At 58.2% G+C, this 56,400-nt stretch carries 53 protein-coding genes, 1 tRNA gene and 1 pseudogene (2 of these 55 running past the window's edge); 34 read left to right on the forward strand and 21 right to left on the reverse strand.

Annotation, left to right across the window (positions count from 1 at the left end; translation table 11 throughout):
- Positions 1–1,819: the 5' portion of a dihydroxy-acid dehydratase gene (gene ilvD, locus ACFOZ5_RS10175; protein WP_379886940.1), read on the reverse strand. It extends 17 nt beyond the left edge of the window; the window shows 1,819 of its 1,836 coding nt (coding positions 1–1,819); it begins with the start codon at positions 1,817–1,819; the stop codon falls past the left edge of the window.
- 202 nt (positions 1,820–2,021) lie between these two features.
- On the opposite strand from ilvD, the gene ACFOZ5_RS10180 reads away from it, so the two are divergent.
- Together ACFOZ5_RS10180 and ACFOZ5_RS10185 are read left to right on the forward strand one after the other, a co-directional pair.
- The gene (locus ACFOZ5_RS10180) at positions 2,022–3,272 is read left to right on the forward strand and encodes an HDOD domain-containing protein (protein ID WP_379886941.1); all 1,251 of its coding nucleotides are present in this window, start codon (positions 2,022–2,024) and stop codon (positions 3,270–3,272) included.
- A gap of 46 nt (positions 3,273–3,318) precedes the next feature.
- Positions 3,319–3,885, forward strand: coding sequence for an LON peptidase substrate-binding domain-containing protein (locus ACFOZ5_RS10185; RefSeq protein ID WP_379887306.1), 567 nt, complete (start codon positions 3,319–3,321; stop codon positions 3,883–3,885).
- On the opposite strand, the gene ACFOZ5_RS10190 is transcribed toward ACFOZ5_RS10185, so the two are convergent.
- Genes ACFOZ5_RS10190 through ACFOZ5_RS10200 form a run of 3 tightly spaced genes read right to left on the reverse strand, consistent with a single transcriptional unit; the run spans position 3,875 to position 7,337 of the window.
- Positions 3,875–5,332, reverse strand: a complete 1,458-nt coding sequence (locus ACFOZ5_RS10190) for a bifunctional DedA family/phosphatase PAP2 family protein (RefSeq protein WP_379886942.1) — start codon at positions 5,330–5,332, stop codon at positions 3,875–3,877. The two genes, ACFOZ5_RS10185 and ACFOZ5_RS10190, sit on opposite strands and share 11 nt — an antisense overlap.
- Complete coding sequence (locus ACFOZ5_RS10195; RefSeq protein ID WP_379886943.1) at positions 5,332–6,330, reverse strand: GGDEF domain-containing protein; 999 nt, start codon at positions 6,328–6,330, stop codon at positions 5,332–5,334. The genes ACFOZ5_RS10190 and ACFOZ5_RS10195 overlap by 1 nt, the downstream gene beginning before the upstream one ends.
- On the reverse strand, positions 6,327–7,337 hold the full coding sequence (locus ACFOZ5_RS10200) for a GGDEF domain-containing protein (protein ID WP_379886944.1): 1,011 nt from the start codon (positions 7,335–7,337) through the stop codon (positions 6,327–6,329). The genes ACFOZ5_RS10195 and ACFOZ5_RS10200 overlap by 4 nt, the downstream gene beginning before the upstream one ends.
- 462 nt (positions 7,338–7,799) lie before the next feature.
- On the opposite strand from ACFOZ5_RS10200, the gene ACFOZ5_RS10205 reads away from it, so the two are divergent.
- From ACFOZ5_RS10205 to ACFOZ5_RS10265, 13 genes are all read left to right on the forward strand, one after another.
- Positions 7,800–9,056, forward strand: coding sequence for a glutamate-5-semialdehyde dehydrogenase (locus tag ACFOZ5_RS10205; protein WP_379886945.1), 1,257 nt, complete (start codon positions 7,800–7,802; stop codon positions 9,054–9,056).
- A gap of 2 nt (positions 9,057–9,058) precedes the next feature.
- Positions 9,059–9,703, forward strand: a complete 645-nt coding sequence (nadD, locus tag ACFOZ5_RS10210) for a nicotinate-nucleotide adenylyltransferase (RefSeq protein WP_379886946.1) — start codon at positions 9,059–9,061, stop codon at positions 9,701–9,703.
- Positions 9,704–9,787: 84 nt separating this feature from the next.
- Positions 9,788–10,138, forward strand: a complete 351-nt coding sequence (gene rsfS / locus ACFOZ5_RS10215; protein ID WP_379886947.1) for a ribosome silencing factor — start codon at positions 9,788–9,790, stop codon at positions 10,136–10,138.
- A gap of 2 nt (positions 10,139–10,140) precedes the next feature.
- Positions 10,141–10,611, forward strand: a complete 471-nt coding sequence (gene rlmH, locus ACFOZ5_RS10220; RefSeq protein ID WP_379886948.1) for a 23S rRNA (pseudouridine(1915)-N(3))-methyltransferase RlmH — start codon at positions 10,141–10,143, stop codon at positions 10,609–10,611.
- A 9-nt stretch (positions 10,612–10,620) separates the two neighbouring features.
- Entirely contained in the window at positions 10,621–12,507 is a 1,887-nt protein-coding gene (gene mrdA, locus ACFOZ5_RS10225; RefSeq protein WP_379886949.1) for a penicillin-binding protein 2, read from the forward strand.
- Positions 12,504–13,640 (forward strand): rod shape-determining protein RodA, encoded by a 1,137-nt coding sequence (rodA, locus tag ACFOZ5_RS10230; RefSeq protein ID WP_379886950.1) that lies wholly within the window; start codon positions 12,504–12,506, stop codon positions 13,638–13,640. Before mrdA ends, rodA begins: the two co-directional genes overlap by 4 nt.
- A 90-nt stretch (positions 13,641–13,730) precedes the next feature.
- Positions 13,731–14,762 carry a lytic murein transglycosylase B gene (gene mltB / locus ACFOZ5_RS10235; protein ID WP_379886951.1) on the forward strand — a complete coding sequence of 344 codons (1,032 nt, stop codon included), beginning with the start codon at positions 13,731–13,733 and terminating at the stop codon, positions 14,760–14,762.
- Positions 14,743–15,651: a septal ring lytic transglycosylase RlpA family protein gene (locus tag ACFOZ5_RS10240; protein WP_379886952.1), complete on the forward strand. Its 909-nt coding sequence runs from the start codon at positions 14,743–14,745 to the stop codon at positions 15,649–15,651. The genes mltB and ACFOZ5_RS10240 overlap by 20 nt, the downstream gene beginning before the upstream one ends.
- Positions 15,652–15,719: 68 nt before the next feature.
- A complete protein-coding gene (locus tag ACFOZ5_RS10245; protein ID WP_379886953.1) occupies positions 15,720–16,883 on the forward strand; it encodes a D-alanyl-D-alanine carboxypeptidase family protein in 1,164 nt (387 codons plus the stop codon).
- Positions 16,884–16,920: 37 nt separating this feature from the next.
- Positions 16,921–17,190: an HP0495 family protein gene (locus tag ACFOZ5_RS10250; protein ID WP_379886954.1), complete on the forward strand. Its 270-nt coding sequence runs from the start codon at positions 16,921–16,923 to the stop codon at positions 17,188–17,190.
- Positions 17,191–17,192: 2 nt separating this feature from the next.
- Positions 17,193–17,873, forward strand: a complete 681-nt coding sequence (lipB, locus tag ACFOZ5_RS10255) for a lipoyl(octanoyl) transferase LipB (protein ID WP_379886955.1) — start codon at positions 17,193–17,195, stop codon at positions 17,871–17,873.
- Positions 17,874–17,975: 102 nt separating this feature from the next.
- A complete protein-coding gene (locus ACFOZ5_RS10260) occupies positions 17,976–19,391 on the forward strand; it encodes an ABC1 kinase family protein (protein WP_379886956.1) in 1,416 nt (471 codons plus the stop codon).
- A 107-nt stretch (positions 19,392–19,498) separates the two neighbouring features.
- The gene (locus ACFOZ5_RS10265; protein WP_379886957.1) at positions 19,499–19,735 is read left to right on the forward strand and encodes a GrxA family glutaredoxin; all 237 of its coding nucleotides are present in this window, start codon (positions 19,499–19,501) and stop codon (positions 19,733–19,735) included.
- Between the two features lie 69 nt (positions 19,736–19,804).
- On the opposite strand, the gene ACFOZ5_RS10270 is transcribed toward ACFOZ5_RS10265, so the two are convergent.
- A complete protein-coding gene (locus tag ACFOZ5_RS10270) occupies positions 19,805–21,067 on the reverse strand; it encodes a 6-phosphofructokinase (protein ID WP_379886958.1) in 1,263 nt (420 codons plus the stop codon).
- Between the two features lie 234 nt (positions 21,068–21,301).
- Between ACFOZ5_RS10270 and mpl the strand changes: the two genes are divergently transcribed.
- The 5 genes and pseudogenes from mpl (at position 21,302) to ACFOZ5_RS10295 (ending at position 26,253) form a co-directional block, all read left to right on the forward strand.
- Positions 21,302–22,702: a UDP-N-acetylmuramate:L-alanyl-gamma-D-glutamyl-meso-diaminopimelate ligase gene (mpl, locus tag ACFOZ5_RS10275; protein ID WP_379886959.1), complete on the forward strand. Its 1,401-nt coding sequence runs from the start codon at positions 21,302–21,304 to the stop codon at positions 22,700–22,702.
- A complete protein-coding gene (locus ACFOZ5_RS10280; RefSeq protein ID WP_379886960.1) occupies positions 22,692–23,327 on the forward strand; it encodes a flavin prenyltransferase UbiX in 636 nt (211 codons plus the stop codon). Before mpl ends, ACFOZ5_RS10280 begins: the two co-directional genes overlap by 11 nt.
- Positions 23,320–24,216, forward strand: coding sequence for a mechanosensitive ion channel domain-containing protein (locus ACFOZ5_RS10285; protein WP_379886961.1), 897 nt, complete (start codon positions 23,320–23,322; stop codon positions 24,214–24,216). Before ACFOZ5_RS10280 ends, ACFOZ5_RS10285 begins: the two co-directional genes overlap by 8 nt.
- 249 nt (positions 24,217–24,465) lie before the next feature.
- A pseudogene (locus ACFOZ5_RS10290) lies at positions 24,466–24,618 on the forward strand (DUF6538 domain-containing protein); the annotation flags it as partial.
- A gap of 12 nt (positions 24,619–24,630) precedes the next feature.
- Positions 24,631–26,253, forward strand: a complete 1,623-nt coding sequence (locus ACFOZ5_RS10295; RefSeq protein WP_379887318.1) for a hypothetical protein — start codon at positions 24,631–24,633, stop codon at positions 26,251–26,253.
- A 23-nt stretch (positions 26,254–26,276) separates the two neighbouring features.
- Here the strand turns inward: ACFOZ5_RS10295 and ACFOZ5_RS10300 are convergent, their stop codons facing one another.
- Genes ACFOZ5_RS10300 through ACFOZ5_RS10310 form a run of 3 tightly spaced genes read right to left on the reverse strand, consistent with a single transcriptional unit; the run spans position 26,277 to position 26,915 of the window.
- Positions 26,277–26,459, reverse strand: a complete 183-nt coding sequence (locus ACFOZ5_RS10300) for a hypothetical protein (RefSeq protein WP_379886962.1) — start codon at positions 26,457–26,459, stop codon at positions 26,277–26,279.
- Positions 26,460–26,468: 9 nt separating this feature from the next.
- Positions 26,469–26,705, reverse strand: coding sequence for a hypothetical protein (locus tag ACFOZ5_RS10305; protein WP_379886963.1), 237 nt, complete (start codon positions 26,703–26,705; stop codon positions 26,469–26,471).
- Between the two features lie 57 nt (positions 26,706–26,762).
- Positions 26,763–26,915, reverse strand: coding sequence for a hypothetical protein (locus tag ACFOZ5_RS10310; RefSeq protein ID WP_379886964.1), 153 nt, complete (start codon positions 26,913–26,915; stop codon positions 26,763–26,765).
- A gap of 45 nt (positions 26,916–26,960) precedes the next feature.
- Here ACFOZ5_RS10310 and ACFOZ5_RS10315 point away from each other — a divergent pair, with 45 nt between their 5' ends.
- The gene (locus ACFOZ5_RS10315) at positions 26,961–27,497 is read left to right on the forward strand and encodes a hypothetical protein (protein WP_379886965.1); all 537 of its coding nucleotides are present in this window, start codon (positions 26,961–26,963) and stop codon (positions 27,495–27,497) included.
- A 111-nt stretch (positions 27,498–27,608) separates the two neighbouring features.
- Here ACFOZ5_RS10315 and ACFOZ5_RS10320 read toward each other — a convergent pair whose 3' ends face one another.
- Together ACFOZ5_RS10320 and ACFOZ5_RS10325 are read right to left on the reverse strand one after the other, a co-directional pair.
- Entirely contained in the window at positions 27,609–28,115 is a 507-nt protein-coding gene (locus tag ACFOZ5_RS10320) for a hypothetical protein (RefSeq protein WP_379886966.1), read from the reverse strand.
- Between the two features lie 312 nt (positions 28,116–28,427).
- Positions 28,428–28,637 (reverse strand): ribbon-helix-helix domain-containing protein, encoded by a 210-nt coding sequence (locus ACFOZ5_RS10325; protein WP_216007715.1) that lies wholly within the window; start codon positions 28,635–28,637, stop codon positions 28,428–28,430.
- Positions 28,638–28,855: 218 nt separating this feature from the next.
- On the opposite strand from ACFOZ5_RS10325, the gene ACFOZ5_RS10330 reads away from it, so the two are divergent.
- Positions 28,856–29,431 carry a recombinase family protein gene (locus ACFOZ5_RS10330; protein ID WP_379886967.1) on the forward strand — a complete coding sequence of 192 codons (576 nt, stop codon included), beginning with the start codon at positions 28,856–28,858 and terminating at the stop codon, positions 29,429–29,431.
- Between the two features lie 71 nt (positions 29,432–29,502).
- Here the strand turns inward: ACFOZ5_RS10330 and ACFOZ5_RS10335 are convergent, their stop codons facing one another.
- The 3 genes from ACFOZ5_RS10335 to ACFOZ5_RS10345 form a co-directional block, all read right to left on the reverse strand.
- A complete protein-coding gene (locus ACFOZ5_RS10335) occupies positions 29,503–31,218 on the reverse strand; it encodes a DUF2326 domain-containing protein (RefSeq protein WP_379886968.1) in 1,716 nt (571 codons plus the stop codon).
- Positions 31,219–31,439: 221 nt separating this feature from the next.
- The gene (locus tag ACFOZ5_RS10340) at positions 31,440–32,399 is read right to left on the reverse strand and encodes an SMEK domain-containing protein (protein WP_379886970.1); all 960 of its coding nucleotides are present in this window, start codon (positions 32,397–32,399) and stop codon (positions 31,440–31,442) included.
- Between the two features lie 360 nt (positions 32,400–32,759).
- Positions 32,760–32,846 (reverse strand) — tRNA-Leu (locus ACFOZ5_RS10345).
- Positions 32,847–33,246: 400 nt separating this feature from the next.
- Here ACFOZ5_RS10345 and rnr point away from each other — a divergent pair.
- The 9 genes from rnr (at position 33,247) to ACFOZ5_RS10390 (ending at position 42,358) form a co-directional block, all read left to right on the forward strand.
- Positions 33,247–35,733 carry a ribonuclease R gene (gene rnr / locus ACFOZ5_RS10350; RefSeq protein WP_379886972.1) on the forward strand — a complete coding sequence of 829 codons (2,487 nt, stop codon included), beginning with the start codon at positions 33,247–33,249 and terminating at the stop codon, positions 35,731–35,733.
- Between the two features lie 18 nt (positions 35,734–35,751).
- Positions 35,752–36,495 carry a 23S rRNA (guanosine(2251)-2'-O)-methyltransferase RlmB gene (gene rlmB, locus ACFOZ5_RS10355; RefSeq protein WP_379886973.1) on the forward strand — a complete coding sequence of 248 codons (744 nt, stop codon included), beginning with the start codon at positions 35,752–35,754 and terminating at the stop codon, positions 36,493–36,495.
- Between the two features lie 195 nt (positions 36,496–36,690).
- Positions 36,691–37,125 (forward strand): 30S ribosomal protein S6, encoded by a 435-nt coding sequence (rpsF, locus tag ACFOZ5_RS10360; protein WP_379886974.1) that lies wholly within the window; start codon positions 36,691–36,693, stop codon positions 37,123–37,125.
- 32 nt (positions 37,126–37,157) lie between these two features.
- The gene (rpsR, locus tag ACFOZ5_RS10365; protein WP_189574908.1) at positions 37,158–37,388 is read left to right on the forward strand and encodes a 30S ribosomal protein S18; all 231 of its coding nucleotides are present in this window, start codon (positions 37,158–37,160) and stop codon (positions 37,386–37,388) included.
- A 21-nt stretch (positions 37,389–37,409) separates the two neighbouring features.
- Positions 37,410–38,276, forward strand: a complete 867-nt coding sequence (locus ACFOZ5_RS10370; protein ID WP_379886975.1) for a hypothetical protein — start codon at positions 37,410–37,412, stop codon at positions 38,274–38,276.
- Between the two features lie 20 nt (positions 38,277–38,296).
- Positions 38,297–38,743: a 50S ribosomal protein L9 gene (rplI, locus tag ACFOZ5_RS10375; protein ID WP_379886977.1), complete on the forward strand. Its 447-nt coding sequence runs from the start codon at positions 38,297–38,299 to the stop codon at positions 38,741–38,743.
- Between the two features lie 212 nt (positions 38,744–38,955).
- Complete coding sequence (dnaB, locus tag ACFOZ5_RS10380; RefSeq protein ID WP_379886979.1) at positions 38,956–40,353, forward strand: replicative DNA helicase; 1,398 nt, start codon at positions 38,956–38,958, stop codon at positions 40,351–40,353.
- Positions 40,353–41,444: an alanine racemase gene (alr, locus tag ACFOZ5_RS10385; protein WP_379886981.1), complete on the forward strand. Its 1,092-nt coding sequence runs from the start codon at positions 40,353–40,355 to the stop codon at positions 41,442–41,444. Before dnaB ends, alr begins: the two co-directional genes overlap by 1 nt.
- A gap of 20 nt (positions 41,445–41,464) precedes the next feature.
- Positions 41,465–42,358 (forward strand): sugar nucleotide-binding protein, encoded by an 894-nt coding sequence (locus ACFOZ5_RS10390; protein WP_379886983.1) that lies wholly within the window; start codon positions 41,465–41,467, stop codon positions 42,356–42,358.
- Here the strand turns inward: ACFOZ5_RS10390 and fnr are convergent.
- From fnr to ylqF, 3 genes are all read right to left on the reverse strand, one after another.
- Positions 42,305–43,048 carry a fumarate/nitrate reduction transcriptional regulator Fnr gene (gene fnr / locus ACFOZ5_RS10395; protein WP_379886985.1) on the reverse strand — a complete coding sequence of 248 codons (744 nt, stop codon included), beginning with the start codon at positions 43,046–43,048 and terminating at the stop codon, positions 42,305–42,307. The two genes, ACFOZ5_RS10390 and fnr, sit on opposite strands and share 54 nt — an antisense overlap.
- A 205-nt stretch (positions 43,049–43,253) precedes the next feature.
- Positions 43,254–44,468: a beta-ketoacyl-ACP synthase I gene (fabB, locus tag ACFOZ5_RS10400; RefSeq protein WP_379886987.1), complete on the reverse strand. Its 1,215-nt coding sequence runs from the start codon at positions 44,466–44,468 to the stop codon at positions 43,254–43,256.
- Between the two features lie 139 nt (positions 44,469–44,607).
- Entirely contained in the window at positions 44,608–45,528 is a 921-nt protein-coding gene (gene ylqF, locus ACFOZ5_RS10405; RefSeq protein ID WP_379886989.1) for a ribosome biogenesis GTPase YlqF, read from the reverse strand.
- 234 nt (positions 45,529–45,762) lie between these two features.
- On the opposite strand from ylqF, the gene ACFOZ5_RS10410 reads away from it, so the two are divergent.
- Entirely contained in the window at positions 45,763–46,218 is a 456-nt protein-coding gene (locus tag ACFOZ5_RS10410; RefSeq protein ID WP_379886991.1) for a Spy/CpxP family protein refolding chaperone, read from the forward strand.
- Positions 46,219–46,319: 101 nt separating this feature from the next.
- Here ACFOZ5_RS10410 and ACFOZ5_RS10415 read toward each other — a convergent pair whose 3' ends face one another.
- The 5 genes from ACFOZ5_RS10415 to ACFOZ5_RS10435 all read right to left on the reverse strand — a co-directional run bounded on the left by ACFOZ5_RS10415 (position 46,320) and on the right by ACFOZ5_RS10435 (position 53,977).
- Complete coding sequence (locus ACFOZ5_RS10415) at positions 46,320–48,806, reverse strand: efflux RND transporter permease subunit (RefSeq protein WP_379886993.1); 2,487 nt, start codon at positions 48,804–48,806, stop codon at positions 46,320–46,322.
- A gap of 127 nt (positions 48,807–48,933) precedes the next feature.
- Positions 48,934–50,154 (reverse strand): methyl-accepting chemotaxis protein, encoded by a 1,221-nt coding sequence (locus ACFOZ5_RS10420; RefSeq protein ID WP_379886995.1) that lies wholly within the window; start codon positions 50,152–50,154, stop codon positions 48,934–48,936.
- A 240-nt stretch (positions 50,155–50,394) separates the two neighbouring features.
- Positions 50,395–51,429, reverse strand: a complete 1,035-nt coding sequence (gene lipA, locus ACFOZ5_RS10425) for a lipoyl synthase (RefSeq protein WP_379886997.1) — start codon at positions 51,427–51,429, stop codon at positions 50,395–50,397.
- A gap of 157 nt (positions 51,430–51,586) precedes the next feature.
- Positions 51,587–53,110 (reverse strand): glycerol-3-phosphate dehydrogenase, encoded by a 1,524-nt coding sequence (gene glpD, locus ACFOZ5_RS10430; RefSeq protein ID WP_379886999.1) that lies wholly within the window; start codon positions 53,108–53,110, stop codon positions 51,587–51,589.
- A 96-nt stretch (positions 53,111–53,206) separates the two neighbouring features.
- Positions 53,207–53,977 carry a DeoR/GlpR family transcriptional regulator gene (locus ACFOZ5_RS10435; protein ID WP_379887001.1) on the reverse strand — a complete coding sequence of 257 codons (771 nt, stop codon included), beginning with the start codon at positions 53,975–53,977 and terminating at the stop codon, positions 53,207–53,209.
- Positions 53,978–54,277: 300 nt separating this feature from the next.
- Here ACFOZ5_RS10435 and ACFOZ5_RS10440 point away from each other — a divergent pair, with 300 nt between their 5' ends.
- Both ACFOZ5_RS10440 and ACFOZ5_RS10445 read left to right on the forward strand, forming a co-directional pair.
- On the forward strand, positions 54,278–55,372 hold the full coding sequence (locus tag ACFOZ5_RS10440) for an ABC transporter ATP-binding protein (protein WP_379887003.1): 1,095 nt from the start codon (positions 54,278–54,280) through the stop codon (positions 55,370–55,372).
- Positions 55,365–56,400, forward strand: partial view of an ABC transporter ATP-binding protein gene (locus ACFOZ5_RS10445; RefSeq protein WP_379887005.1) — the 5' portion only. Its footprint extends 62 nt past the window's final position; 1,036 of the gene's 1,098 nt are visible here — the first part of the coding sequence; it begins with the start codon at positions 55,365–55,367; the stop codon falls past the right edge of the window. The genes ACFOZ5_RS10440 and ACFOZ5_RS10445 overlap by 8 nt, the downstream gene beginning before the upstream one ends.

Raw genomic sequence — 56,400 nt, forward strand, 5'->3', positions numbered from 1 at the left:
GGTCCCGCACGGCGCCCTTGTCGGCGCTGGTCGCCAGCAGGGCATAGGCCTTGAGAGCCGCCGAAACCTTGCGGATGCGGGGTGCTGCGGGCTTCCAGCCTTGCGCATCGCGCTGTTCCCGGCGTCGATCCAGTTCGTGCTGATCGATCTCCACGTTGATGGTGCGGTTGGGAATGTCGATACGGATCCGGTCGCCGTCCTCGATCAGGCCGATGGCGCCGCCGGCGGCAGCTTCCGGAGACGCATGGCCGATTGACAGGCCCGAGGTGCCCCCCGAGAAGCGCCCATCGGTCAGCAGGGCGCATTCCTTGCCAAGCCCTTTGGACTTGAGGTAGCTGGTGGGGTAGAGCATTTCCTGCATGCCCGGACCGCCTTTGGGCCCTTCGTAGCGGATGATGACCACTTCTCCCGGCCTGACCTGATCGCCGAGAATGCCCTCGACGGCTGAATCCTGGCTCTCGAACACCCTGGCGGTACCTTCGAATACGTAGATGCTCTCGTCCACACCGGCGGTTTTTACCACGCAGCCGTCACGGGCAATGTTGCCGAAGAGCACTGCCAGGCCCCCTTCTGTCGAGTAGGCGTGCGCCACGGAGCGGATACAGCCGTTTTCCCGGTCGCCATCCAGGGATGGCCAGCGGGTGCTCTGGCTGAAGGCTTCCTGGGTGGGGATGCCTGCCGGGCCGGCCTTGTAGAATTCGATAACGTCCGGGGTCGGGTTGCGCATGATGTCCCAGGTATCCAGGGCCTCGGCCATGGTCTTGCTGTGGACCGTGGGCAGGTCGGTGTTGATCAGCCCACCCCGCTCCAGTTCCCCCAGTATGCCCATGATGCCGCCGGCCCGGTGTACGTCCTCCATGTGGTATAACGGAGAATTGGGGGCCACCTTGCACAACTGGGGCACCTTGCGGGAGAGTTCGTCGATGTCGTCAAGGGTAAAGGGCACACCGCCCTCCTGCGCGGCTGCCAGCAGGTGCAGAATGGTGTTGGTGGAGCCACCCATGGCAATATCCATGGTCATGGCGTTCTCGAAGGCCGCCATGGATGCAATGCTCAGAGGCAGCACGCTGGCGTCATCCTGCTCGTAATAGCGTCGCGCATTGTCCACAATCTGGCGGCCCGCCCATTTGAACAGCCGTTCGCGGTCGGCGTGAGTGGCCAGGGTCGAACCATTGCCCGGCAGGGCCAGGCCGATGGCTTCGGTCAGGCAGTTCATGGAGTTGGCGGTAAACATGCCGGAGCAGGAGCCGCACGTCGGGCAGGCGCTGCGCTCGTATTCTTCCACCTGCTCGCCACTGGCATTGGGGTCGGCCGCGATGACCATGGCATCCACCAGATCCAGCTTATGGTCGGATAACCTGGTCTTGCCGGCTTCCATAGGACCGCCGGAGACGAATATGGTGGGAATGTTCAGGCGCATGGCGGCCATCAGCATGCCCGGGGTAATCTTGTCACAGTTGGAAATGCAGACCAGGGCATCGGCGCAGTGGGCGTTGACCATGTACTCCACGGAGTCGGCGATGATCTCGCGGGAGGGCAGCGAATAGAGCATGCCGTCGTGCCCCATGGCGATGCCATCGTCCACGGCAATGGTGTTGAACTCCTTGGCGACACCGCCGGTGGCTTCGATTTCGCGGCACACTAACTGGCCCAGGTCCTTCAGATGAACGTGGCCGGGAACAAACTGGGTGAAGGAGTTGGCCACGGCAATGATCGGTTTGCCGAAGTCATCATCTTTCATCCCGGTGGCACGCCATAGTGCCCGTGCACCCGCCATATTGCGTCCGGCGGTTGAGGTTCGTGAACGATAGTCTGGCATGGCTTCAGTCTCTTATCATGGTCCTTCGGAAAAGCTAATGAGGATACCAGATTCCAGAAAAGGCGGATGGTTGTTTTCCCACTCTGTCTTTACAATACTTCTCAGGCCGGGTGTGTGATCGGTCACCTGGCCCGTGTTTTTCCCGGGAGGACATGCTGGCGGTCGCCGGCAGTCCCGCGCAGTCCGTCACAGGGAGTTGTCCATGACCGTTCGTGAAAATCCGGATCTCAGTCGTCTGAGAGAATTCCAGTCTCTGAATCGTCTCTCAGACGACCAGCTTGTGGTGCTGTTGAATCGCGCCGAACGTAAGGTATACCGTCCCGGCCAGAGGATCCTGGAGCGGGGCGCCCGTGACGGCATGGACTTTTTCCTGCTGGATGGTGCGGTGGAGCTGACCGCGGTGGATGGTGGTAAAACCACCATAACCGCGGGAACCGACCAGGCCACGAGCGCCATAGCCCGCCTGCAGCCTCGGATGTTTGATGCGACTGCCATCAAGCCATGCCAGTTCCTGGTCATCGAACAGTCGGTACTGAACAATCTCCTTCGGTCGGCCCCCCTGGATCATTCCGACACAAAGCCTGGCGGGGACATGGACGCGGATGAGGAGCACCGGTTGCTGATGGAGTTCTACGCCGAGCTGAGATCCAATCAGGTGAGTCTGCCCAGCATGCCGGATGTGGCCTGGAAGGTCCGTCGTCTGGCCGATCGGGAGGACTCCTCGGTGGACGATATCGGCAAGGCCATCACTGCGGATCCGGCCATGGCAGCCAAGCTTGTGAGAGCATGCAACAGCGCCCTCTATCGCGGCTACGGTGAGGTGCACAATGTTCGCGATGCGGTAGTGCGGTTGGGTGGCAGGACGACCCGGCAGCTGGTAACCGTGTTCGCCATGCGGGAAGTGTTTCGCAGCCGGCAGCCGGAACTGCAGAAAGCCATGGACGAACTCTGGCATGAGGCCAGGAACGTTGGTGCTCTGGCCTATGTGCTGGCGGAATCGGTGACGCGCCTCAACCCGGAGGAAGCGATGCTGGCCGGGCTGCTCCATAATATCGGCGCGGTACCGGTGCTGGTGCATGCCGAGCACCACCCCGCGCTTGTAGCCAGCCCCGATGCGCTTCGCAGGGCCATCGAAGGGCTGCAGTCCGATATCAGCGCGGCTATCCTCGAGAACTGGCGCTTCCCGGACGTTTTCGTGGAAGCAGCCCGCCATGGCGATGACTGGCACTATGAGTGCGCCCACGACAAACCCCAGCTGGTGGATCTTGTGATCGTCTCGCGTCTGCACACCCGTATTTCCGCTGGCCGGAATGAGGGGTTGCCCGAATTCGAACAGGTACCCGCCTATCGCCGGCTCGGGGCGCTTGAACTGACCGCGTCACGCAGCCTGAAGCTGGTGAGCGCCGCGCGGGAACGGCTGGACCAGCTTCAGAGCCTGCTATCGCCACGCTGAATAACGGGTACTGGAGAAACCATTGGAGACGCACTCATTGAATCATGTGCCGTTGTTTCCGCTGAGCGCCACGGTGCTTCCCGGTGGCCGCATCCCGCTGCAACTGTTCGAGCCACGCTATCTTGACATGCTCGCCCGCTGCATGCGTGAACAGCGTGGTTTTGTGGTGCTGCTGCTCAGGGAGGGCCACGAGGCCGGCACGGATGCAGTCTTCTACGATATCGGCACCTACGTACAGATCGTCGATTTCCAGCAAATGGAGAACGGCCTGTTGGGGATTACCGCTGAGGGGTTGTGGAAAGTGGTGGTCCACCGTAATTGGCAGGCCCCGGACGGTCTCAACATTGGCGATGCGGAGCGCCTTGCGGACGAGTCTGAAGATGCGCTGCTGCCAGCCCATTCCGAGCTGGCATCGGTACTGCGTGCGTTGCTGCGGCATCCGATGGTTAACAGACTTGAGTTGACGGTGGACTTCTCCAGTGCCCGGGAAGTGGGCTGGCGGCTGACAGAGCTACTCCCCCTCGATAGCCAGGAAAAACAGCGGCTGCTGGAGTATCAGGATCCACTGGCCAGGCTCGACAGGCTCAGCTCCCTGCTCGACGCTATGGAGTGAGTGGGGCTGGGGCGTAGACTTGCATGGCCTGCGGCCACTGCCACCAGAGATACCCGCAAAGAAAGAGCAGCCACAGGGAGATGACCCCGGCGGTGACTGGCTCCATGGTCAGTGGCGAATGGTCATGACGGCTGAAGCTCGCCCTCACCAGCCCGCACACAGCCAGCCCCAGCAGGATTCCTCCAATCATATCCGAGAACCAGTGAACGCCCAGTACCACACGGCTGGCAGCGACCAGCAACATGGGAACGCTGACCGTCATGTATACTCGCCAGCGTCGCGATGGTCGCCACTCGCGCGCCACGAACGCCCCGGCCAGGCCCAGGAAGACGGTTATGCCCGCCGCATGGCCACTGGGGTAGGCGTAGCCTGACGGCAGCTGCTGAACCAGGGCGGGGCGCTCTACCGACAGCCCCAGTTTAAGGAGGGTGACACTGGCGATGGTAAGCAGCAGGGCACCGAGCACATGAACGGCAGCGCTGTAAAAACCCCGGAACCCGAGGGCAGCGGCCAGCAACAGCGCCCCGGTTACCAGCACGGCAGGATCGCCCGCCAGGGTCAGGGCGACGGTAAGTGGGTCGGTCAGCGGGTTACGAAGGTTACCGGAGATGCCAGCGAAAAACTCGTCCAGCGGTGTCAGCACCAGGGTTGCCTGGCTGAGCAGGGTCCAGAGGATAAAGCTGCCAATGGCGCCCAGGGCCAGGCTGATGGACGCCAGGGGGAACTCATCATCGCCGCTGGGGCGTTCGCTGGAGAGCCGCCGCCACATCCTGTGAGTGGTTGTATATTCGAGCATTTTCCGTTCCAGCCAACGATAGAGAAAGCTGCGGCTGCGGAGTCCCAGTTGTATGCGGAAGAACAGAAAGTAGGCAACCAGCAGCACGCCGAAGGCACCTACAGCGAGTGCATAGAGGGCCGGCGGGATCGGTTCGGGGCCGACCAGGGCCATGCCGACGCTATAGCCAGGCAACAGATAGAGCGGCGCCCATGCCAGGGCCGAGGCAATGTTGACCACGCTGAACCGCCGCGCGGGCATGTTGAAGGCGCCTGCCACCATCGGAATGACCGGCCTGACCGGGCCCACAAACCGTCCGATCACGACGCTTTTGCCGCCATGGCGAACGAACAGACGCTCTGCCCTGCGGATCATCTCCGGATAGTTTCGAAAGGGCCAGACCTGATGCAGCCGGCCACGCAGCCGGCGCCCCAGCCAGAAGCTGAAACCGTCACCAATGATGGCCCCGGCGGCTCCCCAGGCCAGAATCTCAAAGACGGGTATACCGGCTTTACCTGCAAGCACTGCCACCGCGAACAGGATGGCCACCCCGGGCACCAGAAGCCCGGCCATGGCCAGAGATTCCAGCAATGCGATCAGGAAAATAACCCCGGTCACCCAGCCGGGGTTGGCCGACAGCCATTGTGTCAGCGAGTGGATCGCGTCCTGCATCAGGCAACCTGTTGGGAATCTGCGGAAAACCAGACCCGGTCATGGCCACGTCGCCCCGCTTCCTCAAGGGCGTCGGTGGCGCGCTGTCTCAGTCGCTCGGCCAGGGAGTCCTGGCTGATGTGAGTCGTCGCTCCGATGCTTACCGTCATGCGACCAACCTGGGCCCATGGCGCCTCTGCGATGCTGCGGCGTATGCGCTCGGCGGTGACTCGGGCCCCTTCCTCATGCGTAAAAGGAAGAATCAGGCAAAAACGCCCCTGGTCTAGAAAGTAAAGCGTATCGCCCGCCCGGATCAGGGTAAACAGGTGTTCTGCCAGGCGCCGGTACAAGACCTGGGTCTGGTCGGACCCGAGCAGTTCGCGAACCTGGTTGTGGTGATCGATGTCCAGCATGAGGATAGACACCGGATGGCCCGTAGCCTTGGCGCGGCTGATTTCCTTCTGCAGGGTTTCGTCCAGGAAGCGTGCGTTATGGGCGCCGGTGATCGGGTCAATGATGGCCAGGTCTTCGGCGGACTGTGCCATATGGTCGTAGTGCCAGCTTGCCAGGCCGGCGCTGGCAACAAGCAGGACAAACGCCATGATCGCGGGCAGGCTATCCGCGACGGGCAGGGTCAGCAACAGCATTGACATGAGCGCCAGCGCTACCGGCAGAGTGACCTTCAGGGCCGGGCGTAATGGCAATACCAGAAATGCCAGAGTCAGCACCGGAAGACTCCAGAAAGCGGCAGTGGTTGTGCCGTTGGCCCACATGGCCAGCACGGTCAGCAACTCGAGTGACAGGACCAGTGGCACATGCCCCCGGGCGCGGAGTTGGTAGTTGCTGACACCCAGGGTGTAGAGGCAGCCTCCGAAACTGATGGCGCTGAGGCCCGCCGACAGATAGAACAGGGAGTAGAACCCGAAACGCAGGTTTTGCAGGGCCAGTATCGCAAAAAACAGGGTACAGAGCCCGTAGGCAAGGGAGCTGGTCAGGGTTCTCAGTCGGGTTTCTGTCACGTGGCCGGGCTCCCTTTGTTGTCACCGGGTGGGGTGTGGGTCCAGGTGCTCCAGGACTGCACGCGGTTGCCCCCTTTTTTCTGGGCACTCTGCAGGGCGCTCGCCACCGATTGCTGGAGGGTATCTGCGTCATCTCCGATATTGAGGCCAGCCACGCCGGCGCTGACGGTCACCTCCAGGTTGTACGATTCCAGCAGCGCCATCAGGCCCAGACGGATCTGTTCCGCCCGCTTGCCGGCGCCAGCGGTGGCTATGCCGGGCAGAATGATCAGAAACTGAAGGTCTGCCACCCGATACCAGGTATCGAAGTCTCTCAGGCGGGAATGCAGGTACCGACCAATGCGCGGCAGTAACGCCTGGATGTCCGTGTCGGCATCGGGTTCGCTGAGGTGGACATCCAGACCCAGCAGTATCACCGACATATCAAGGCCTTCCCGCTCGCTACGCTGGATCTCCTTGTAAAGGTCGGCTGACAGATATTCGCGGCTGGCGGCCTGGGTAAGCTCGTCGGAGCGTCGCAGCGGAACCAGCTGACGGGCCTTGTGTTCCCGTAGCAGGAAAAACAGGCCTGCCAGGGCAGTGGTCAGGGCGAGCGGGCTGATGATCTGATGGCGCTGTGGGTCCCCGGTCATGGTGGCCAGCGCCGGCATAACGAGCGCCAGCGAGACGATGGCCAGTGCCGGGCCCAGCTTTGGTGGCAGTAGCCCGAGAATGATCAGGGGCAGGGCGAACAACCAGTACCTCATGGGCTCTGTGCCCAGCCAGAGAGCCACGACCAGCACCAGTGAAAGCAGCAGCACCAGCAGGTGATTGGCAAGTTGCCACAGGCGGGGGTGATGGTGTCTGGGCAGCGCCGGGCTGGTCCATACAATGCCTGCGGCGATGACCGAGGCCAGGGCGGGAAGCGGCCTGCCCAGGAACAGGCTGAGTAGCGCCAGTGCAAGAAGTGCCAGGCTGCCCAGCCAGGCCAGGCGGCTCAGTACAAATCGCTCGGCCTTCTGGGCCATGGTATCGTCCTTCCTGCTGTGGTACTGGTGGCCGGTGCTTAGTGTCCCGTCTGGCTAATTCGTTAATCTACTGAGCCACTGAGGGCCTTGAGAGCAAGGCGCGTTGGCGAAGGTTTGGTGGTTCCAAATCGAGTCAACGCAACGCGGCTATCAAGGCCCTCAGTGGCTCCCGAAGGGCGTGACGCTGAGACCCCTGGCCGGTGTTGCCAGCCCTTGATGTGGAACCACCACACCTGCGGACTGGCGCCTTGGCCAGAGGTCTCAGCGTCACGCAGTAGGTTAACGAATTAGCCAGACGGGACACTGGCTTAATGATAACATCAAAGTGTCAAACTCGCTGTGGTCGGGCATAATAACCCCCTGTTTTCAATTGATACAGTGAAGTAAGCGCCCCGGAGTCTACCGGGGTTCGCACTGCCCCGCGGGGCGTATCTTCACCCGCAAACCGGAGCTACAGATTCCATGGATATTGCAGCCTACATGGCCGAGGTGGGCCAGCAGGCCCGCGAGGCCGCAACGGCTATCGCCCGTTCGTCAACGGCGACCCGCAACCGCGCATTGCTGGCCACCGCCGATGCCCTCGACGCCGCCCGTGACGCCCTTGCCGAAGCAAACAGCAAGGATCTGGAAAATGGCCGCGCCAATGGCCTGGATACCGCCATGGTGGACCGCCTGGAGCTGACGCCAGCGCGCATCGACGGCATGATCGAGGGGCTGCGCCAGGTGGCCGGGCTGCCGGATCCCATTGGGGCAATCACCGACATGGCCTACCGGCCATCCGGGATCCAGGTGGGTAAAATGCGTGTCCCCCTGGGGGTTATCGGCATTATCTACGAGTCCCGTCCCAATGTGACGGTGGAGGCGGCCAGCCTGTGCCTGAAATCCGGTAATGCCACCATCCTTCGTGGGGGGTCGGAAGCGATCCACTCCAACCAGGCCATTGCAGAGTGCCTGGTGACTGGTCTGCGTGACGCTGGCCTGCCAGACACCGCCGTGCAGGTGATTCGCACCACCGACCGGGCGGCCGTGGGCGAGCTGATTACCATGCCGCAATTCGTTGATGTCATCGTGCCCCGTGGCGGCAAGGGCCTGATCGAGCGAATCAGCCGTGATGCCCGGGTACCGGTGATCAAGCACCTGGATGGTGTCTGTCATGTTTACGTGGATTCCCACGCCGATCCGGAGAAAGCCCTGAAAGTGGCAGTCAATGCCAAGACCCAGCGTTACGGAACCTGTAACACCATGGAAACCCTGTTGGTGGACCGGGAAATTGCCGACGACATCCTGCCCCTGCTGGCGGGAGCCTTCCGCGAACACTCCGTGGAGCTGCGCGGGTGTGATGGTAGCCGCGCCATTGTGCCGGACATGCTGGCCGCCACTGAGGACGACTGGTTCGAGGAGTATCTGGGGCCGGTGCTGGCAGTCCGTGTGGTTGATGGTCTGGACGGGGCCATTGAGCACATCAACCGATACAGTTCGCAGCACACCGACAGCATCATTACCGAGAACTACACCCGGGCCCGACGCTTTATCACCGAGGTGGATTCCAGTTCGGTCATGGTGAATGCGTCGACTCGTTTCGCTGACGGCTTCGAGTATGGTCTCGGTGCCGAGATCGGTATCTCCACCGACAAGATCCACGCACGTGGGCCAGTGGGGCTTGAAGGTCTGACTTCTCAGAAGTATGTCGTCTTTGGCGACGGACATATCCGGGCCTGACCATGCATCTTGTTTACGGCGGTACCTTCGATCCTGTCCACAATGGCCACCTGCGGGTGGCCATTGAGCTGATGGAACGTCTGGAAGTGGACTGCATCCACCTTATGCCCTGTCATATCCCGCCACATCGGGGTGCTCCGGGCGGCTCCAGCGGCGACCGGCTGGATCTTCTGAACCTGTCGGTGGCGGATGAACCCGGGTTGCGGGTGGACGGTCGCGAACTGATGCGAGGTGGGTCGTCCTATACGGCCGACACGTTGCGACAGCTCCGGCAGGAACTGGGTCCGGACAAACCTGTGGCTATTGTGCTCGGTACGGATGCCTTCAGCAGCTTCGATCGCTGGGAGGAGTGGGAGCAGATCCCGGAACTTGCTCACATCATCCTGGTCAGACGACCACAATCGGAACTGGCTCCGGGGTCCGTGCCCGAAAGGTTGCTGGCAGAGCATCGGGTGGAGAGTGTGCGTGATCTTAAAGCCACGCCTGCTGGCGGTATCTACGAGATTGCACCGCCGATGCTGGATATTTCCGCCACGGGGGTCCGTGAGCGGCTGGAACAGGGGCGTTCAATCCGGTTTCTGGTGCCCGATGCGGTGGTTACGGAAATTAAGAAGCGTGGCCTCTATGCCGGTGAGTCAGGCCGATGATTGGTGGTATACTGAAGTCCCAGACGGGACACGATACCCAATTCCTGTAGCCGGCGCTGGCCGGGTACACGACACAGGATGATTATGCAGCCAGACCAGCTGAAAGAACTCGTAATTGAAGCGCTTGAGGGCGTAAAAGCCAAAGACATCAGTGTCATCGATGTTACCGACCGAACCAGTGTCACCGATTACATGATCCTTGCATGCGGCACGTCCGGACGGCACCTTCGCTCCCTGGCGGAAGCCGTGGTTGCGGACATGAAAGAGCGGGGTATCCGTGATGCCACCGTTGAGGGTGGTGATTCCGGTGACTGGATCCTGGTGGACCTCGGGGATGTGGTGGTTCACGTCATGATGCCCGCAACCCGGGAATTTTATGACCTGGAGCGACTCTGGCGGGATGCGCCGGGCCTGGGTGCCGCTGGCAGCGAATAGGTATGCGTCTGAGGCTGATTTGTGTGGGGCAGAAAATGCCTGGCTGGGTGACCGAAGGGTTTCAGGAGTACACCCGACGCATGCCACGGGAGTTACCGGTTGAGCTGGTGGAAGTCCCCATGGCCCATCGCGGCAAGAACCCCGATGTGCCCCGTTTGATGCAGCAGGAGGCCGAATCCGTGCTGGGCGCCGCCGGCGACCGGGACAGGGTGGTGGCCCTTGAAGTGGGTGGTAAATCCTGGTCGACGGAAAAGCTGGCACAACAGCTTGAGAGCTGGCAACTCGATGGCCGGGATGTCAGTTTTCTGGTGGGCGGGCCCGATGGCTTGCACGCCTCATGCCGTGAACGGGCCGATCAGCAATGGTCCCTGTCACCGCTGACCCTTCCTCATCCGCTGGTACGTATCCTGCTGGCGGAGCAACTGTACAGGGCCTGGTCGATCACCCGGAACCATCCCTACCACCGCGCTTAGGATTGATTCATGGCCTGGGGTGAATTCAAGGACACTGCTGCCGAGCGGCGACTTTTCCAGAGTCGCGTCCTGGTAATGCTGGTGGTGGTAGTAGTCCTGTTCGGTGTGCTCATGGGCCGCTTCTACCAGCTGCAGGTGATCGAACATGAGACCTACACCACCATTTCGGATAGCAACCGGGTCCAGGTCCGCTCGGTGCCACCCACCCGTGGCCTTATCTATGACCGCAACGGTACCCTGATCGCCGAGAATCGTCCGGTTTTCAGTGTCACCGTTGTACCGGAACGGGTGAACGATATGTCGGTCACCCTGGTTCGGCTGCAGGAGCTTCTGGATATCTCCGACGAAGACATGGAACGTTTTCGCCGGCGCCTGCAGGAACCCCGTCGTCCGTTCCAGGAACTGCCACTCCACTATGATCTGACCGAGGAAGAGATTGCCAGTATGGCGGTTCATCGTCATGAACTGCCGGGTGTGGAGGTCAGCGCGGAACTGGTACGCCACTATCCGTTCGGCGAGCTGAACGCTCACGCCCTCGGGTATGTGGGCCGCATCAACCGCGAGGAGCTGCAGCGTATCGATCCGGTCAACTATGCTGGCACCAACTACATTGGCAAGTCCGGCGTCGAGCGGGTGTATGAGGAAGAGCTCCATGGTCAGGTGGGCTACGAGCATGTGGAAACCAATGCCCGTGGCCGAACGCTGCGGGTATTGGAGCGGGAAAACCCAGTGCCGGGCGAGGACCTGAAACTGCACCTGGATATGCGTCTTCAGCAGCGGGCATTCGAGCTGCTGGAAGGCCGCCGCGGTGCGATCATTGCCATCGAGCCCGCTACCGGGGGTATCCTGGCTCTGGCCAGTGTGCCGGGGTTTGACGCCAACCTGTTCGTTACCGGTATCGGGGTGGATCAATATCGCGAGCTCAGCACCTCCCGGGACAAGCCGCTGTTCAACCGGGCGCTTCGTGGTCAGTATCCACCAGGTTCCACCATTAAGCCGATGATGCTGCTCGCAGGGCTGGACAGTGACACTTTTACCAGGGAAAAGACCATCTGGGATCCCGGGTACTTCGAGATAAAAACGGGTGGTCGTCGCTGGCGGGACTGGAAGCGGGGCGGCCATGGCTGGGTTGATGGTCAAAAAGCGGTAGCGGAGTCCTGTGATATCTATTTTTATGAACTCGGTCTGGAGATGGGGGTGGATACCATGCATTCCTATCTCTCCCGCTTCGGCTTTGGCATGGATGCCACCCTGGACGTGGGGGGCGCGCTTCCAGGCCTGCTTCCGTCCCGTGACTGGAAACGGGGTGTACGCAGTGAGCCCTGGTACCCGGGCGATTCGGTCAACATGAGCATTGGCCAGGGTTTTTTCCTTGCAACGCCTCTGCAACTGGGCACGGCGACAGCGCTGGTGGCGAACCGGGGGAAATGGGTGCAACCCCGTATGCTGATGGATGTGCAGGGCGATACGCCTCTCGATTCGATCCTGCAGCCGGAATATCTGGAAGATCTGACCATCGACAACCCTGAAACCTGGGAGTACGTGGTGGATGCCATGGAAGAGGTGATGCACGGTCGCAAGGGGACAGCCCGCGGGGCAGCCGCAGGGGCAGACTACCGTATGGCTGGAAAAACCGGTACTGCCCAGGTGTTCAGTCTGGCCGAGGACGAGGAATACGATGCAGAGGAAGTCCGGGAGCGGCTCAGGGATCATGCGCTTTTTGTCGGGTTTGCCCCTGCCGATGATCCGCAGATCGTGGTCTCGGTGATTGTGGAGAACGGCGGCAGCGGCAGTGGTACAGCAGCGCCCGTGGCCCGGGCCATGTTCGATGCCTGGCTCAAGGAATTCAACGCCGGTCAGCCAGTCGTCAGTCAGGCTGAGGGGCAGCAACCATGATGGGGCGTTCGACCAGCATGGAGTCCAACAGTCTGCAGCGGCCAACCAGCTTGTGGCATCGTCTGCATGTGGATCCGTTATTGCTGATATTACTGCTGCTGGTATCCGGGGGCGGCCTGATTGTGCTCTACAGCGGTGCCGATGCCAGTATCGGAATGGTCGAGAGGCAACTCATGCGGCTGGGCGTGGCCTTTGTGGCCATGTTTGTCTTTGCCCAGTTGGATCCCTCAGTCTATCGGCGCTGGACACCGTGGCTCTATATCCTGGGACTTGCGGGCCTGGTCGCGGTATTGCTTGCAGGGGTGGGAGCCAAGGGCGCACAGAGGTGGCTGGCATTGCCCGGTTTACCGAGGTTCCAGCCCTCCGAAATCATGAAGCTTCTGGTACCCATGATGGCTGCCTGGTACCTGTCCAGGCACTACCTGCCGCCACGGTTTGTTCATGTGATGATTGGCGTTGGCCTGGTGCTGTTGCCCATGGTTCTGATTATTCAACAGCCGGACCTTGGTACCGCGCTGCTGGTGGGTGCGGCAGGCATGTTTGTGGTGTTCTTTGCCGGGTTGAGCTGGAAGCTGATCACCGGCTTTTTCGCGTTGCTGGCGGTGGCAGCGCCAGCCATGTGGTTCTTTGTAATGCGGGATTACCAGAAGCAGCGGGTACTGACCCTGCTGGACCCGCAGAGTGATCCACTGGGCGCTGGCTGGAATATTATCCAGTCCACCACCGCTATCGGTTCCGGCGGATGGAGTGGCAAGGGCTGGCTTCAGGGGACCCAGTCTCACCTTGAGTTCCTGCCTGAGAGTCATACCGACTTCATCGTTGCGGTGCTGGCGGAGGAGTTTGGCTTCGTTGGCCTGCTGGTGCTGTTGGCGGCCTATCTGCTGATTATTCTCCGTTGCCTCTATATTGCGGTTAATGCACAGGATTCATTCAGCAGGGTGCTGGCCGGGGCGCTGACCATGACCTTCTTTGTCTATATTGTAGTGAACATCGGTATGGTGAGCGGTTTGCTGCCCATTGTCGGGGTGCCATTGCCTCTGATCAGCTACGGTGGCACATCCATTGTTACCCTGATGTCCGCGTTCGGTGTGCTCATGGCCATCCACACTCACCGCCGGATGATTACCGCCTGATGGCTGGGGGCGCCACCCTAAAGTCCGGTAATGGTGTGTGCTGTGACCCCGTGATAATCTCCCGGCAAACCAAAGGATCCTGAAGCGCGAATGAAGCACCTGAAGTTCCCGATTTTACTGCTTGTTGTGGCCGCCATGGCGCCTTCACTGCGGGCGGCCGATGGTTACACTGACCGACCTGAATTCGAGGCTTTTGTCGATGACATGGCCCGAAAACATGCATTTGACGCCGACAGGGTGAGACAATGGTTAGGGGAGGCGCGCCATCAGCCTCGCATCATTGAGCTGATCAGTACACCCGCCGAGCGCACCCTGGAGTGGCACGAATATCGCGCCATATTTATCAAGCCAGGACGGGTGCAGCAGGGTGTGGCGTTTCTTCAGGAGCACCAGGATGCTTTCCGGCGGGCTGAGACGGAATCCGGTGTTCCCCGGGAGATCATCGCCGCCATTATCGGCGTGGAAACCTGGTATGGCCGCTACCTGGGGTCACACCGGGTGCTGGACGCCCTGGCTACGTTGGCCTTTGACTATCCGCCCCGGAGCCGGTTCTTCCGTAGTGAGCTGGAACAGTTCTTTCTGATGGTGCGTGAGCAGGGTTTTGACCCCACGCAGTTGAAAGGCTCCTACGCTGGTGCCATGGGTTATGGCCAGTTTATTGCCTCCAGTTACCGCCATTATGCGGTGGACTTTGATGGCGATGATGTGGCCGACATACTCGGCAACCCGGTAGATGCCATCGGCAGCGTCGCCAACTATTTCGAGGAGCATCACTGGCGCTCCGGAGGCCCGGTGGCAATGCGACTGGCTGATAATGTCCAGGTGCCTGACCGTCTGATGACCCGGGAACTCAAGCCCCGGTTCACGGTCTCTGATTTCCGGAGCGCCGGAGTAAAGGTGCCCGGCTCCGTTGCCGGCAACGAACCGGCAAGGGTCATTCGCCTTGAGGGGCAGGACGGTCCCCAGTGGTGGCTTACATTCCATAATTTCTACGTGATCACCCGATATAACCACAGCCATCTGTACGCTATGGCGGTACAGGAGCTGGCTGGAGAGCTGGAGCAGGGCCTGGCGGGTGCTGCGGATTCAGGAGTCGGACCCGATGATAAAGCTGCAGATTGATTGGCGACTGTCGGCGATACTGCTCGGCCTGATGCTGGTGGCAGGCTGTGCCACTGAGAGTGGCCGTTCCGGTGGCGGTGACAATGCCGGTCGTTACGCCATGGCACAGGACCGGGGGCCGGCTGCCGATGTGGATGTGAGCGGGGTGGTAAACGCAGTGCCGCGTTACGAAGAGCCTCGCAAGGCTGGCAACAAGTCGCCCTATGTGGTCTGGGGCAAGAAATACTGGGTGATGGAGAGAGCCAGCGCTGACGGTTATGTAGAAACCGGTATTGCCAGTTGGTACGGCAAGAAGTTTCATGGGCATCGTACGTCCAATGGCGAGATCTACGACATGTACCAGATGTCAGCCGCCCACAAGAGCCTGCCGCTACCCAGCTACGCCCGGGTTACCAATCTCGACAATGGCCGTTCAGTGGTGGTGCGCGTGAACGACCGTGGACCCTTCCATGGCGATCGTCTGATAGACTTGTCTTGGGCGGCGGCCAAGAAACTGGACTATCTGGGCAGTGGCACGGCAAGGGTGGAAGTGGCCGCCATTACCGTGCGCCCTGATGGCAGCATGACGCTGGCCGGGCAGGCGTGGCCATCCGGTAGCGGTGGCGCAAACGAAGATTCGGCCACTGCCGGGACGCCGGCGACCTCCGGCGAGGCCCTGTTTGTGCAGCTGGGTTCCTTCAGCCGTGTGGCGCCGGCACGCCAACTGGAGCAGTCGGTCAGGCAGCGTACCGGAGATCCGGTACGGGTACGCCAGATCACCACTGCCTCCGGAGAATTTCATCGGGTTCAGGTCGGTCCCTTCGGAGACGCCCTGGATGCTGAACGTGCCATGGAGCGGTTGGCTTCTGAAGGCTTTCCGCAGGCCATGGTACTGACTGACAACCACTGATTATTCGTCTACGGGGCACTAATGGCCCCGCTGGTGCATTCATTGATCAAACTGATGTGAACAACCTCATGACCCCTCTAGCAATCCGCCGTTTCCTTGTCTCCCTTGTTCTGCTGGCCGCGCTGCCACTGATGGCCCAGGCCCAGCAGGTGCTGATTCCCTCACCACCGCAAATCAACGGGTCTTCCTATATCCTGATGGACCCGGCCAGCGGTCAGATCATTATGGAGGAAAACAGCAATGAGCGTCTGCCACCGGCCAGTCTGACCAAGATGATGACCGCTTACATTGTCGAACGGGAACTGGATGAGGGCCGGCTAAGCCTGGATGAGATGGTGCCCATCAGCGTCAAGGCCTGGAAGACTGGCGGTTCACGGATGTTTGTGCAGGAAGGTTCCCGGGTCAGTGTCGAGGATCTGCTCAAGGGCGTTATCATCCAGTCCGGCAATGATGCGTCGGTGGCTCTGGCCGAGCATGTGGCCGGTTCGGAAGGGGCCTTCGCGGATGTCATGAACCAGCAGGCCCAGTTGCTGGGCATGAAGAACACCCGCTTCGAAACGGCCACGGGCCTGCCTCAGGATAACCAGTATTCCACTGCCTATGATCTGTCGTTGCTGGCTGCCGCAATCATCAATGACTACCCGGAGAATTACCCGCTATATGCGGAAAAGCACTTCACCTACAACAACATTCGGCAGCCCAATCGTAACTCGCTGCTGTGGCGTGATCCGTCGGTGGACGGCCTGAAAACCGGCCATACAGAGGAAGCCGGATATTGCCTGGTAGCGTCCGCCCAGCGAGAGGACACCCGGTTGATCGCCGTGGTCATGGGCACCGACAGCACCGAGGCCCGGGCCCGGGAAATCCAGAAGATGCTGAACTATGGTTTCCGCTACTACGAGACTGCCCGTCTGTACGGCAGTGGCGAGAGCCTTCTGGAAAGCCGCGTGTGGGGTGGCGAGAATGACCAGCTGAACCTGGGGCTGGCATCCGACATGGTGCTGACGATTCCCCGGGGTGCTCGCGACTCCCTCGAGTCCGTCGTGGAGGTGGATACGGTCATCAAGGCCCCGGTGTCAGCGGGCGATGAGCTGGGTACCGTTACCATCAGTTTCGACGGCGAAGTACTGGCGGAGCGCCCGCTGGTGGCTATCGAGCCCGTGCCCGAGGGCGGCATCTTCAAGCGCCTGTGGGACGCTATCAAGCTTTTCTTCCATAACCTGTTCAACTGAACAGGTTCGCCGGATATTACACAGGAAGGGCCGTCAGATGTCGCAACCCGAACCTCCGAAAATCGAATTTCCCTGTGACTATGCCATCAAGGTAATCGGACACGCAGCTCCGGATTTCAAGGAGTTCGTGGTGTCCGTAGTGGATAAGCACGCCCCCGGCATCCGGGAAGAGCATGTCTCGGTGGTAGACAGCCGCAACGGTCGTTTTACCTCTGTACGGCTGACCATCCTTGCTACCGGCGAGCCGCAGCTCAGGGCGCTGTTTGAGGAACTCAAGGCCAGTGGCCGGGTCCAGATGGTTCTCTGATCGTGACCGATGACCGGCCGCTGGTAATACGCGACCTGGGGCTGCAGCCCTACGAACCCGTGTGGGAGGCCATGAAGGCATTCACAGCGGAGCGTGACCGGTCAGCGCCAGATGAGCTCTGGAGTGTCCAGCACCCGCCAGTGTATACCCAGGGCCAGGCCGGCAAGGCCGAACATATCCTTCTGCCCGGTGACATACCGGTGGTCCAGGCGGACCGTGGGGGCCAGGTGACCTACCACGGTCCCGGCCAACTGGTGGTGTACCTGATGATAGACCTTCCCCGTGCCGGGTTCGGTGTACGCCAGTTGGTGGACATTATCGAACAGTCGCTGGTGACCCTGCTTGAGGAGCAGGGCATCGTTGCAGCACCACGACCGGATGCGCCCGGTGTCTATGTGGACGGCGCGAAAATCGCCTCTCTTGGCCTGAGAGTCCGTCGTGGTTGCTCGTTCCATGGGCTGGCGCTGAACGTCGATATGGACATGGAGCCCTTCACCCGGATCAATCCCTGCGGGTTTTCCGGTATGCCCATGTGCCAGGTGCGTGATTTCAGCCCGTCGGCAAGCCTGGAATTTCTGGCGACGCGTCTGACGGAGGTTCTGGCGAATGCCCTTGGCTATCAATCCGAAAGGTTGCATCGTGACGGACCGTTATCCAGTATTGACCATAAACCGGCGCACTGAGGCCGGTATCTTCTTCTGGTGGGAATGACGGTTAGATCGAGTGCCCACGCTTTATCCACGATATTGAAATCGGGCTGGTAGCCCCGGCCCGTCAGGTGGACCATGTCCGAATCCCGAAAAGGCAGAACCGTTCCCCGCATCCGCACCGGTAGCTTTGAGCGCCGGCTGAGCATGACCCGGGCTGGCCTGTATGCCGGCACCCGAATGGCCTCCCATATGGCCACCAGCTGGCTGACCAGCGCTGACAAGCGAGAGCAGCGCCACAAGGACATGCTCTCAAAGCAGGCCCGCTTCCTGGTGGAAGAGCTGGGTCAGCTCAAGGGCAGTGTGGTCAAGATTGGCCAGATGATGGCCTTATATGGTGAGCACTTTCTGCCGGAGGAAGTCACCGAGGCTTTGCATACCCTCGAGGACCAGACCTCGGCCCTGGAGTGGAAGGCGGTGGAGAAGGTGCTCAAGGAGGAGTTGGGTTCGGACCGTCTGGCCGAGTTGGAGGTGGATCCGGATCCCATTGGAGCCGCCTCACTGGGGCAGGTGCACCGGGCAAAAAGGCGATCTGACGGACTTGAACTGGTGCTTAAGGTTCAGTATCCCGGCGTTGACCGGGCGGTGGACAGTGATCTGGATGCCGTGGCCCAGTTGCTGGCGGTGGCGCGACTGGTTTCCTTCGGCCCGGAGTTCCGGGACTGGCTGGAGGAAGTTCGCGAGATGATGCATCGGGAAGTGGACTACAACCTGGAGGCCACCACCACCGAGCGTTTTCGCGAGCGGCTGGCGGACGATCCACGGTTTGTCGTGCCACGGGTACTTTGGGAGTATTCCACCGCTCATATCATCGCCCAGACCTATGAGCATGGTCATTCCGTGAGTTCGGAAGCGGTGCGGGGATTGCCGTTGGATCGGCGCAGCGAACTGGGCCGGGCGGCTCTGGAGCTGTTCTTTGAGGAACTGTTCGAGTGGGGTGAAATCCAGACCGACCCCAACTTCGGCAACTACCGCATCCGCATCGCCGGTGAAGCTGGTTCCGACTATGAGCACGACCAGATTGTGCTGCTGGATTTTGGTGCGGTACAGGCCTATAGCGACGAATTCCTGAACCCCGTCATCCAGATGATCCGGGCTTCTTATGAGCAGGATGTGGAAGCAGTGATTGATGGCGGTATCAAACTCCATTTCATGAAGCGCGAGTGGCCTGACGAGGTGCTCTACAAGTTCGGCCGAGTCTGCATGTCGGTGCTTGAGCCCCTCGCACCGGCCGAGTATGACTGGCCGGACTACGCCGTAAACGGCGATGGTCAGTATCGCTGGAAGGAAAGCGACTTGCCTTCCCGGGTCGCCCGGGAAGCCGCCCGTTCGGCCATCAGCCGCTATTTCCAGGTACCGCCGAAGGAATTCGTGTTTCTCAATCGAAAGCTGATCGGCGTCTACACCTTTATTGCCGTACTCAGGGCTGAGTTCAACGGCGAGCCGCTGCTGAGGAAGTATCTGTACGGGGAAGGCCACTCCTCAGCATCCTGAAGCCATCGCTGTTGCCTATGATGGCTATTCAAACCATTTAATATACGCATCGTGATATGGATGCCATGATTGGCTGCATCCAATGAAAGGCAAACCGGAGGTACCCCTTGGAAAAGGTAACAATTTACGGTCGCATGAGCTGCGGCTTCTGCGCCATGGCCCGCCAACTCTGCGACCAGAAAGGCTTTGACCACGAGTTTGTCGACATGCCCGCCCTGGGCCTGAGCAAGGACGATGTGGCCGAAAAGATCGGCCATCCCGTTCGCACCGTGCCGCAGATTCTTGTCGGCAACGAGTACGTGGGTGGTTTCGATGAATTTTCCCGGTACGTGTCAAAGGCCTGAGATTCTGCTCGGAAACGAACGGAAGGAGGGTTGGGCCCCGCAGACAACGCACCTGCGGGGCCATGACGTTTACACGTCGAACGGTGTCTTCAGTTTCTTCCCGGTCAGCTGATTCTTAAGCCTGGCCACTTTCGGAATGCCATTCTCGAACGGCGGGAAGGCCTCGCCCTCGATCAGGGGTTGCAGGTATTCCCGACAGTCGTCGGTAATGCCAAAGCCATCGTCGGAAATGAAGTGGATTGGCATTTTCTTTTCCTGGTTGGCCACTTCGCTCAGCGGTGCTTCGCCGATGTGCCAGCGGTAGGGGCTGGACTGTTCGCGCACAATGATGGGCATGACGGCCTGCTTGCCAGCCAGGGCCATTTCCACGGCTTTCTGGCCAACGGTATAGGCCTGCTCCACATCGGTGGCGGAGGCAATGTGGCGGGCTGCACGCTGTAGATAGTCGGCTACGGCCCAGTGGAACTTGTAGCCCAGGGCCTGTTTGACCATATTCGCCAGGGTAGGGGCCACGCCGCCGAGCTGGGTGTGCCCGAAGGCATCCTTACCGCCGGCATCGGCGACAAAGCGGCCATCCTCGTACTGGGCGCCTTCAGAGGCAACCACCACGCAGTAGCCATAGTCCTTCACGGATTGCTCCACCCGGGCCAGGAAGGCTTCCCGGTCGAAGGGGATCTCGGGAAACAGGATGATATGCGGCGGCTCATCGCGGCCATTGCCGGCCAGCCCGCCGGAGGCGGCGATCCAGCCCGCATGGCGCCCCATGACCTCCAGGATGAACACCTTGGTGGACGACTCGCACATGGATTTGATGTCCAGGCTTGCCTCCATGGTGGAGGTGGCAACGTATTTGGCGACGGAGCCAAAACCAGGACAGCAGTCGGTGAAGGGCAGGTCGTTGTCCACTGTCTTGGGCACACCGATGCAGGTGATGGGGTAGCCCATCTTTTCGGCAATCTGGGACACCTTGAAAGCCGTATCCTGGGAGTCACCGCCACCGTTATAGAAGAAGTAGCCGATATCGTGGGCCTGGAACACCTCCACCAGGCGTTCATATTCCCGGCGATTCTCGGTCAGGTTCTTCATCTTGTAACGGCAGGATCCGAACGCTCCTCCAGGGGTATGCATGAGTGCGCGGATTGCCTCGTCGGATTCCTCAGTGGTGTCAATCAGCTCTTCCCTGAGAGCCCCGATAATGCCATTGCGACCGGCGTACACTTTGCCAATCTGATCCGGATGCTTGCGGGCGGTTTCAATCACTCCGCAGGCACTGGCATTAATGACGGCGGTTACACCACCGGACTGGGCGTAGAACGCGTTCTTGATAGCCATCTTGGGCTAGAGCCTCCTGCTGGTTGGACACTGGATTCGGGTGTGGTGACGACGGGGCTCCGTCGTTCAGCTTATGGGGGCGAATGATACGTGAATCTGCCATAGTTTTCATGACAGGCTGCTTGACGGAAACTGACGTATACGTGAGTCTTGTGAGCCGTTATCCACCGCTATACTGCGGTCGTGAGCGGTTTTAATCCATCGGCATCACTGATTAAGGGCTTCTGACGCACCATGCATATCCATATTCTGGGAATCTGCGGTACCTTCATGGGCAGCCTGGCGGTACTGGCAAGGGAGCTGGGGCATAAAGTGACCGGGTCAGACCAGGGCGTCTACCCACCCATGAGCACCCAGCTGGAAGCCCAGGGTATCGAGCTGATGGAGGGCTACCGGCCGGAGAATCTGAAGCCGGCACCGGACCTGGTGTTGATCGGTAACGCCATGTCCCGGGGCAATCCTGAGGTGGAGGCGGTGCTGAACCGTAACCTGGACTATATGTCCGGGCCCGAATGGCTGGCGCGGGAGGTGCTGAAGGACCGCTGGGTGCTGGCCGTGGCCGGTACCCATGGCAAGACCACGACCACGTCCATGCTGTTGTGGATCCTCGAGCAGAGCGGCTTCGAAGCCGGCTATCTGGTGGGCGGTGTGCCGAAGGATTTCCCTGTTTCCGCCCGCCTGGGCAACAGTGATTTTTTCGTGATTGAGGCCGACGAGTACGACAGCGCTTTCTTCGACAAGCGCTCCAAGTTCGTTCACTACCGTCCGCACACCTGCGTTCTCAATAACCTGGAATTCGACCACGCGGACATTTTCGACAATGTGGAAGCCATTGAGCGCCAGTTCCATCACCTGGTGCGCACGGTTCCGTCGAAAGGCACCATTATCAGGCCCGCCGTTGACCATCACCTCGACCAGGCGCTGGAAATGGGGTGCTGGAGCCCGGTGCAGACGACTGCCATCGGCAGCGAGGCTGCTGCCCCGGACTGGCGCGCGGAGTTACTGGCGGACGATGGTTCCAGTTTCATGCTGATCCACCACGAACAGCCGGTAGCCACGGTGAACTGGGCCATGACCGGCCTGCACAATGTTCGCAACGCCCTGTCCGCGATAGCGGCTGCCCGCCATGTGGGCGTCACCCCGGACCATGCCGTCTCGGCCCTCAACCGTTTTGGTGGGGTCAAGCGGCGGATGGAGCTGCTGGCGGACGTCAACGGCATCCGGGTCTACGATGATTTTGCCCATCACCCCACTGCCATTGCCACCACGCTGGATGGCCTGCGTAACCAGGTTGGCGACGAGTTGATCATTGCGCTGGTCGAGCCCCGTTCCAATACCATGCAGCAGGGCGTGCACCGGGAGAGGCTGTTGGCAAGCGCCGATCTTGCAGACCGCGTGATCTGGGCCAATACAGGCAAGGCCGAATGGCTGACGTCCCTGATGGCGGAGTACCGGGGCAGTGGCGGCGACCCTGACCGCCACCAGAGTGACGACACCATAGACGGGCTGATCCGGCGGGTGCTGGCAGAGGTTTCCGAGCCCTGTCATGTGGTGATCATGAGTAACGGAGGTTTTGGTGGTATTCACCAGCGCCTTGTAGCCCGCCTGGAGGAGAATAACGGTCATGGCCGCTGAGAGCCCCCACTCCCGAACCATTAACCTGGCAATGACCGGTGCATCCGGCGCCCAGTACGGGTTGCGTCTGCTGCAGTGCCTGGTGGCCCAGGGCTGCCGTGTTAACGTTATGGTCAGTAAAGCCGCCCGGGTGGTGCTGGCCACTGAGACCGATGTGCAGTTGCCCGGCTCAACCAGTGGAGCGCTGGCCGTCCTGGTGGCCTATACCGGTGCGAAGGACGGACAGCTCAAGGTGTTCGGGCACGAAGACTGGTTTGCCCCGCCGGCTTCCGGCTCGGGCGAGCCCTCGCCCCTGGTTATCTGCCCCTGCAGTACCGGTACCCTGTCGGCACTGGCCACCGGCGCCAGTAACAACCTGATTGAACGGGCAGGCGATGTGGCTCTCAAGGAACGTCGCCAACTGATCCTGGTGCCACGGGAAGCGCCTTATTCCGAGGTGCACCTGGAGAATATGCTCAGGTTGACCCGTATGGGGGTTGTCATCATGCCCGCAAGTCCTGGCTTCTATCACCGCCCGGCATCGGTGGACGACCTGGTGGACTTTATTGTGGCCCGGTTGCTGGATCATCTGGGGCTGCCACAGGCTCTTGTGCCCCGCTGGGGTGAGGGGCGGGCAGATGCTTGAGCAGTTTGGGGCTGCCATCCAGCAGGTGAACCTGTCCACGCCGGTGCTGCGCCTGTTTGGTACAACCCTGGCGCTGCTGCTGTTTGTGCTGGTGTCCCGCGCGTTACTTTCCAAGTTGATCCGCACCGGTATCCAGGCCCCGGAACTGCGGCGCAAATGGCTGGTGCAGACCCGCAATGGCCTGATCCTGTTGTTCCTGCTCGGGCTTGTGCTGATCTGGGGTCAGGAGCTGCGCACCCTGGCCCTGTCCATCGTGGCCATTGCCGTGGCCTTTGTGGTGGCTACCAAGGAGCTGATCCTCTGTTTCATTGGCTCTCTGGTGAAGGGTGGTGCCCGGTCTTTCAATATTGGTGACCGCATACAGGTGAAGGATTTCCGTGGGGACGTTATCGACCAGAACCTGCTGGCGACCACCATCATGGAGGTGGGGCCGGGCAAGCTGACCCATCAGCGCACTGGTCGTGCCACGGTGATACCCAACTCCCTGTTCGTCTCGGAGCCGGTGATCAACGAAAGCTTTACCCAGGATTATGTCCTGCACGTATTCACCGTGCCCTTCAAGCGGGACGATAACTGGCAACTGGCGCAGCAGGTGCTGCTGGACTGTGCCCGGGCCCAGTGTGAGCCATACCTGGAATCCGCCCGCAAATACATGCGCCGTCTCGGCGACCGTCGTGGCCTGGAAGTGCCCGTGGTGGATCCACGGGTCAGCCTGCAGGTACCGCTGGCCGGTGAGATTCATCTGGTCGTGCGCTTCCCCTGCCGCCAGGGACAGCGCAGTGCCATCGAACAGGCGATTCTGCTGGACGCCTTTGGCAGTCATGATTTTTCGGGCAAGCGGAAAGAGGGTGACGAGGAGGGCGAAGAGCCGTCTGCTGTCATTGAATGAGTCAGACCGGGTAGGTGGTGTGCACAAACAGGGAACGCACGCGCGGTCAATCTTCTGATTGGCGAGATGATTTACTAGAAGAATGACTGTGGGGTTTCTTGTGTCTGACCACTTCCTGGGGAAGGAAATGGTGCCGAGGAGAGGACTTGAGTCTCCTTGGGTTAAAGGAAGTTGCTCGCTGAATCAATAACCTACTAGGTTTCAGAGTCTTACGGCTATCACAGGTGTGTTAAAACTGTGAGTTAAGCCATGGGATCTGCGCCTTCATACGTTACGAAACGCAAGGAAACTTATTACTTTCAACTTCACGTGCCTGCTGGCGTACAATCACCGAAAAGATTGATCCGGCGAAGTCTGCGTACCAAGTGCCGTCAACAGGCAATTGCGCAGGCTCGAAAGTGGTGGGTAGAGTTGGTGGCTAATAATTTTCAATGGGAAGAGAGTGCACGGGAGCAGGATAGTCGCCTTTCTCGTGGCAAGAGGTTGTATGAACGTCTGAAAGACCATGAGCGTCAAACCCAGTATCACAATGGCGAGACTGACCCCTCTGCTATTGAGGATTTTATGGAGTCGATGACTGCCAAAGATTGGGAAGACCTGAGTAATTATTCGAACTATATCGGTCAGCTGAAAAGCGATGATCTCTCGGATTCAAGCCGCCCGGAAGATCGCGCGTATGCTGATTCATCCAAAAGAAATGGTGATTTGGCGACAGACACCGTATTAAGAGCAATTGAGGAAACTCGTCAACACAGCGCACTTGCTGCCCGGGGAATCGAAGAGACGGGTAAACCCTTGAGTGAGTTGGTGGATATTTATATCCGCGACAAGGCGAGAAAATCTCGTCCAGCTAAAACCTCAATGGACAAGGGGTTGTTTGATATAGAAACGGAACTCCAGCGTTTGATTATGTTCGTTGGTGATGTGCCGAACCATGAGCTGACAAAAAAGATCCTGAAGCAAGGCTACATTGACCGGCGTGCGGGGCTGCCTAACATGTTGCACCGCAACGTCAAGTACATAGATGGAAAACAGCGAAAGATCGACCGTTTGACTGGGAAGGTGGCGCAGGACCAGAAAGGGAAGCCCAAGGACGTTCCCATCTACAAACCGATAGATCAAATTCTTGAGATCGCCCGCAATTCAACCGGAACCAAGTTCCATACAGCCCGGACTATCAACAATGAATTCACCACTATTGCCACCTTTCTGAGGGCAATGGAGCTTTACGGATTGATTGAAAAGGGGCTGGCAGATTATCTAGTTAGTAATAAGCTGGAAGGTGACGACGAATCAACGGTCATCCCTTTCAGCCCGGACGATTTGAAATTATTGTTTAACAACGAAACTTACCGCAATGGTCTGCTGTTCGATAAGCCTCACTGTCACTGGTTGCCGCTTATTTCCCTCTACCATGGAAACCGCATAGGGGAAATGGCAATGCTGTATGTCGATGATCTGATACCGGTTACCATTGAGACCGAAGGGCAGTCTCAAACCATTTGGGTATTCCTCATTCAACGGAATATTGAGCGCAGGCAAGGTAGAAAAAATAAGCAATCCGCACGGATTGTTCCAGTGCATCAGTCGTTGATTGAGCTGGGTTTGATTGAATATCGCCAGCAGTTAATCCATTCAGGGGAACAGAGGCTATTCCCTGCAGAAAAGCCCAGTGGCGGCGAGAACTGGGGTAATAGAACGTCCGCTTGGTTCAACAATAGCTTTGATGGAAATACCGATCACGGAAAGGGGTTTGTTGAATGGTGTGGTATTCAGAAGCATTTAACTATCGATGGAGTGGTTAAGAAAAAGGTCTTTCATAGTTTGCGTAAAAACTGGAGCACACAGGCAAAGCGGCTAAAACTAGATCGTGACATGCGCCGAGAAATCACCGGGCATGGGGAAGGGCAGAGTTTAGATGTGCATGCTCGCACGTATGAGGATAACTATGAGCTTTGGCAACAAAAGATAGAATTGGATAGGGTTCAGTTCGATTTTGATCTATCTGCGATAAGAAAATGGACCGGTCCTGCATAATTCGGGGCTGTTATAGTGTGTACTTAGTGGAACCACCACCAAATAAACAGCACTGGTCCGAACAGTAGGGATATGACCCTGACCCACATGGGCAGGGCACCCCATTCTTCCCAGCTGTTGTAGACATATTCATTGAAGTAGCTGATACAGAGCATCGATACCGTGAACCAGATGAAGACCATCATCACCGACAGCAAAATAATCAAATTTCCACCTCATGCATTAGCTAAGTGAGCCATTCGCCGGATCAGCAGTTCACCCCATTCCTCACACGCGGTTTGATTGGGCATAAACGCTCCAAGCCCACCATCCACAAACCCGGCATTCACCATCAGGGCTATCAACAGCTGGTCCCGGCTCAACTGAAGGGCATCAGCCCAGTCCTGAAAAGCCTGAAGGTGTTCCCCCGAAAGCCCGGTAATAACCAGATTCTTTTTCTTCGTTGGTGTCATTGAATACTCCATCAAGGTGACCCCGGTATTTATGGTCACCCCGATGAAGAACCGGTGTCAGTCGTCAGAATCCCCGCGTAACCGGGCTTCAGCTTCACGGTATGCGATTTCCCATGAATCCGTGGAAACGGGCATACCGTCATCACCAAGGGGCGCTACACCGTCTCTCCGGCGCTTTTCCGCGATCTTGGCAATGTAATCAGCTGACATAGGATTGATCCCACGACTTCTGTCAGCTGCGTCTGAAATGGAGTCTTGGAAGTGGTCGTATTCTTCGGGGAACCGGTCAATGTGGATTTTCCGGGCAAGTTCTTCGATTTCGGCTTTCAGGCGATCTTCCCGGTCAATGGCTTCAATCTCGCTGGCGGTTTTCCCGGCGCGGGCTTCCCGTCCTTTTCGGAGTTCTTCTTTTTTGAATCGGTTCATAGCATCACCTCACTGGATGAAAAAACGAAAGGTCATGGCGTTGCATCGGCTAATGGTCAATGCGCGTATCTGCGCGGCGTGGTGGGCACGATCCAGAATCAGCACTTCCCGGACCGGGTTTTCATACCGGAGTTCTTCGAACCACTGGCGGTAGAAGAAGGGGACAGCAGTTTTCAGATCACCGGCATAGGTGAACAGCTCACAGCGGATCATCTCACCGGGAACATTCAGCTGTTCGCGAATCCGAGACTGTTCCCGGAATACCGGGCTGTGGTGTATCAGTGCGTTGTATATCTCGTGCTGGAATCCAAGACTGGTAGAGTCGAAGTCATAGGTTTCAGGGGTGAAACCGTGTTCCAGCAATAAGGCAGGAAAATCAGGAAAACTCATGGTCACGAACCTTCGTTGTTGGCTTGCCTGTGATCCGCCAACTCTCCAGAAGGTGCGTGACCATTATACCGTTATGTGGGCACCCCGTCAGTACACGCCAGCCGGACCCATAGTCAGCAGGCGACCGTCTTTGCCCAGATAGTCACCAATGCGCCAATAATCGGCATCGTCTCCCCCGATCAGACGAAAGTCCGTTCCTGATTCGTGGAATAGGCTGAACTTCTTCAACTTCTTAAACAGAACCTTCTTGGCTTTCAGGTAGAATTTGGGCGGCATCGGGTTCGTGATTGCCAAGTGTAGATGGGGCTGGTGGTTCGCCTGTTTTTCGATACAGCCGAATCCTTTGAATCCTTTGTTTTTGTCGCGGTACTTTGACCCGAACAGGTCAGAGTTTATGAAGTGCAACAGGTTGTTCGCCTTCTTCATCAACGTCTGATCTGGCACCAGCCAACGACCATCGTCATTCCGGTAGCGGATGCGGGGTTCCTGAACGGTCAAGGTCAGTAAAGCCGTTGGCTTCATATCGAAAGCCAGCCGGGACATTCCCCGTTTCAAGGCTTCCCGCGTGAACGCGGTGGTTTCATAGTTGATCATTGGGGATTGGGCTTCGCCCAATACACCCCGTTGGGGTGTCTGTACTACTGTGTTCATTTTGTTGTCTCACTTTTATTATTGTTATTGTCACTTCCTTCCCCTTACAGGTACGGACAGACATAGCTTCGCCATCAAGAGCCGTCCCGAAGGTGGTGGTTCCTGTTGGTAAAGGGTGGGCAGAATCCCTGCACGGCAGCGGTGCCCATCCCAACAAAAAATGTCCAGAAATATGTAGGCGCACTTTCTGGAATTTTTGCCCTTTTATTGATTGTTAATTGTGATTACAAACTCAACACTAATCGCTTTTTTCGATTATCCGGTAGCACCCCCAGAACACTTTCCCCGGAAATACATCCAGTTCTCTGTAGTGTCATCCTGCTCATACCGGTGCAGGTACTCCCCCAACGCCTGAAGCACTAGATTCGACTGACTGAAACCTGTTTGCCGGGATACATCGTCCAGCTGCTCAACGATGTAATGGGGAAGCGAGAAGTTCTTTTTGGTGGTCTTGGGTGTAGTCATGGAGCACTCCTGCAATATTGTTTACTACACAGGTATGTATCTTTTTCGGATTTCATCGACTTTCGTAGTCCATTCGACCTGCCACTTTGGGTACACCCGTTAGATACACCTAAAAAACTGTCTCACTGAGGTCTTTTTCACGGTATAATTGACACTTCTCCTTTGGCTCAAAAGTCATAGGAGACACAGCGGCGAATTCACCACCATGAGGAAATACCATGGAATTCATCTATCGTCGTGTGTCCAGCACTGACCAGAAAACCGACCGCCAGCTACCCGGATGGAAAGCAGACCGGGAATATGAAGACAAGCTGTCTGGTAAAGACCTGAACCGCCCCCAGCTGACCGCCATGCTTCAAACACTTCGTGAAGGGGATGTGGTTCATGTTCACGAACTCAGCCGTCTAGGTCGATCTGTGCGTGATTTGCTGGATGTTGTTCAGCAAATCGTGGATGCCGGAGCAACGATTCACTTCCACAAAGAAAACCTTCGGTTCGAACCGAGCAAAGAAGACCCCTTTCAGAAGTTGATGTTGACCCTGCTGTCATCTGTTGCGGAATTCGAGCGGAGCTGTATTAAGCAGCGTCAACGTGAAGGAATCGCCATAGCCAAAGCACAGGGACGTTACAAAGGTCGCCAAAGCCGGTTCAGTGACGGTCAGCTGGATCAGATCAGGAAAGAGTTCGACGAAGAACGGAACAAGACTGCCCTAGCTAAGCGGTGGGGTGTCAGTCGCGGGTATTTGTACAAGATTGCTGCGAAGGGGGGAAGCACAATGAATTATCAGTTTTGATCAAACGGTCTAGTGCGTATAAGTTACACCTAACGCACTAGACGGTCTTACTAAAAATGCAAAAACCTTTACTACAATTCCTGATACTGAAATCTTAAAAAGCGAAAGTTTTTGGTAAATGTTGCACGGGAATATGAGTCTAAATCAATATCAAGAGATTCTAGATCATCTTCGCTAAACTTGTCCCTGTTTAACGTTAAGATATACTGTTTTTTTGACAGTAAGTGCAGATTCTCGCCTATAAAGTTGATGCTCTTTATGAGAGTGTCTTGATCAACGTCAAATATATTGTCGTGCACCAGAAACTTCGGATGCCGTTTAGAGGTTTTCGGGTTTGTCAGTAAAGAAAAGTCGTACAAAAATACCTTTTCTCTGTTTATGCTGTGGCTGCCATCTGAGTCAGTGCGCAGCTCAAACTTAACGATTTCTTTGTTCTTGGAAACCGAAATCTCAAACGAGCTTTTGCGATTGCCAAATATATAATCATGCATGTCCAGAATGCTTCTTTCGAAGGAGTCAATAACTTCCTTTGCATGATCTACATAGCTTTCTAGCAAATAAACGGCGCTCTCCCGCTCTCGCTTTTTGTTTTTATATTCGTTGTCATATTCAGAGTGTTTCTTTAAAAAAGAGGAAAGCGCCGAGTACTCTTCAATTTTCTTTTCATGAATCGATATTGTTTGTTTTAGGCTGACCAGAAAACCTTCTTGGTCCAGCAAAGATAGCTTCTCTCGGTAGCTTTTGGTTAGTAGTCTAACTCTATCGTCAATATCTTTGATTTCGCTTTCTAAAGATGTTCTCTTTTCTTCAATTAAGCTTCGTTGAAATTCATCTATTTTGCGTTTGAATCTCGTTACTTCATTAATGTCGCGCTTAATAAGGTCGCCCAGTCCATCCTTGAATTGGTTATATAATTCGGCAACTTCATCGGCATCTATATAGTTGTCGCCACGAAAAAGCTTGATCTTAGAGATTTCAGACTTGAGAACGCCTTGTCTTGATCTTTCATCTTCAAGCCTATTTTCTATTTCAATAATCTCGTCCTTTACTGCGTCGTAACCTTCAGTGTTTTCGAGTTGATCAATATCTTTTTGGATTCTTTGAACCTGATTCTCGAGTTCGTTTAGGTCGGACTTAGATTCCGAAATATTTTTGTTGGTTATTGCTGAAATGTTTTGCTCCATTTTTCTGCGAGCTTTTGATATTTTGTCCATCTCAGTATATAAGAACTTTGCCTCATTATAGGGCGACGGGTCTACATTGAGTAAAAAAAGGTGCGGTGTATAGTCCGATGGAATGCGCCTATTAGTATCAAAACAATTTATGATCGATTTGAATTCAGAGCCCTCATCTCGCATTAGGGGACCCATCATGGTTCTGAAGGATGGTGGGCTTTCATATTCTTCACTAGGAAAAAGCAAAGTGGTTAGGTGCTCGTTGGCATCAGAAACTTTTGAATAGCTAGTTTTCTTGCCATTGACTATCAAAACAGGACAGTCTGGGCTAGATAACGTTCGTCTAGATGTGATTTGGTTTCCATTGATCTCGAAATCAAGACAAATGACCGTATCTAAAGCTAAATCCTCTTTGGGTATTAAAGAAACCCGGCTGTCTGAATAGCGTTTCAAGAGCGAGAAATTAATAAACTCAATGGCTAGCGATTTTCCTACGCCATTTGTTTTCTTGCTACCTTCGGTGGTTTCGCCTAGTATAAGGTTGAACCCTTCCTCAAAAAAGATAGGGTCAAAAACCTCTGGTTCGCTGTATAGTTTAGTGATTTTTAACATTTTTAATCAGATACGGTTCGGAAAAGTCGATGAGGTCCAGAGAGTATAGGAAAATCATCCCATAATATATGCTTCGGGCACTTAGTCTGCTTGAGTTTCGCAAGTTTTTTGCCAATTCAAATATGCTGACTCTTTGATCTTCGCTCTTCTCAACCTCCATTAGTATCTTGTATCCCACGAATGGAGCAGACTTCGTTAAATCGTCATCTTTAGTGAATAGGTTAGCCATCTACCACTTCCTTGTTCGGAAAAACATTGCATCGTACCAGATGTTGCATTATATAAAATTGTGCCGCTCCGGTATCTGCCTCAAATCCATTCTTCTGCAACAAGTCTAGAAAATAATCCATCAACTCAGTAAGTGCTTTTTTCGGGTCGCCATCATTCTTCGTTAATAGCGTGTCGCTGGATAATCTTAAATGCTGTGCAACGCGTCTAATTTTCACCTGAGAAATATCCGACTCTTTTTCAACGGCATTTAATACCGCTCCGTAGTCTTGGTAAAGGGTAAAGAATTCGCTTTTTAAGAAGTCAGCGTGATCAGAAAATCGTTGATTAATCTTGTGATCTGGGAAAGGCTCTTCAAGAGTGCCTTCGCCTATCGCCGGATGATCTTCATTGCTTATCAATTCGATTAGTCGAAGGATTGTGTCAACGTTTCTTGGTAAACTTTCCGTCGGCTTTACATAAAGGTGTTGGTCTAAAAAAGTTTTTATTGACTCAATTTCATGTAACTTGAGGTTGTTAATCTTCTTTATCAGGTCACCAATGTCCCATATATCGTTCTTGGTATTAATTTTAAACGTTTCATCACCAATGGTTGGCGGGGTGTGATTGCTTTTCTTTGATATGTTCAGGATTATTAGCCTGTCATATTTTTCATGCAGCTTTTTCTCAATAAATTTTGTAACAGTTTTCTTTGTCTTTGATAGGGCGGATGTAGAAGTAACTTGGATCGCGATACGGTTCTTCTGGTCACCGAGGTCGATCGCTGCTGAATTTTGGTCAATGCTATTGATGTTGATGAAGCTGGTATTTAATGACAGGTTCAGCAGGTCGCGGTAGAAGTTCTCAGCCTGAACGTTTATATCTGTAAGGTTCAGTTTGTTGTGAAATTCTACCTGTTTCGAGAGCCACGAAAGTGAAGCAATGATTGATTTAATATAGTCTTGCAGGTTCATTGCAGCTTCTCATTGGGGTCGATGCGTTGAGACCAGAATGGGTGACGAGTTAACAGCATGGTAACGAAAGTTCCCCTGTTATTACAGGGCTCTAGTCGTAATGGGTGGGGCTGCTCTGAGCGTAGGTGCAGGTGTGCTTCTTGGCAAGGTGTTAAATGACCAATTGCCGGTTCTGGTCGTGGCTAACACGTCATCGCTTTGGGGCTTAGTCGATGTTGGGGTGGCAGTAAAGGGTGAGTATGAAACTGGGAAAATAGAAGTGGTTTAGGCAGGTGTGTTAAAGTCGGGATTTTCTAACCCAAGCACCTGTTTTGTGAAGCTTGTAAGGTATTGATTCGACCATCCAATAGAGGGAAAGGATGGTGCCGAGGAGAGGACTTGAACCTCCACGGGGTTGCCCCCACTAGCACCTGAAGCTAGCGTGTCTACCAATTTCACCACCTCGGCAGGTGACTACAACTTTGAGCTATCTTACTGAATTCCTGATTGAATTCAAGCTCTCTGCTGCTGATTGAGGGTTTGTCCCTCAACCGATGGCGCGTACTTTAATAATTCGTTTCGGGGCTGTCAAACATTTTTTGCCCCGGGTGCGTAAAAATTTCGCCTGTAGGCATGATCCCTTAACAGGATTTGGTGCGCCGGTTAGGTAGGAGAGGGGGCGGGGCGTTATACTGCCGACACATTCATGCCAGACCCGACGCTTTCCAGTGTCTTGTCGGTCCGGGTAATTCGCCAGGGTTCTGACCGTTACGGTCGCAGAGCCCTGCCGAATTAACCGGACATCAGACGGGGCGTCCGGGTCTGGGTGTCGGCCTGTGTCGGCATTATCCAGAGGAAAAAGAGAAACATGGTTTCCAGAAAAGAACCACACGATCCCCATGCGGATCGCGAAGCACAGAAATATGACAACCCCATACAGAGCCGGGAGTTCATCCTGGATCATCTGCGCCAGCGGGGCGCGCCGGCCACCCATGAGACTCTGTGTGAAGAGCTCGGTCAAACCAGCGAGGAGGGCATCGAGGCCCTGCGTCGCCGGCTGATCGCGATGTGCCGGGACGGGCAGATGATTTGCAACCGCAAGGGGCGTTACCTGCCCATTGATGAGGCAGATCTGGTCACCGGCAAGGTCTCCGGCCACAAGGATGGCTTTGGCTTCCTGATGCCGGATGATGGTGGCTCGGACCTGTTCCTCAGTGCGCGCGAAATGCGCCAGGTGTTCCACGGCGATCGGGTGGCGGCCCGGGTTGAAAGCGTGGACGACCGCGGTCGCCGCGAAGGCAAGGTCGTAGAGGTGCTGGAGCGCCGCACGACGCAAACCGTCGGGCGGCTGTTCCGGGAAAACGGCATCTCCTTTGTGGTGCCGGAAAACCCCCGCATCAACAACGAGATCATGATTGCCGAGCAGGATTGTGGTGAAGCACGCCACGGTCAGTATGTGGTGGTGGATATCGTTCGTCATCCCACCCAACGCACCAAGCCCACCGGCCGGGTGGTGGAAGTGCTGGGTGAGCACATGGCGCCGGGCATGGAGATCGACGTCGCCATCCGTTCCTACGATATTCCCCATAACTGGCCAGAGGAAGTGGGGCGTCAGGCGGCGGCTATTCCTGAGGAAGTGCGCCCGGAACACAAGGAGCACCGGGTCGACATTCGCCACCTGCCGCTGGTGACTATCGACGACGAAACTGCCAGGGATTTTGATGACGCCATCTACTGCGAGCCCCGGCCCCGGGGTGGCTATCGGTTGCTGGTGGCCATTGCTGACGTATCCCACTATGTGCGGCCGGGCACACCGCTGGATGAGGAGGCTATTAACCGTGGCAACTCGGTGTACTTCCCGGATCATGTGGTGCCCATGTTGCCGGAGAAACTGTCCAACGGCCTGTGCTCCCTGAATCCGGGTGTCGACCGGCTGTGCATGGTGGCGGACATGACGATCAGCGCCTCGGGCCGCATCAGCAGCTATAAGTTCTATCAGGGCGTTATGCACAGCCATGCCCGCCTGACTTATAACAAGGTCAGCAAGATGCTGGAGCATCCGGATACCGAGCAGGGCATCGGGCTGAGTCAGCTTTATTCAGATATCCTGCCCCAGATCCATGATCTCTACGCCCTTTACAAGATAATGCGTAAGGCTCGCACCGAGCGAGGGGCGATCGACTTCGAGACTACCGAGACCAAGGTGGTCTTCGATGCCGACCGCAAGATCGAGGAAATCGTGCCGGTACAGCGCAACGATGCCCACAAGATCGTCGAGGAGTGCATGCTGTGCGCCAACGTCGCCACGGCACGGTTTCTCAAGAAGTACAAGGTTCCTTCACTGTACCGGGTTCATGACGGGCCCTCGGAAGAGCGGCTGCAGGCGGTGCGTCTGTTCCTGGGTGAGCTGGGCCTGGATCTGGGTGGGGGTGACAAGCCCACGTCGGCGGACTATCAGGCATTGCTGGCGAGTATCAAGGATCGCCCCGATGCCAATGTCATCCAGATGGTCATGCTTCGCTCGCTGAGCCAGGCGGTCTACAGCCCGGACGAGAGTGGCGGCCACTTTGGCCTGGGTTTCGCCAGCTATGCACACTTCACCTCGCCCATCCGGCGCTACCCCGACCTGATTGTGCATCGTGGCATCAAGTCCATGATCCATCGCCAGGCCGAAACCGCCGATGCGGTGCAGCCAGAAGAGCGCGACCCGGATCTGGCGCACTATCCCTATGACCACGCCCGTATGGTCCAGCTGGGGGAGCACTGCTCCATGACCGAGCGCAGGGCGGATGATGCCACCCGGGATGTCATGGCGTGGCTCAAGTGCGAGTTCCTGCGTGAGCATGTGGGTGAGATCTACGACGGGGTGATTGCAGCCGTCGTACCCTTTGGCTTCTTTGTGCAGCTGGAGGGCATCTATATCGAAGGGCTGGTTCATATATCCACCCTCAGTGGTGATTACTATCATCACGACGCTGCCAAGCATCGCCTGGTGGGTGAGCGGACGTCGGTCAGTTACCACATGGGTGATGAGGTCCGCGTGCAGGTGGTGCGGGTGGATCTCGACGATCGCAAGATCGATCTGGAGCTGGTCAGTGAGCCTGCCCGGCGTTCCGGCGGCCGCAAGGCTTCCGGCAAGTCGGGGGGCAAGGCCTCTCAGGGCAAGTCAGCGGAAGGTAAGGGGCCGGACGGCAAGGCAAAGAAAGGCCGGTCCCGCGCTGGTAAGCCATCCGCCAAGGACCAGCTGGCGGCCGACGCGGCACGGGAGGCATCGGGCAAATCGGCCGGCAAGCCCGGTGGCAAGTCCGGTTCCCGTAGGGGTGGTGGTCGCAAGAAAACCGGCGCCAGCCGCTAACCGGAAAGGAAGATCGACGTGTCGGAAGAGTTTGTATTTGGCTGGCATGCCGTTGACGCGGTACTGAAAAAGGAGCCTGAGCGCCTGCAGCAGGTATGGATCCAGCAGGGGCGGCAGGATCGGCGGGTAAAGCAGATTACCGAAGGGCTCGACCAGCTGGGCGTGCGCTGGCAGGTGGTTCACCGTAAAGAGCTCGATAGCCGGGTGGCCGGTGCTCACCAGGGCGTTGTGGCTCAGGTAACCGAAAGCCGTGAGTGGTCTGAGGATGATCTCTACGCCATGCTGGCGGGCCGCTCAGAGCCGCCGCTGCTGCTTATCCTGGATGGGGTGACGGACCCCCACAATCTTGGCGCCTGCATGCGTACCGCAGACGCCGCCGGTGTGGCCGCAGTGATTGTGCCCAAGGACAAGTCCGCCACCCTGAATCCCACCGCACGGAAGGTGGCCTGTGGTGCAGCGGAAACTGTCCCATTTGTGCGGGTCACCAATCTCGCCCGCTGCCTGCGTACTCTTCAGGAGCAGGGTGTCTGGCTGATCGGCACTGCCGGTGAGGCGCAGGCCACCCTCTACCAGGCCGACTTCAACGGTCCGGTGGGTCTGGTGATGGGTGCCGAAGGCAAGGGCATGCGCCGTCTGACCCGGGACCACTGCGATCACCTGATCAAGATCCCCATGCATGGCCTGGTGGACAGCCTGAATGTGTCTGTAGCCACCGGAGTGTGCCTGTATGAAGCCGTCCGGCAACGACAGCAGGCCCGATAACTTGCAAGCTGCCTCCCAGGGGCATAGAATGCGTCACCCCTTTTTTAAGGGGCGGGGTTGTATTGCCTGAATAACCTGGCCATGTGTCGGATTTTATAGGCAATTTCCCGGAAACCGGCAGCCTGGCTGCCGACTCCTTGCTTCCTTCAGAGCTGATACACCTGTCGGAGGCTGTTCAAACCGTAGGGAGAAAACATGCGTCACTACGAAATCGTATTCATGGTGCATCCCGATCAGAGCGAGCAGGTGCCCGCGATGATCGAGCGTTACACCGGCCTCATCACCGATGATGGCGGTCAGATTCACCGTCTTGAGGATTGGGGGCGCCGTCACCTGGCCTATCCGATCAACAAGATCCACAAGGCTCACTACGTCCTGATGAACGTTGAATGTTCCCAGGCTGCCCTTGACGAGCTGGCTCACAACTTCCGTTTCAACGATGCGATCATCCGTGAACTGGTGATCCGTCGTGATGGTCCGGATACTGAAATGTCTCCGATGAAAGCATCTGAGTCCCGGGAAGATCGTCGCTCCGACGACCGTCCTCCGCGTCGCAACACTGAGAATACTGAAAACAGTGAGCGTCGTGAGGAGCGTCAGGAGAAGTCGTCCCAGGACGAAGAAGAGTAATTGCCCCCCATCCGGAGTTGAGGAGTTAATCAATGGCTCGTTTTTTCAGACGTCGTAAGTTCTGCCGCTTCACGGCAGAGGGTGTCAAGGAGATCGATTACAAGGATCTGGACACCCTGAAAGGTTATGTAACCGAAACCGGCAAGATCGTGCCCAGCCGTATTACCGGCACCAAGGCCCGTTATCAGCGTCAGCTGTCGACCGCCATCAAACGCGCTCGCTACCTGGCCCTGCTGCCGTACACGGACAGCCACGACAACTAAGATCGTTCAGGATCCGGGACCATGCGTGCACTTGCTCAGTATGTAATGCGCGGTCCCCTGCAGGCGGGTGGCGTTGCCGCCCTGGCAACCGTGGTGCCCTATCTGTCATGGATTGGTGCAGCGGTTGTTGGCCTGGTAGTACTCAGGCTGGGTGTCGTTCAGGGGCTGAATATCGGCCTGTGGGCGTTGCTTCCAGCCATTGGCTGGGCCTGGTTTGGCAACGAACCCTCAGTCATGGCCGTGTTGCTGCTGGTATTTTCAATGGCGGTGGTGCTTCGCGGCACCATGTCCTGGGAGCGTAGCCTGCTGGCAGGTTCCGCCCTTGGGCTGGCCATCGGTCTGATACTGCCCACGTTGTTTCCGGGCATGCTGGCCGCAGTGACGGATGCCTTCCTGGAGATCTACCAGTGGGCTTACCCGGGCGTAGCGGAACAGCTTGGTGAAGATTTCAGGCCGATCGTGAGCATACTGGTTCAGGGTCTGATGCCCGGTTCGTATCTGGGTATGGCCGTTGCGGTTACCGTGCTGGCCAGATACTGGCAGGCCTTGCTCTACAACCCGGGCGGATTCGGTCGTGAATTTCACGGTTTCCGCCTGTCCAGGAGAGTATCCGCTCTGTGCGTGCTGCTTCTGGTCGTGGCTCCGATGACCGGGATCAACCCGGTGCTATTGGGCTGGGTTGCGGGGTTGCCGTTGCTGGTGGCTGGTATTGCGCTGGTACATGGAGTGGTTGGCCTGAGGTCGGCCGGTAACCTGTGGCTGGTGGCGTTCTACGCCCTGCTTGTGGTTCTGAGTCTTCAGATCAGTCTGTTGTTGATGCTGTTGGCAATTGTGGATAGCTGGCTGGATTTCCGGCGCCGAATCGGGCCTGCCGGACCGGCTGAATAAAGCACGAAGAGGTTAACGAGATGGAAGTTATTCTGCTCGAAAAAGTAGCAAACCTGGGTTCCCTGGGTGACAAGGTCAAGGTCAAGTCCGGTTACGGTCGTAACTTCCTGCTGCCGTACGGCAAGGCTGTTGCAGCGACCACGGAAAACCTGAAGGCGTTCGAAGAGCGTCGTGCAGAACTGGAAAAGACCGCTGCCGACAAGCTGGCGGCTGCCCAGTCCCGCGCAGAGGCGCTGGAAGGCAAGTCCTTTACCATCAGCTCCAAGGCTGGTGACGAGGGCAAGCTGTTCGGCTCCATTGGTGTTCGCGATATCGCAGACGCCATCACTGCTGGTGGCACTGATGTCGAGAAGAGCGAAGTTCGTCTGCCGGAAGGCCCGCTTCGGGTTACTGGCGAGTACGAGATCGAGCTTCAGCTGCACACTGACGTAACGGTAACCGTTCAGCTGGCGGTTGTTGCCGACTGATACGGCAGTTGCCGTTATGTCTTGAGAGTCAGGCGGAGTTGTCCGCCCGGTTCTCACTTTCACGGGCCCGGGCTGCTTTGGCAGCTTCCGGGCCCGTGTGTTTCTGGTATCCTTGAAGGGCCCGCTGGCGAATCTGGCAAGAGCCAGTTCCTGGTAACGGTCCAGGATGCCGTCAGGGCGCCTTCATACGTATTCTGTATCCGAGAGCTTCCATGGCCACCAGCAGTTTCAAGGCATCCAGCGCCGATCTGGAGACATCCAGAGTCAAGATCCCCCCTCATTCCGTCGAAGCGGAGCAAGCCGTACTTGGCGGCCTGATGCTGGACAACCGGCGTTTCGACGAAGTGGCTGAAGTGATCACCGCATCGGACTTCTACCGCCAGGATCACCGGCTGATTTACGCCGCAGTGGAGCGACTGGCCTCGGAGAGTGAACCGCTGGATGTCGTGACGCTGGCGGAATACCTGGAGCGGGCAGGGGATATAGAGGATGCCGGAGGCCTGTCGTACCTGGCGGAGCTGGCCGAGAAAACGCCGAGCGCAGCCAACATCCGGGCCTATGCCCAGATCGTGGCCGAGCGTTCCATTCTGCGGCAGCTGATCGAAGTCTCCGGAGGTATCGTTGATTCTGCCTTCAACCCCCAGGGGCGCAGTAGCTCGGACCTGCTGGATGAGGCCGAGCGTAATGTTTTCCGCATTGCCGAAGCCCGCACCAAGGAAGGCTCCGGGCCGAAGCCGATTAACCCCATTCTGACCCAGGCGCTGACCCGCATTGAAGAACTGTTCGAATCCGGCGACAAGGTTACCGGCCTGACCACCGGGTTCACCGACCTCGACGAGTGGACCTCGGGCATGCAGCCGTCGGACCTGGTCATCGTTGCCGGTCGACCCTCCATGGGTAAGACCACCTTCGCCATGAACGTGGTGGAGAACGCCCTGCTGTCCACCGGCGCTCCGATCCTGGTGTTCAGCATGGAGATGCCGGCTGATTCCATTGTCATGAGGATGCTGTCGTCCCTGGGGCGCATTGATCAGACCCGTATGCGTAGCGGCAAGCTGGAAGAGGATGACTGGCCCAGGCTGACGTCGGCGGTCAGTCTGCTCAAGGACAAGCCGCTCTATATCGATGACACGCCGGGTCTCAGCCCCACCGAGATGCGTTCCCGGGCCCGCCGTATTGCCCGCGAGAACGACGGTAAGCTAGGCATGATCATGGTGGACTATCTGCAGTTGATGCGGGTGCCTGGTAACACCGAGGGCAGGACCGCTGAAATCTCCGAGATCTCCCGTTCCCTGAAAGGGCTGGCGAAGGAGCTCAGTTGCCCGGTAATGGCACTGTCACAGCTTAACCGAAGCCTGGAACAACGCCCCAACAAGCGGCCGGTGAACTCGGACCTGCGGGAATCCGGCGCCATCGAGCAGGACGCGGACGTCATCATGTTCGTCTACCGGGACGAGGTCTACAACGAGGACACCCAGGACAAGGGCATCGCCGAGATCATTCTCGGTAAGCAGCGTAACGGCCCGATCGGTACCATTCGCCTGGCCTTTATCGGCAAGTACACCAAGTTCGAGGATCTGGCCCACGGCGACTACGGCGGAGAGTACTGATGCCGCGCCAGACCCTTGCCCGTATCCATCTGGACAACCTGAGGCACAATTTCCGACTGGCCCGTGAGCGTGCCGGATCGGCCCGTGCCATGGCGGTGGTCAAGGCTGACGGCTATGGCCATGGCATCGAGCGGGTGGCTCGTGCGCTGGCCAATGACGCGGACCATTATGCCGTTGCCTGCCTGGAAGAGGCCCAGGCCCTCCGGCAGGCAGGGCTGACCCAGCCGGTTCTGCTGATGCAGGGTGTCCATCAGGCCTCGGATCTTCCGCTGTGCGAAGCCAAGGGTTTCACGGTCGTGGTCCACCACGAGCACCAGCTGGCGTGGCTGGAAGCCGGCGACGCCCGCCCTGCGGTGTGGCTCAAGGTCAATTCCGGCATGAATCGTCTGGGGTTTGCGCCGGGTGAGGTGAGGGCCGTGTGTCAGCGGCTGGAGAGCGCCGGCGTCACGGTGACCGGCGCCATGACGCATTTTGCCTGCGCCGACGATGAACTCAGTGAGCGGTCTGCCGAGCAGACCGCGGTGTTTGACCGGGCCACGGCACCACTGGCGCCTATCAATCGTAGCGTGGCCAACTCGGCGGCCCATTTTCGCCCGGGGCAGGCCATGTTCGACTGGACCCGGCCTGGCATCATGCTTTACGGCTCGTCGCCCATGCTGGGGCGTCATGGGCCGGAGCTTGGTCTGAAGGCTGCCATGACCCTGGAGTCCCGACTGATTGCCCTCCGGCAACTGTCCCCCGGCGAAGCGGTTGGGTATGGCGAGACCTGGCGGTCGACCCGGCCCACGGTGATGGGGATGGTCTGTATCGGGTATGGTGATGGTTATCCGCGGCATGCCGTGAATGGCACGCCGGTAGGCATCCGGGGAGTGCGGGCGCCCCTGATCGGCCGTGTTTCCATGGATATGCTGGCCGTGGACCTGACAGACGTTGACGGCGCCTCGGTGGGTGATCCGGTTGAGCTCTGGGGAGAAAATATTTCTGTTGACGAGGTGGCGGCCTGCGCCGGTACGATCAGTTATGAACTGCTCACCAATGTGACACGTCGGGTGCCCCGGGTTGAAGTGCAGGACGGAGATTGGAACGGTTGAATAATGACGGGATCAGATTCGTGAATATTCTGGTGGTGCATGACAATGGTGTGCTGGGCCGGTTGCTTCTGAAACGGCTCGCCAGTACCCACCTTTCGGTGACGCCTTTGCTCATCAGCGACTTGTCGCACCTGGATCTCTCCGGGGTGGAGCAGTGGATCCCGGAAACCACGGATGTGATCGTCAATGCCATGTGGCTTACCGACCCCGAGCCCGCCGAGGCCGATCCCGAGCAGGCCCGCACCAAGGCGTTCTCGTTACCCATGGCGCTGGCGGAACATGCCGCCGCGAATGAGATGATCCTGGTGCAGCTGTCCACGTCCTATGTGTTTGATGGTCGCAAGCAGAGTGCCTACCTGTCATCGAATCCCGGCAAGCCCATTGGCCAGCTCGGCATCTGGCAATGGGAATGCGAGCAGGTGATGCGCACGGTACTGCCACGACATATCCTGCTGCGTACTGGCTGGGGGCTGCAGCGGTTTATCCGCAAGGTTCATGAGTCGGCCGCCCGCGATGAATCCCTGTGCCTGTCCAGCCGGCATCGTGGACAACCGGTAGCAGCCAGCGATCTGGCGCGGGTACTCAGCGCTATTCTCATGCAGCTGGACTGCGGTGCGGAAGTCTGGGGAACCTATCAGTACGCGGGTGCCGAGGAAATCAGTCAGTACGAGCTTGGCCTGGCAATCGTGGATATGCCGGAACTGGATGGGAATGGAAGGGCGGTCCATGTGGTGGATGAGCAGCCTGGCTGGAGTGCTGTTGAGCCAGGCAATGCCATTCTTGACTGTACCAAGATACGCAACACCTTCGGCGTCAAGCAGTTTCCATGGCGCAGCGCCCTCAGCGAGGAGCTGGAGCTGTCAGGCTTGAGGGTTGCCAAGGGCCATGGCCTGAAGGGCCTCAATGTCGACTAGTTCGATGTCCCGGCCACGGGCACGGATCAGGCCCTGATTCTGGAACCGGGTGAATACCCGGCTGACCGTTTCCACGGCCAGGCCCAGGAAGTTGGCAATGTCGTTGCGGGCCATGGGCAGGCTGAAATGGGTCGATGACAGCTTGCGACGGTGAAAGCGGCTCGACAGGGACAACAGCAACGCCGCAATACGTTCTTCCGCGGTATTTTTGCTCAACAGCACCGAAAGCTGGTGACTGTTACGGATTTCCTGGCTCATCAGGTGAAATATGTGGTGCTGCAACCCCGGCATGACGTGGGCCAGATTCTCCAGCTGATCCACCGGTATTTCGCACACACTGGTGCGTTCCAGGGCCTTCGCGGAAGAGGCATGGGTGTCATCGCTCATGCTGTCGAGACCTACCAGGTCGCCGGGCATGAAGAAACCGGTAATCTGCTCCTCCCCGGATTCGGTGATCACCGAGGTCTTGACGGCGCCGCTCTTGACGGCATAGCAGGAGCGGAACGGTGCGTTCTGGGTGAACATCTGTTCGCCGCGGTTGAGGATCCGGTCCCGGTTAACCACCTCGTCCAGCCTGTTCATGTCATCGTTGTCCAGCGCCAGTGGCAGGCACAGATTGCTCAGACTGCAGTACTGGCATGAGGTTTTGGATCCCTGGGACACCTGGCGGACGTTAATGGACTGATTCATGGTGAACTCTGCTGGACAGTTAAGGAATGCTGATCGCCTGCAAATACCGACCCGTTTACCATCGCAGCCTTATCATGCGCCAGGGTTACCGGGTGGAATCTCATTTGACCCATATCAAGCTACACAATAAACCGTACGAACGACTTTGCCAATGGGTTCACGCGCCAGATATGGCCCCGGAGGTCGCCCCCCGGAGCCGGTCAGGTTACTGTACCTTGCTGAATACCAGCGAAGCGTTGGTGCCACCAAAGCCAAAGCTGTTGGACATCACGGTGTTGAGGTTCTGTTCCCGGCCTTCCGGTCCCACCACCGGCATGCTGGCGATTTCCTCGTCCGGGCTCTCCAGGTTGGCGGTGCCGGCGATAAAGCTGTTCTGCAGCATCAGCAGGGAATAGATCGCTTCCTGTGCGCCGGTGGCGCCCAGGGAGTGGCCAGTCAGTGACTTGGTTGACGAAATGGCCGGTATCTTTTCATCGCCAAACACATTACGCACCGCCTTCATCTCGGCCACGTCCCCCACCGGGGTGCTGGTGCCGTGGGCATTGATGTAGTCGATGTCGCCTTCAACGGTGGCCATGGCCTGCTGCATACAGCGGGCGGCGCCTTCACCGGACGGGGCGACCATGTCGTAGCCGTCGGACGTGGCGCCGTAGCCGGTCAGTTCGGCAATGATGTTGGCGCCGCGCTTGCGGGCGTGTTCCAGTTCCTCAAGCACCAGCATGCCGCCGCCACCGGCGATCACGAAGCCGTCACGACCGGTGTCGAAGGGACGGGAGGCCGCTTCCGGCGTGTCGTTGTACTTGAAGGACAGGGCACCCATGGCGTCGAACAGCATGGTCAGGCTCCAGTCTTCCTCTTCGCCGCCGCCGGCAAAGACGATGTCCTGCTTGCCGTTCTGGATCTGCTCCATGGCGTGGCCGATACAATGGGCGCTGGTGGCGCAGGCCGACGACATGGAGTAGTTGACGCCGCGGATCTTGTAGGCCGTGGCCAGGCAGGCGGAGACCGTAGACGTCATGATACGGGGCACCATGAACGCGCCAATACGTTTGACGCCCTTCTCACGCATGATGTCGGTGGCCTCGACCTGGCTGGAGCAGGAGGCGCCACCGGACCCGGCGATCAGGCCGGTGCGATCGTTTGAGACCATCTCGGGCGTCAGACCCGACTGGGCGATAGCCTGCTCCAGGGACAGGTAGGCGTACATCGCCGATTCGCCCATGAAACGGCGCATCTTGCGATCGATGACAGACGTGTCCACATCCACCATGCCGCAGATCCGGCTGCGGAAACCGAGTTCCTTGTAGGTCTCGTTGAACCGGATGCCGGATTTGCCCTGCTTCAGGCTCGCGGTGACCTCATCCGTGGAGTTGCCAAGGCAGGACACAATGCCCATGCCGGTTACCACTACCCGTCTCATACTGTTCTCCTTGGTATGGGGCCGGTCCCGTCATTCCTGACCCGCCCTTGCAAATTTGGTGTGGGGGAGTTTAGGCAATTTACACGCCGATTGATATTTGACCTTTGTCAGATTGGACCGTTCCCGGCATGGCGAGTTGTCACCTGCGTTTTTTACGGGCGGTCTTCTTGTCGCTCTTGCTGGCGGCTTCCTGTTCGGCGCGGAGGGCCTCTCGTTCCTGCTCGGCCTCTACCATCGCCGGGGTCTCCAGGGAGATGGCGCCAAGTGTGCCGGCCCGCAGTTCATTGAGCAGTACTTCCGATACCTTGTGCAGATCGGGGATCCCGCCCCGCGCAAAGAAGCGTCGCCTGATGGCAATGGCGTCCATCAGCGCAAGACCGTCTGCCGGAACCCCGTCGAGGCCATAGCGTCCACAGACGCGATCAGGGTAAGCCTGAAGCAGGTAGTCTGCTGCGAACAGGGCCACATCCTCGTATTCGATAACCGCCGCCCGGATGGCGCCGGTGACCGCCAGCCGGTAACCACATTCTTCCGGCGACAGTTTTGGCCAGAGGAAGCCGGGGGTGTCATACAGCAGGATGTTATCCGGCAGCTTGATGGCCTGCTGTGCCCGGGTCACTGCCGGCTCATTGCCGGTTTTCGCTACCGGTCGTCCGGCGAGGGTGTTAATCAGGGTGGACTTGCCCACGTTGGGAATGCCCAGGATCATGATGCGCAGGGCGCGGGTGTCGCGAATGTTGTCCGGTACCATCTGCTGGGCGAGTTCGAGTATGGCCAGGGCTTCATTGCGCTGGTTATGACTGAGCGTCACCGCGCGGATTCCTTTTTCCTGTTCCAGCCACTGCTGCCACCGGGTGGTAATCTCCGGGTCGGCAAGGTCTCGCTTGTTCAGTACCTTGATCACCGGGGTATCGCCCCGCAGGGCCGGTACCATCGGATTTTCGCTGCTGAAGGGGATGCGCGCGTCCAGGACCTCGATGATCAGGTCCATTTGCGGCATGACCTGTTTGATTTCCTTGCGGGCCTTGTGCATATGGCCGGGAAACCAGTTGATGGCCATGGTGTGAGCTCCTGGAGTGGGTTGGGAGTGTGACAGGGCGCCATTATGGCGGGGAATAAAGAATTTTTCACATTCATCTGAAACGCCGCTGTGGCGGGCCTTCCGGCCAGGGTCCGGGAATACCTGTCGCTGAAGGCGTGGGTCCGGGGGTGAATTTCATGGTTGATTTCTTTAGGGTGAGCGTGTTCCGATGCCTCATCGAATATGACAAAGAACGTTATCACGGAGATATACATGACATTTATTCGCAACTTCGCCGTAGCCCTGATTGCATTGACGTTTGCGGGTTTCGCCGCTGCCCAGCAGCAGGATCAGATATCCCAGCTGGCCCAGATGGTCGGCCTCAGCGATGAACAGCAAGCTGAGATTCGCGGCATTATGGAGGAGACCCAGGCCGAACTGCAGGAACTTCAGGCGGAAGCACGGCAAGTCCAGCAGCGCTTGCAGGATCAGATTGGTCCGGACTACGACGAAGAGACCATTCGTAACGACGCCGAGCGCCTGGGCGACCTGAACGGTGAGATGACGGCCCTGTCCACCCTGATGCAGGCCCGTATCGACAGCGTATTCACGGAAGAACAGCGTAACACCCTGGAAGAGCGCATGAAGCAGATGCAGCAACAGCAGCGCCAGATGCAGCAGCAGATGCAACAGCGTCAGATGCAGCAGCAACAGCAGCAAATGCAGTGATGTCGTAAGGCGGGGCGATGAGCCCGCCTGCCATTACAAAAAAACCGCATTGTCCAGCCCGGGCAATGCGGTTTTTTTGTGCGCGGTAGTGGCTGTCCTGGTCAGGAACCGTCCTGCGGGCCGAAGGGCTTAACCACCAGTATCAGTCGCGGCAGCAGCATCAGCGCCCCCATCAGTGCCATAAACATGGCGAAGCCGGTGAATAGCCCGAAGTAGATGGTGGGCAGGAAGTTCGACAGCACCAGGATCGAGAAGCCGATGATAATGGTCACGGTGGTATAGGACATGGCCCGGCCAATGCTCTGGTGGCAACGGTGCATGGTGGCGACATAGTCCCTGTCCTTGCTGAATTCCTCCCGGAAGCGGTGGATGTAGTGGATGGTGTCATCCACGGCAATACCTACGGTAATAGCCGCTACGGTGATTGTCATCATGTCCAGGGGGATGCCCAGCCAGCCCATCAGTCCGAGTACCGAGCCCGCGGCCAGCAGGTTGGGGGCGAGGCCAATCAGGGCCAGCTTGAGGGAACGGAACAGCACCAGGAACATCAGTGCGATGGCCAGGAAGACGATGCCCAGGGTGCGGATCTGCGAATCAAACAGGCTCTGCAACATGTTGTTGTACATCACCGTCATGCCGGTAAACAGCAACTGTTCCTCCTTGAGCTCCAGTTGGCCGGTGAGGTGGGTGCGGATTTCAGTCAGCAGTTCATCCCGCTTCAGGTCGGGCAGGGAGTCGATCAGGCGAACGCTTATGCGGGCCTGTTCGTGTTCTTCGTTGATATAGGGCGTCAGCAGGATAGGCTTCAGATCATCGGGCAGAAACGCTGGCACAAAGGCCACCTGCATGGCATCCAGTGGTTCACCCCCGTTCACGTCGGCCAGCAGGCGCAGGGTTGTGGTAATGGAGGTAACCTTCCCGGTTTCCGGCAGGCCGTCCAGGTAATCGTGCACCTGTTCAAGGCGTTCCAGCTTTTGCCAGGTAAACCAGGTATCCCTGAGGTCGCCGCCTTCGCAATCGTCCACGAAGGGGTCGCAATCGCTGACAAAAGGATCTGACCGGGAGTCGTCCGGTCGCTGCAGGTCGGTGATCACAATATCCAGTGGTGTGGTTCCGCCGAGCTTGCGGTCTACCACCAGCATGCCCTGGTGGATCTCGGTGTCGGATTTGAAATAGTCGATAAAGCTGTTTTCCACCGACAGGCGGGCCATGCCGGCTATACACAGTGCCGCCAGAATCGCCGAGCCAATCAGAACGGTGCCGCCAAAATGCTCGGTAAAGCGGGCAAAGGCATCCGTGAGGGGAAGGCTGCCGCTCTCGGACCTGCGTGGGGCTGGCTCCGGCAGAAGTGAGACCAGTACCGGAAAAATCAGGAAGCTGATGGCAAAGGCCAGGGCCAGCCCAAGGGTCATCATCCAGCCAAAGTCGATGACCGGGCGGATGCCACTGAAGGTAAGTGAACCGAACGCCACCATGGTGGTCAGGGCCATGTAGAAGCAAGGCTTGATCATTGCTGACAGGGTGTCGCGCAGGTGCTGCTTCTGATCCTGCCCGGGGAAGTCCTGCTGGTATTCCCGATAGCGCACCATCAGGTGGATGGTCAGGGACAGGGTCATGATCAGCAGCAGTGATACGAAGTTGGAGGATATCACCGTAACCGGCCATTGCGTCCAGCCCAGATAGCCGGCCACCAGCCAAACCGTAAAGCCGCAGCACAGGATCGGCACCACCACCCACTGCCAGCGCCGGAAAATGACGACCAGGGTCAGCAACAGGAAGATCAGCACCCCTATGCCAAAGGTGGACAGGTCGTTCTGTATAAAGCGGATCATATCCGAGGCAATCATGGGTACGCCGCCCAGGTGGATTTCCCCCCGGTCGCGATACTGGTCGAGGATGCCGCGGACATCGGCAATGGTGTGTGTGCGTTCGGTTTCCAGTTTTTCCAGCAGGGCAGTGAATTCGGCGGAGACCTGTTCCAGCTCCTCCGCCTGCTGTTCGTTCAGCTCGCCGGCACGTTCCTGCTCCCGCAACTCGTTACGGCGGAACAGCAGGTCAAAGTACTCCTGGGGCGTGGGCAGGTTTACCTGGATGGCGGTGGTGGTGGCATCCTCACTGATCAGCATGTTCGGGTACAGAGGGTTCGACAGTAGCGACTCCCGGGCCTTGTCCAGGGGCACATCATCCTCATCCAGAGTGAGGATTTCCGACTCTACCGTGTCCAGGGTCAGGTCGGGACTGTGCAGCAGGGGAACGTTAAGGATGCTGTTGGTGGAGCCCACGGGTTCCAGTTCAGCCAGCTCATTCCGCAGGTTGCGGAGGGTATCAATGGCCTCCCGGGTAAACAGGTCTTCATGAGGTGTATAGGTCACCACCAGGAAGTCATCGGAGGCCCCGAAACGCTGGTTAACGGTACGGTAGTCTTCCAGGGCACTGTCGTTTTCCAACACCAGGGATTCGGCGGAGGCGTCCAGACGGAACTGGTGCAGTTTCAGGCTGGCGATAACCAGAACGATGGCAAACAGTGCCAGCGTGAGCCACGGGCGGGTCAGGACGAGCTGGTGATGCAGCCGATACAGGGAACGCATGGAAAGGGCAGACTCCGTTGCAATGAGGACACGCGAAGTCTGCCACAATGGCGGGAAATTTGTGAAAAATAGCGTTAAATTCGCGCGCCGCCGGGGCTGCCCGTCCTAATGGCCGGAGGTGAGCCGTTCAGCGCACACTCACCTGGCGGGATGCCTGTTCCAGGGAATCAATCAGCTGCTTCAGGCGCCTGCTCATCTCTGCGCTGGCGGCCAGTTCCCGGACCATGTTCTCGGTGGTTTCGCGAATGCCCTGGACATCAGCCAGTACCGCATCGGTGCCGGCAGTCTGCTCGGCTGACACGCTGGCGATTTCGGCGTTGGTATGGTCGATGCGGCTGACCATATCGTTGATGTCTTCCAGGGCCTGACGGCCTTCCATGGCTTCGCTGACACACCGGGCGGCGTCTTCGGAGCTCGTCGTCATCTGCTCCACCGCAGCCGCCATGGCTTTCAGCAGCCGGTCGAGGGTGCCCTGGATCTGGTCGGTGGAGTCCTGCACCCGCTGGGCCAGTTTTCGTACCTCATCAGCGACCACCGCAAAGCCCCGCCCCTGTTCGCCGGCGCGGGCAGCCTCGATAGCCGCGTTCAGGGCCAGCAGGTTGGTCTGCTCGGCAATGCCCTTGATTTCAGTGACCGAATGCCGGATTTCCTCGCTGTTGTCAGCCAGTGCCTGAACCGAGTTTGCGGAGGTTTCGATGGCGCCGGAGAGGGTCTTGATGGATTCCGCGCTGCGCGCCACCCTGGCGCTGCCGTCGACGGCGGCGCGGTTCGCCTCGTGGGAGAGAGTATTGGCGATGCCTGCCTGCTCGGCAATACCGGAAAAGCTCTGTAGCATGGCTTCCACCACCTGGGCTGAACGCTCCGCTCCCTGCTGCTGGCGGCTGAGCTCGTCGCGACGACGTTCCGCCGCCGTGGTCAGCTCCTGTACCTCGACATGCAGCCGGCTGATGGCCTCCAGCATGCCGCTGACCACATCGCCGGTGCGTTGTTGCATGGCGTTGAAGGCCTCCGCCATTTCGCCTATCTCGTCGGTGGAGTCCACCAGCGCCCGTTCACTGAGGTTGCCGGACACCTGAACCGACACCATGGTCTTTTTCAAGCGGTTGATATGCCGCTCGATAAAGGAAATCAGCAACTGTGACCCCGCCATTTCCAGCACCATCAGCAGTGCCACGATGCCGGCATAACCGGGCGCGGTCTCTGCGAAAACGTCCGTGAAGGACCGTCCTGTCACAGTCGCGGTGTTGTGCATGGCGTAGAACACCAACAGGCACATGACCACGAAGACCACAATGTTCAGTAACCAGAATTTGTACTTGAGACGGGCGTTTTTCAGCAGATTCAGCATGTGTGACCTGTTGTTGATTGTTATCCCCTGCCGGGTGGGGAGCATTTGCAGTGAGCTGCGGGGCCAGCCGTTAACTTAGCACCTGTCGGCAACGCGTTGTTTGCCCGGGGCCTGCCTGAAGGCGAGGTTTCACAATGTCTTGCATTGAAGGTATCGGCTGCGGGCGGAATAATTTGAGGGCAAACGGGATAATTTCCGGAAACCAGGGCAGCGGGCGGGCGCCCGCTGCCGGGGCGATGATCAGTCTACCTGGCGAACCGGGATGGTGCTGGTGTCCCGGGGGACGGCGGGTACCGCAAGCCCCAGGTTGTTTTTTTCGAACACCCGGTCGGCTCGATAGCTGGAACGCACCATGGGGCCGGAGGGCACTTCCATGAAGCCCTTTTCCAGCCCGATGTCACGGTAGCGATTGAACTCCTGCGGGGTGACGTAGCGCTCCACTGGCAGGTGGTTCGGGGTGGGGCGCAGGTATTGGCCCAGGGTCAGGATATCCACGCCAACGGCCAGCAGATCGTCCATGGTCTGCAGGACTTCATCCTCGGTTTCGCCCAGCCCCAGCATCAGGCTGGTTTTGGTGAGTACGTCCGGGCGGTGCTGCTTGGCATGGGCCAGTACACTCAGGGTCTTGTCATAGCCAGCGCGGGGGTCGCGCACCCTGTGTGTCAGGCGTCGTACGGTTTCCACGTTCTGGGCGAACACATCAAGACCGGAATCCACCACTTTCTCTACATGGGGCATGACGGCGTCGAAGTCCGGGGTCAGGGCCTCAACCGCCACCTCCGGAGTGCGCTGTTTGATGGCCGCCACGCAGGCGGCGTAATGGGCGGCACCGCCGTCCTCAAGATCATCCCGGTCAACCGATGTCAGTACGATGTAACGCAGGCCCATAAGCTCCACCGACCTGGCGGTGTTCTCCGGCTCATCGTGGTCGAGCCAGCCTTTCGGGTTGCCGGTGTCCACCGCACAGAACTTGCATGCCCGGGTGCACACGGAGCCCATCACCATGATGGTGGCAGTGCCATTGTTCCAGCATTCACCGATATTGGGGCAGTGGGATTCCTGGCATACGGTGCTCAGGCGATGCTCGCTGACGTTGCGCTTCACTGCCTCGAAGCGTTCTCCCCCGGGCATGCGGGCCCGCAGCCAGCTGGGTTTGCGCTGCACGGGTGTATCCGCACTGGCGGACTTCTTGACGCCGTCCTTGATGGCTGAGAATCCATGTTCATTGCGGAACTTTGACCCGCTGACTACGCGGGGTTTGGCGCTGTCGCTCATGGCAAGCGGAGTCTCTTTGAGGTAGGTGTATGCAGCCGGTACCCCGTCTGGTTAATTCGCGAATCAATCAAACGAGACACGCCTAAAGGTTAAGGCCATGGACCTGAGGATACAAGCGCTGTAGGGGAAATCCCGGTACCACCAAGGTCGTACCCGGTCACCCTGCGGTGCAGTGACGCGGCCCTGCCAGTTTCTCCCGGTTTTCCAGCCAGTGATCCAGCTTGTCGACTTCCCGTTGGGAGGCGTAGAGCCCCTGTTTGGTGCGTCGCCAGAGGATGTCCTCGGCGGTTATCGCCCACTCGTGGCGCACCAGGTACTGCACTTCACGCTCGTACAGCGTGCCGAGGAAGTGCTGGCCCAGGTCGTTCAGGCTTTCACTGGCCCCCAACAGGCGGTAGCTGTCGGTACCGTAGCAGCGTACCAGTCGTGATGCGAGAAGCTCCGGCAGCCAGGGGTAACGTTCCTGCAGCGTTTCCTGCAACTGTGGCTGACTTTCGAAGTCACCCCCGGGCAGTACAGCTGTTCTAGTCCACCGTCCCCCGGCCTCGGGAAAGTACTGGCATAGCTTGTCAGTAGCGGCCTCGCTCAGCTTGCGGAAGGTGGTGAGCTTGCCGCCGAATACGGACAGCAGCGGTGTCTTTCCGGCCGGGGCGTCCACTTCAAAGGAATAGTCCCGGGAGGCCTTCTGGGCGCTGTCTTCCTCATCATCCATCAACGGCCGCACACCGGAATAGGACCAGACCACATCCTTCGGGGTGAGCTGGTGCCGGAAATAGTGGTTGACGATATCGAGCAGGTAGCGGGTTTCCTCGTCGGAGATGGTTGCCTCGGCAGGGTTGCCGTCATAGTCCACATCCGTCGTGCCCACCAGGGAGAAGTGGTCTTCATAGGGGATCACAAAGACGATGCGCTCGTCCTCGTTCTGCAGTATGTATGCCTCACTGTCCCGGTTCAGTCGCGGCACCACGATATGGCTGCCCTTGACCATGCGGATCATTCGGGGTGCCTGCTGACCCATGGTGGTATCAAACAGGCTGCTGACCCAGGGGCCCGCTGCATTGACCAGGGCCCTGGCATTGACCACACGGGAGTCGCCGGTAAAGGTATCCAGCAGGGTCACCTGCCAGGTGTCCTCGCCCCGTTCGGCACGCACACAGCGGGTGCGGGTAAGCACCTCAGCGCCCATTTCCTCTGCCTTGCGGGCCGTCAGCACCACCAGCCGGGCATCGTCCGCCCAGCCATCGGAATATTCGAAACCGCGGGTGATTTCGGGTTTCAGGGGATCATCAGGGGTGAAGGTCACCGAGCGGGAAGCCGGCAGGCGCTCCCGTTTGGCCAGATGGTCGTAAAGGAACAGACCTGCGCGAATCATCCATGCCGGGCGAAGGTGCGGTTGGTGGGGCAGCCGGAAGCGCAGCGGCCACATGATATGGGGCGCGTTCGCAAGCAGTGATTCCCGTTCTGCCAGCGCCTGGCGAACCAGGCGGAATTCGTAGTGCTCCAGGTATCGGAGCCCGCCATGGATCAGCTTACTGCTGCGACTGGACGTGGCCGACGCCAGGTCGTTCATTTCGCAAAGCAGTACTTTCAGGCCACGACCGGCAGCGTCCATGGCAATGCCTGTGCCGTTGACGCCACCACCGATCACGATAACGTCGTAATCCCCCGCTTTGCCGGTCATCTGTTCAAACTCCCACTGGCTGATCCCTGTTATCGGGATACCAGTATGGGAAAGGCTGGCGTATTCGTAAAGGAAAACCGGGAAAACAAACGAAAATTACTCTGTGTCGCGCACGACGTGCAGCGCAACCTGATGTTCTGCCAGCAAATGGCAGATTTCCTCCGGTGGGGTCTGATCGGTGAAGACATGATCGGCCTGGCTGATATTGCCCAGCCGGACCATGGCGTTGCGGCCGAATTTGGTATGGTCGGCCGCCAGCAGCACCTGGCTCGAGTTGCCAATAATGGCCTGGGCCACGCGCACTTCACGGTAGTCAAAATCCAGCAGTGAGCCGTCGCCGTGGATTCCGCTGATACCGATGATGCCGAAATCCATGCGGAACTGATTGATGAAATCCCGCGTGGCCTCGCCCACGATGCCACCGTCCCGGTTTCGTACCTCACCACCGGCAATGATGATGGTGAAATCCTCCCGCGCCGAAAGGATTGATGCCACATGCAGGTTGTTGGTGACCACCTTGAGGTTGTTCCTGACCAGCAGCGCCCGGGCAATGGTCTCGGTGGTGGTGCCGATGTTGATGAACAGTGAGGCGTTATCCGGAATCATTTCTACCAGCTCAGCGGCAATGCGCTCCTTGGCCTCCAGCTCCATGATCTTGCGGGCCTGGTAGGCCGTGTTCACGGTGCTGGAGTCAATACCTGCGCCACCGTGGTGGCGGCGAACCCGGTTCTGGCTGGCCAGCTCGTTGAGATCGCGGCGGATAGTCTGGGGGGTCACCTGGAAGTGATCCACCAATTGCTCCGTGGTCGCGAACCCCTGTTGGCGTATCAGCTCGAGAATCTGGTCCTGCCGGTGGTGCTGAGGCATGTGGGCTCCCAAAGTTCGTCAGCGAAAGTTCATTAAAGCGTCCGGATTATAGCGCAATGGCGGATGGACGTCGGGAATTCAGCGTGTTAATCGGCGAAATGGTGTCTGAACTGTTTATTTGTTAACAAACCGCCAAAGTCGCTCTGATTGTTTGCGAACATCCGAACACTGTACTAGAACCTTTTAGGTCGTCATTGAAATAACCAGTGTTGTGTCATTTTACTGGTCATGATGACAGGCAGAAACAAGGGACAACGGGTGGTGGCGTGCCGCCCTGTATAAGAACAACAAGGAAACCAGATGTCGCTACAACTGGAGAACATCTCCCGTGCCGTAGATGGCGTGGACTATATACATAATGCGAACCTGACGTTTGAGGCCGGTTCGTTCAACGTCCTGCTGGGGCGGACCCTGGCCGGCAAGACCTCCCTCATGCGCCTGATGGCCGGGCTCGACCGGCCCGACACAGGTCGCATTCTCTATAATGGAAACGACGTCACGGGGCAGAGCGTACAGAAGCGCAATGTCTCGATGATCTACCAGCAGTTCATTAACTACCCCAATCTGTCGGTGTACGAGAACATCGCCTCCCCCCTGCGTCTGGCCCGCATGAACAAGGGCGAGATTGACCGGCGGGTGCGGGAAACCGCCGCCATGCTGCGCATCGACAACCTGCTGGCCCGTTATCCCCTGGAGCTTTCCGGTGGCCAGCAGCAACGCACCGCCATGGCCCGCGCCCTGGTCAAGGACGCCACCCTGATCCTGTTCGATGAACCCCTGGTGAACCTGGATTACAAGTTGCGGGAGGAACTGCGCTCGGAACTGCGGCAGCTGTTCCGGGAGCGTCAGTGCATTGCGGTGTATGCCACCACAGAAGCCAATGAGGCCCTGGCGCTCGGCGGCACCACCACGCTGCTTCATGAGGGGCAGGTGATCCAGAGCGGGCCGGTAGCGGAGGTCTATCGGCGACCGGTCAGCACCCTGGCGGCGGAACTGTTCAGTGAGCCGCCCATGAACCTGATGCCGGGCCGGGTCAGTAACCGGCGCGTCACGTTCAATGAGGGCCCCGACCATAGCCTGACCCGGGAACTGGAAAGCCTGCCCGAAGGCGATTACCTGTTTGGCGTCCGTCCCAGCCATGTGGGGCTGGCGCCGGCCAGCAACGATGACCTGGTCATGGACATGAAGGTCGAGCTGGGAGAGATCAGCGGCTCGGAAACCTTCCTGCATGTTCGTAACCGCTCCCTGGAGATGGTGTTACAGGAGCTAGGTGTTCATTCCCACCACCCGGGTGACAGCGTGCGGGTCTACCTGCCCATGAACCGGCTGTTCGTGTTCGACCAGCAGCGTGCCCTGGTCCATACCCCGGTGGATACGGGAGGTGCGCATGGCTGAGATATCCCTGACCGCCATGGCCCACAGTTACGAGCGGAACCCCGCCGGGCCGGAGGACTACGCCATTCGGCAGTTGGACCATGTCTGGCAGAAGGGCGGGGCCTATGCGCTGCTGGGGCCTTCGGGCTGCGGCAAGAGCACCATGCTCAATATTATTTCCGGCCTTCTGGAGCCTTCCGAGGGTGAGGTGCTGTTCGATGGCAAGCGTGTTAACGAACTATCGCCCCGGGAGCGCAACATCGCCCAGGTTTTCCAGTTTCCGGTGGTGTATGACTCGATGACGGTGTTCGACAATCTTGCGTTTCCGCTACGCAACAGCAAGGTACCGAAGAACCGGATCCGGGAGCGGGTCGAGGAAATTGCCGGCGTTCTGGAGCTGGAGGATCTGCTCAAACGCAAGGCCCGCAACCTGACCGCCGACGAGAAACAGAAAGTCTCCATGGGTCGTGGCCTGGTGCGGGAGGACGTTTCCGCCATCCTGTTCGATGAGCCGCTGACGGTCATCGACCCGCAACTGAAGTGGAAGCTGCGCCGCAAACTCAAGCAGATCCACGAACAGTTCGATATCACCATGATCTATGTGACTCACGACCAGCTTGAGGCCTCGACCTTCGCCGACAAGATCGCGGTGATGTACGAAGGACGTATTGTTCAGTTCGGAACACCGACGGAGCTGTTCGAAAACCCGAACCACACTTTTGTGGGCTTCTTCATCGGGAGCCCTGGCATGAACCTGATGCCGGTGAGTCGTTCCGGCGATGGCGTACGTTTCGGCGATACCGACATCCCGCTGTCTGATGATCTCCGGCAACGGCTTGCGGGCCTGGAGACCGACAATCTCAAGCTGGGCATCCGCCCCGAATTCGTGGAGCCGGCAAAGCCGGGGGAGGGCGCCCACCCAGCTGTGGTGGAGGACGTGGAAGATCTGGGCACCTACCAGATCGTGACCGCCCGCCTGGAAGACCAGCTGCTGAAAGTCCGCCTGTCGGAGGACACCCGGGTGGAGCGGGGCCAGACCATACATCTGC

It is taken from the genome of Marinobacter lacisalsi (genome assembly GCF_042651045.1).
GTDB classification, from domain to species: domain Bacteria; phylum Pseudomonadota; class Gammaproteobacteria; order Pseudomonadales; family Oleiphilaceae; genus Marinobacter; species Marinobacter lacisalsi.

Coding starts and splice junctions, on each gene's coding strand:
- ACFOZ5_RS10180 (WP_379886941.1), top strand. CDS start 2,022: ATGACCGTTCGTGAAAATCCGGATCTCAGTCGTCTGAGAGAATTCCAG.
- ACFOZ5_RS10190 (WP_379886942.1), bottom strand. CDS start 5,332: ATGCAGGACGCGATCCACTCGCTGACACAATGGCTGTCGGCCAACCCC.
- ACFOZ5_RS10200 (WP_379886944.1), bottom strand. CDS start 7,337: ATGGCCCAGAAGGCCGAGCGATTTGTACTGAGCCGCCTGGCCTGGCTG.
- ACFOZ5_RS10205 (WP_379886945.1), top strand. CDS start 7,800: ATGGATATTGCAGCCTACATGGCCGAGGTGGGCCAGCAGGCCCGCGAG.
- nadD (WP_379886946.1), top strand. CDS start 9,059: ATGCATCTTGTTTACGGCGGTACCTTCGATCCTGTCCACAATGGCCAC.
- rsfS (WP_379886947.1), top strand. CDS start 9,788: ATGCAGCCAGACCAGCTGAAAGAACTCGTAATTGAAGCGCTTGAGGGC.
- rlmH (WP_379886948.1), top strand. CDS start 10,141: ATGCGTCTGAGGCTGATTTGTGTGGGGCAGAAAATGCCTGGCTGGGTG.
- mrdA (WP_379886949.1), top strand. CDS start 10,621: ATGGCCTGGGGTGAATTCAAGGACACTGCTGCCGAGCGGCGACTTTTC.
- rodA (WP_379886950.1), top strand. CDS start 12,504: ATGATGGGGCGTTCGACCAGCATGGAGTCCAACAGTCTGCAGCGGCCA.
- mltB (WP_379886951.1), top strand. CDS start 13,731: ATGAAGCACCTGAAGTTCCCGATTTTACTGCTTGTTGTGGCCGCCATG.
- ACFOZ5_RS10240 (WP_379886952.1), top strand. CDS start 14,743: ATGATAAAGCTGCAGATTGATTGGCGACTGTCGGCGATACTGCTCGGC.
- ACFOZ5_RS10245 (WP_379886953.1), top strand. CDS start 15,720: ATGACCCCTCTAGCAATCCGCCGTTTCCTTGTCTCCCTTGTTCTGCTG.
- ACFOZ5_RS10250 (WP_379886954.1), top strand. CDS start 16,921: ATGTCGCAACCCGAACCTCCGAAAATCGAATTTCCCTGTGACTATGCC.
- ACFOZ5_RS10260 (WP_379886956.1), top strand. CDS start 17,976: ATGTCCGAATCCCGAAAAGGCAGAACCGTTCCCCGCATCCGCACCGGT.
- ACFOZ5_RS10270 (WP_379886958.1), bottom strand. CDS start 21,067: ATGGCTATCAAGAACGCGTTCTACGCCCAGTCCGGTGGTGTAACCGCC.
- mpl (WP_379886959.1), top strand. CDS start 21,302: ATGCATATCCATATTCTGGGAATCTGCGGTACCTTCATGGGCAGCCTG.
- ACFOZ5_RS10280 (WP_379886960.1), top strand. CDS start 22,692: ATGGCCGCTGAGAGCCCCCACTCCCGAACCATTAACCTGGCAATGACC.
- ACFOZ5_RS10285 (WP_379886961.1), top strand. CDS start 23,320: ATGCTTGAGCAGTTTGGGGCTGCCATCCAGCAGGTGAACCTGTCCACG.
- ACFOZ5_RS10305 (WP_379886963.1), bottom strand. CDS start 26,705: ATGACACCAACGAAGAAAAAGAATCTGGTTATTACCGGGCTTTCGGGG.
- ACFOZ5_RS10310 (WP_379886964.1), bottom strand. CDS start 26,915: ATGTCAGCTGATTACATTGCCAAGATCGCGGAAAAGCGCCGGAGAGAC.
- ACFOZ5_RS10320 (WP_379886966.1), bottom strand. CDS start 28,115: ATGATCAACTATGAAACCACCGCGTTCACGCGGGAAGCCTTGAAACGG.
- ACFOZ5_RS10325 (WP_216007715.1), bottom strand. CDS start 28,637: ATGACTACACCCAAGACCACCAAAAAGAACTTCTCGCTTCCCCATTAC.
- ACFOZ5_RS10330 (WP_379886967.1), top strand. CDS start 28,856: ATGGAATTCATCTATCGTCGTGTGTCCAGCACTGACCAGAAAACCGAC.
- ACFOZ5_RS10335 (WP_379886968.1), bottom strand. CDS start 31,218: ATGTTAAAAATCACTAAACTATACAGCGAACCAGAGGTTTTTGACCCT.
- ACFOZ5_RS10340 (WP_379886970.1), bottom strand. CDS start 32,399: ATGAACCTGCAAGACTATATTAAATCAATCATTGCTTCACTTTCGTGG.
- rnr (WP_379886972.1), top strand. CDS start 33,247: ATGGTTTCCAGAAAAGAACCACACGATCCCCATGCGGATCGCGAAGCA.
- rpsF (WP_379886974.1), top strand. CDS start 36,691: ATGCGTCACTACGAAATCGTATTCATGGTGCATCCCGATCAGAGCGAG.
- rpsR (WP_189574908.1), top strand. CDS start 37,158: ATGGCTCGTTTTTTCAGACGTCGTAAGTTCTGCCGCTTCACGGCAGAG.
- ACFOZ5_RS10370 (WP_379886975.1), top strand. CDS start 37,410: ATGCGTGCACTTGCTCAGTATGTAATGCGCGGTCCCCTGCAGGCGGGT.
- rplI (WP_379886977.1), top strand. CDS start 38,297: ATGGAAGTTATTCTGCTCGAAAAAGTAGCAAACCTGGGTTCCCTGGGT.
- dnaB (WP_379886979.1), top strand. CDS start 38,956: ATGGCCACCAGCAGTTTCAAGGCATCCAGCGCCGATCTGGAGACATCC.
- alr (WP_379886981.1), top strand. CDS start 40,353: ATGCCGCGCCAGACCCTTGCCCGTATCCATCTGGACAACCTGAGGCAC.
- fnr (WP_379886985.1), bottom strand. CDS start 43,048: ATGAATCAGTCCATTAACGTCCGCCAGGTGTCCCAGGGATCCAAAACC.
- fabB (WP_379886987.1), bottom strand. CDS start 44,468: ATGAGACGGGTAGTGGTAACCGGCATGGGCATTGTGTCCTGCCTTGGC.
- ylqF (WP_379886989.1), bottom strand. CDS start 45,528: ATGGCCATCAACTGGTTTCCCGGCCATATGCACAAGGCCCGCAAGGAA.
- ACFOZ5_RS10410 (WP_379886991.1), top strand. CDS start 45,763: ATGACATTTATTCGCAACTTCGCCGTAGCCCTGATTGCATTGACGTTT.
- ACFOZ5_RS10415 (WP_379886993.1), bottom strand. CDS start 48,806: ATGCGTTCCCTGTATCGGCTGCATCACCAGCTCGTCCTGACCCGCCCG.
- ACFOZ5_RS10420 (WP_379886995.1), bottom strand. CDS start 50,154: ATGCTGAATCTGCTGAAAAACGCCCGTCTCAAGTACAAATTCTGGTTA.
- lipA (WP_379886997.1), bottom strand. CDS start 51,429: ATGAGCGACAGCGCCAAACCCCGCGTAGTCAGCGGGTCAAAGTTCCGC.
- glpD (WP_379886999.1), bottom strand. CDS start 53,110: ATGACCGGCAAAGCGGGGGATTACGACGTTATCGTGATCGGTGGTGGC.
- ACFOZ5_RS10435 (WP_379887001.1), bottom strand. CDS start 53,977: ATGCCTCAGCACCACCGGCAGGACCAGATTCTCGAGCTGATACGCCAA.
- ACFOZ5_RS10440 (WP_379887003.1), top strand. CDS start 54,278: ATGTCGCTACAACTGGAGAACATCTCCCGTGCCGTAGATGGCGTGGAC.